The sequence below is a fragment of the Pseudohoeflea suaedae genome, assembly GCF_004354915.1.
Taxonomy (GTDB): Bacteria; Pseudomonadota; Alphaproteobacteria; order Rhizobiales; family Rhizobiaceae; genus Pseudohoeflea; species Pseudohoeflea suaedae.
Genome location: NZ_SMSI01000001.1, coordinates 1941938 through 1996872, shown reverse-complemented (window position 1 = coordinate 1996872; position 54935 = coordinate 1941938). Strand labels below are relative to the sequence as shown.

Below are 54935 nucleotides of genomic sequence, written 5' to 3'. Positions count from 1 at the left end.
ACCGGCTCGATGGCCGCGGTTTCAAGCGTATGCGCCTTGTGCTCGCCGCTGCCCGACCGGGCAATCAGGACGGTGCCGACGCAGATGAAGGCGATCCCGGCGATGCGCCAGGCATTGAGATCCTCGCGGAAGACGAAGTATGCAAATACCGCGACCGCAACATAGGCGAGGCTCAGGAACGGATAGGCGAAGGACAGCTCGACCTTGGACAGCACGAAAAGGTGCGACGCCATGGAGATGACGAAGGTCGCAAGCCCTGCAAAGACCCATGGGTTGAAGAGGATCTGGAAAATCCTCGCTATCGCGGTTTCAGCGGTGAAGTTGAGAGGACCGAGCGTCATCATGCCCTGCTTGAGCATAAGCTGAGCCGCAGCGTTCGTCAGAACGGTAAAAAGAATGAAGACAATGTACTTCATGCGCTGTCCACTCCAGTAATTCCAGCAATCGTCTTAGTCTAAAAACGCCAAGAAACCGTTCATCAGGGCAGGTTTATTTGTTTCAAATTGTCGGCGTTTTCATTTTGGCACGTTTCGACGCCGTCCTTGCGGCCGGCCGGTGCGCCGGCATCCACCCGGTCGGCGGGTAATGCGAGCGCGGTTCGTTTCCAGAAATCCGAAACGATTTTCGGATCGCGCAACTCTTCGAGCCGCCTCCAATCCGGGAATGACGCTTCAAACATCTGCGCGCTCATGCGCGCATCCTTGTAGGGATTGAGTGCGCCTCCGGCGGCAAGAACGATCTCGTCGAGTGCCGCAAGCATTTCGAGCGTCGCCGCACCCTGGTTGGCAAAATCCAGCGTCAGCGTGAAACCGGGCCTCGCGAAGGACAGAAGGCCCGGCTGCGGCAATGCGCCGAAACGCTTGAGGACCGTCAGGAATGAGGCATGACCATGCCTACGGGCGCATTCCATCAGCTCGAGCACAGTCTCGCGCGCCTTGTCGGCCGGAAACACGCTTTGGTGCTGATAGAGACCCTTCGGGCCATACAGCCTGTTCCACTCCCCGATCGCGTCGAGCGGATGGAAATAGCCGCGCCAGCCGACAAGGCTGCGGGTTTCCTGCTGCGGCGCGCGGCCGTAGTAGAGCGCATTGAAGGCCTTCAACGTCAGGCGGTTGAGCAGATTGACCGGCGGCTGGAACGGCACGGAGAGATGGCGCCGCGACGCGCTCACCCGATCGCCGGCCTCGGCATGGTTGCCGGCCATGAGAACCCCTCGCCCGGTCGACTTCCCGGTCGCGAGCTGGTCGATCCAGGCAACCGAATATTCGTGCTCACGGTCGATTGCGTCGATGCGGTCGAAATAGCCGTCTATATTGTCGAACCGGCAGGCGAGTTGGCGGATATCGGGAGATGCGACCTTCATCAGCCGGATCCGGATGCGCGTCATCACGCCTGTGAGACCCATGCCGCCGATGCTGGCCGAAAAGAATTCGCGATTTTCCTGCCGGCTGCAGCGAAGAGCCGGGCCATCCGAGCGCAGAAGATCAAACGAAATCACCGAGTGGCCGAAGGAGCCGCGACGATGGTGGTTCTTGCCGTGAACGTCATTGGCGACTGCGCCGCCGAGCGTAGCGAGCGCGGTTCCCGGCGTGACTTCGAGATAGAAGCCGTGGGGAATGACATGCTCGAGGATTTCTTGAAGCGTCACGCCGGCATCGGCTTCGAGAATGCCGCTGCCGGGATCGAAAGCATGTATCCGGGCCCCCGGTCGCATGGGGATCAGCCGCCCGTCGTCATTGTGGCAACTGTCGCCGTAGGAGCGGCCATTGCCGAAAGCCAGCACGCTCCCGTCATCGGCAGCCGGATCGAGGCTCTCGATGGTCGCGCTCTGCCGTTCATGTCGGTCAAGCCGGCCCCAGCTGTCGAATTGACGGGGCATCAGTGCAACGTCGCAATGATGACGAGAGCGGCACCAACCGCCATCGTCGCCTGGCTGCGCCAGTCGCGCATGATGAAGACCACCGGATCGTCATGCATCTGCGACCGTCCGGCGAGGATCCATATCCGCAGCAGCATGTAGAGTATGATCGGGCAGAGCGGCCAGATGAGCCACGGCGCGCTGTACATCGACTGCACGTGATCCGAGTTGATGTAGAGCGCAAGAACCAGCGCCGAGGCAAATGCGGAGGATACGCCGCCTTGCGCAACCATCGCCTTGTCCGACCCGAGATAGCTTCGACCGTTGAGCTTCTCTCCCATGTCGATCTCGGTTTCATCGAGTTCGACGAAACGCTTCACCAGCGCCAGACTGAGGAAGAAGAAGATCGAGAATGCAAGCAGCCAGAACGACAGTTCGCTGTCGATTGCCATGGCACCGGCCATGATGCGGAGCGTATACAGCCCGGCCAGCGTGAAGACGTCGACGAGAAGCTTGCGCTTGAGGACGAAGGTGTAGGCCGTCGTGGTCACGCCATAGAGTGCCAGGGTGAGCCAGTAGAACGGCGACAGCAGGCCCGCGATTCCTATCGACGCAACCAGCAGCGACGCGGCCACCGCGAGAGCAACGGGTATCGAAACGGCGCCGGCCGCAATCGGGCGGAAACGCTTGCGCGCATGGCGGCGGTCATTGCCCAGGTCGATGATGTCGTTGAGGATATAGACCGCCGAGGCAAAGAAACTGAAGGAGAAGAACGCGCCGATGACCGCGGCAAGGGCGACCGGATTCGCCCATTCGTGATCGAGCACGAGCGGGACACCGATCAGCATGTTCTTGAGCCACTGATGAACGCGGATCGCCTTGAAGAGGGCTATCCGGGAGACCCTTCCGGTATCGACGAAGGTGCCGCCATTGGCCTCGCCCCAAGACCGCGCGGCACGGTCGGGCTGGACGATCATCGACTTGCGGGCCGCATCGAAGACCTTGAGATCATCCCGGCTGTTGCCGACATAGTCGAAGCCGCCCTCCCCGCATTCGGCAATCAGGCGGTTACGCTTGCGTGTGGCGGTCAGGTTTTCGCAATCGTCGGAATGGAGAACCCGGTCGAACAGGCCGAGATGGCTTGCGATGCCGGTTGCCGTCTTTTCCGCCGCGCCCGTGACCAGCCAGACCGGCCGGCCTTCAGCACGCGCATTGCGGATGAGCGTGAGCACCGCATCGCGATATGGCCAGTCTGCAGGCTCGCGCTCCGAACGGAACGCCACTTCGCGCTTGAGGACCTGCTTGCCCTGCATCGCCCAGTAAATGGCAGCAAGGATCATCCATGGCCGACGCAGCAACAACAGCGCCAGAGCTTCCCAAAGCGTATCGGTCGCAATCAGAGTTCCATCGAGGTCAACGCACAACGGAACTGTGCGAACATCGCTGCGAGCGTCCATGTCGATCCCCAGTTTCGCCTTCGACGTACAGAAGGCACCGGGACTGGCTTCAAATTCGCAAACAGAGGGGAAGATTCCGAGGCTTTTCAGGGCTATGGTTAAGAGCCCGACAATATTTCCGCGCTTATGAAATATCGCTGAAATATAAAATATCACCGGCAAGAACGCAGGTCCGGCGGGATGGGACGATCGGTCAGTAGCGTGCGAACATGCCGTTCAGCGTCTCGCGCCAGTCGATCATCCGGACCGGCGAACCATGTGAACCGGTATTGAGAAGAATGAATGTCGCCGGATAGGATTTCCGGCCATCCTTGATGGCGTCGAACACGGCGCGCTGGCTTTTCCAGTCGTAGACGCCGTCATTGCTGCCGTGAACGAAGGTGATCGGCACGCCAGCCTCGACGAGCGCCGAAGACGCGAGTTCCGGGTCGGGCATCCCGCCAAGCAGGATCATGCCGGCCAGATTGCCGGCAGCAGCCGGATCCCGGGCGAGCGAGAGACAGATGATCGACCCCATGGACCCGCAGGCGAGCACGACCGGCGCGCCGGGGTTCTGACGTCGAAAGGCTGCGATCAGCGCATCGACGTCACGCACACCGGCCGTTCCGAATTCGGCGATCGTGGGCGCGATATAGACGCCGTCATTCCGGACCGCGAGGTTCTTGATGCGGTTGAAATTGCCGCCGAACCGGTAGTCGTCCATGCCGAGACGCCGATCGCCGTTGCGCCCATGGATGAAGATCACCGCGAAACGCGCGCCGCCGAACATCCCGGCGATGCCGATTTCCATCCGCCCGTCCTTGGTCGCGAAAGTGCTGAGGGCAGATTTTTTGCGGACGGACAGATCGACATAATTGCGCTTGACGCGACGCTCGGGTATCTGGTCGCGGGCGTTGATGTCGCGCATTTCCCTGTAGTCGACGACGATGAACGACCGGTCGGGAGATTCCGACAGGGCCTGCGGAAGCGCGAAGAGGGTGTCTTTGAAGCTCTCAAGCTCAAATCCTGCTGCGGCGCCCGGTGAAAAAATGCCGGCGACAAGCAAGAAGGCGGGGATCACCCGCTTAAATAGGCCGAATGGCGGCCCACTATATCGCTTGAACGAGCTGATTCTGGCACACTCCGTGTGATTCGCCGCAGGGCTCAGCCTAACGCATGCTCGAACGAGAATGAATTGAAATGGACGATTCCAACGACCTCTTTTCCGCCATCCCCGATCAGGCGCCCAAAGTCGAGGCGCCTCGACCGGCGACACCCAAGGCAGAATCGCCCAAACCCGCCATCGCGCCGCGCGCATCCGCAGCGCCGGCCCCTGCGCCAGCCCCTGCCCCGCCCGCGGGTTCCGGCGCAGATTACGATGCGTCCGCGATCGAGGTTCTCGAAGGCCTGGAACCGGTCCGTCGTCGTCCGGGCATGTATATCGGCGGCACCGACGAACGCGCACTCCACCACCTGTTCGCGGAAGTCATCGACAACTCGATGGACGAGGCGGTCGCCGGCCATGCGAATTTCATTGAGGTGGATCTCGATGCCGAAGGATATCTGACGATCACCGACAACGGCCGCGGCATCCCGGTCGAAAACCACCCGAAATATCCGGACAAATCGACGCTCGAAGTCGTGCTCACCGTGCTTCACGCCGGCGGCAAGTTCGATTCCAAGGTCTACGAGACCTCCGGCGGCCTGCATGGCGTGGGCATTTCCGTGGTCAACGCGCTCTCCGACGTTCTGGAAGTGGAAGTGGCGCGCAACCGGCGTCTCTACCGCCAGGTCTTTTCACGCGGGCTCCCTCAGGGGCCGCTCGAGGAAGTGGGCGAAGTCCACAACCGTCGCGGCACGAAGATGCGCTTCCATCCTGACGCCCAGATCTTCGGCGCCGGTGCGAGGTTCGATCCGGGACGGCTCTACCGCATGGCCCGCTCGAAGGCCTATCTGTTCGGCGGAGTGGAAATCCGCTGGTCCTGTGCGGCGGAACTGGTGGAAGGCACGGAGACGCCCGACAAGGCCGTGTTCCACTTCCCCGGCGGCCTCAAGGACTATCTCGAGAGCTCACTTGGCAAGGATCATCGCGTCACCCGCGAAATCTTCGCCGGCAAGACGGCCAAGACCGGCGGGCACGGCTCGCTCGAGTGGGCGGTGGCCTGGTATGGCGGCGACTCCTCGATCTCGTCTTACTGTAACACCATCCCGACGCCCGAAGGCGGAACCCACGAGGCAGGCCTTCGCATCGCGCTCACCAAGGGTCTGAAGACCTATGGCGAACTGACCGGCAACAAGCGGGCTGCGCAGATCACCACCGATGACGTGATGATCTCGGCCATGGGCATGCTCTCGGTCTTTATCCGCGAGCCGGAATTCGTCGGCCAGACCAAGGACAAGCTCGCCACCGTCGAGGCGCAGCGCATCGTCGAAAACGCGCTGCGCGATCCCTTCGACCACTTCCTCACCGACAGCCCCGCCGAAGCGGACAAGCTGCTCGAATGGGTGATCGAGCGGGCCGAGGAGCGCAATCGCCGCCGCAAGGAAAAGGAAGTTAACCGCAAGACCGCGGTACGCAAATTGCGCCTGCCCGGCAAATTGTCAGATTGCAGCCAGACCACGGCCGAGGGAGCGGAGCTCTTCATCGTCGAGGGCGATTCCGCCGGCGGCTCGGCAAAGCAGGCGCGCAACCGCGCCAATCAGGCCATCCTTCCGCTACGCGGCAAGATTCTGAACGTCGCCAGCGCGGGTCGCGAAAAGCTGTCGGCCAACCAGCAGCTCGCCGATCTCATTCAGGCGCTCGGATGCGGCACGCGATCGAAATATCGCGATGAGGATCTGCGCTATGAACGCGTGATCATCATGACCGATGCCGACGTCGATGGCGCCCATATCGCCTCGCTGCTGATTACCTTCTTCTATCAGGAAATGACGGAGATGGTCCGCAACGGCCATCTCTATCTCGCCGTTCCGCCGCTTTACCGCATCACGCAGGGCTCGAAGACGCTCTATGCGCGTGACGATGCGCACCGTGCCGAACTGATGGAGACGGAATTCAAGGGGCGCGGCAAGGTCGATATCGGCCGCTTCAAAGGTCTGGGTGAGATGCTGCCTGCGCAGCTCAAGGAAACCACGATGGATCCGAAGAAGCGCACGCTTCTCAAGGTTGCGATCGACAATACCGATCCGCAGTCGACAAAGGATGCCGTCGACAACTTGATGGGCACGAAGGCGGAAGCACGCTTCCGCTTCATTCAGGAGCACGCGGCTTTCGCCGACAATCTCGATATCTGATCAGCTGCGATAGCTGATGCGACGCCCCGGGCCGTTCAGGCGGCCTGGGCAATCAGACGCATGGCGCGGGCGCGGCTGGCCTGGCGCTGCCATGCCACATGCATCTGTTCGACGATGCGCAGCAGATCGCCGATATCCGGATCGTTCTCGGCATCGGACGCATGGGCGAGGATCAGGCGCTCGGCGATTTCCGCGGCTTCCACACCCTTTTCCGATTTCGACGCCTGGCGCCACATCAGCGTGGCCGACAGGAACGGGCCGACGAGATTGGGCTGCAGGCCCGCCTCTCGATAGAGTGCGCGTATCGCAACTTCCCGTCCCTCGACCAGAAGTCCGCGGACCCTGGCATCACCGATGCCGGAGAGCGAAACCATGGCCGCGGCGAAGAAATCGACGTTACCCGAGCACAATGCGTGCATGAGGAAGGCGGGCGACAGCTTGCCCGACATGCGCAGATGCTCGACCAGAGCGGGCATCTCGTTGGCAGGAACGGTTTCGGCCAGTTTCAGAGTGACGTCGCGGCAGGCCTCTTCCGTCACCTTCCGCAGACGTTCGCCACCGATCGTGGACTGGGCGAGATCGAATACGGCAAGTGCCGCGCCCAGCCTTTCGACCAGGCTCTGGCGTACGGCGCAGGGCAGATCGTTGCGATCGAGAAGACGGGAGCGGATTTCCGGATGATCGCCGAAGCGCTCGGCAAGCCGCTTGAGCGAGATCGAGGCAACGCCGGCGCTCTCATTGTCCAGCATGTCCATGATGGCCCGTTCCCCACCGACCTCGGCAATGGCCGCGCATACGGCGACGCCGAGCGGGCGGCGATGGGCCGTCAGTTGCTGCAGGGTGGCGCGCCCGGTGGCGACGATGTCGACGAGATCGCTGTCGTTGAGGACCGGCGACAAGGCAATGACATGACCCGCGACCTCGATCTGGTCGTTGGCAAGGGCCAGAATGATCGAGCGCGGCGGGCGAGTAGAGCGGCAAAGCACTTCGGACAGAGCGATCCGGACCTTGGGAGATGCATCGTCCATCAGCATCGCCATGGCGGCTTCGGCCGAACGGCGTTCCTCTTCGGCCATGGTGCCTTGCACATAAGCTTTTCCGAGTGCGGCCGCGGCCTGTGCCCTCTCGGCCACCTTGGCGGTTTCGGACCACTTGAGAAAAGACTGTATAAACATAAGTCGAACCCGTTCACTCGATACCCAATGCCAAATTTCTACAGCCAAAAGGTTTACGATCCCTTCACCATGTTCATTAGGACTTGCATAAGCGTCGGCGCAGTGAACGCGGGCGCTTGCGAGCGCTGCTGAAAGCGGCACAATGGCGACAAAAGCCATGGGAGGAATTCATGCCGGGGCTCTATTTCGAAGATTTTTCACCGGGCCGCGAGTTTCGGCACGAACTGCGCCGGACGATCACCGAAGCCGACAACATGCTGTTTTCCAACATGACGTTGAACCCGCAGCCATTGCATATCGACTTCGATTTCGCCTCCAGGACCGAATGGGGCAAGCCGCTGGTCAACTCGATCTTCACGCTCGGACTGATGATCGGGATTTCCGTCGGCGAAACGACGCTGGGCACCACCGTGGCCAATCTCGGGATGACCGACGTCACCTTCCCCCACCCGCTGTTTCACGGCGATACGGTGCATGTGACCACGAAGGTGGTGTCGATGCGGGAATCGCGCTCCAGGCCCGATCGCGGCATCGTCGAGTTCGAGCATCTGGCCTATAATCAGGACGAGGTTCTGGTGGCGCGCTGCATCCGCCAGGCGATGATGAAGAAGCGGCCTGCATGATGTTGCGTTCTCTCCTCTTCGTACCGGCAGATTCGGAAAAGAAGCTCGCCAAGGTATCCGCCTCGGAGGCGGATGCGGTGATTCTCGACCTCGAGGATTCCGTCTCAGCCGCCCGCAAGGCAGAGGCCCGCTCCATGCTCGCGGCGTTTTTCCGCTCCCTTCAGCCCGCCGGGACATGTCCGCGCCTGATCGTGCGCGTCAACGCGCTCGATACCGGATTGACCGATGACGACCTTAAAATCGTCGTGCCTCTCAAACCGAGCGCCATCCTTCTGCCGAAGGCCGGCAATGGCGCGGAGCTGCAGGATATCTCAGCGCGTATCGCGGTTCTGGAAGCGGAAAGCGATATCGAGGACGGCTCGATCAGGCTTCATGCCCTAATGACCGAGACGGCCGGGGGGCTGCTCAATGCCGCGACCTTTTCGGGAAAGACGGGACGGCTGGAGGCGCTCGCCTGGGGCGGCGAGGATCTGGCAGCCGCAATAGGCGCAAGCTCCAACCGGGACGAAGCCGGTTCCTATACCGAAGTGTTCCGGCTGGCCCGCTCGCTGACACTGCTGACCGCGGCCGACGCTGGCGTGGAAGCCATCGACACGGTGTTTACGGACTACAAGGATGAGGCCGGTCTCGCGAGGGAATGCGCAGCCGCCGTCCGCGACGGATTTTCCGGCAAGATGGCGATCCATCCGGCCCAGGTGCCCATCATCAACGCCGCCTTCACACCGCCGCCGGGCGATGTGGAGCGCGCCAAGACCATCATCCAGCTTTTCGCGGATGCCGGACGCGATGCGGGCGTGCTCTCACTCGACGGAAAGATGATAGACCGGCCACACCTTCGTCAGGCCGAACGGATCGTGCGTCGCGCGGGGCTCGACCCGACGTCGCTCTAGGACTTTTCAGCGTCGGCCCAGCGGGGACGGAACATCTGGAACAGGTCCGCTGAATCCGTATAGTCCATATAGCCGAGGCGCCCCACCGGATTGGCGACCGACATGTCGACCATGCCGTCCTTGAGAACATCGTCGCGAATTCGAACGCCAAGCACCTGCCCGAAGACCAGCCAGTTGCTCGCCGCCTCCCCGTCCAGCCCCCTGGGGCGCATGATTTCGGTGACCCGGCATTCGAGCGCTGCCCAGGCCTTCGCGACATAGGGCGCATCGACCAGTTCGGCCTCGGCCATTTCGAGGCCCGCATAGACGAATTCGCTCTCGCCATAGGGCGCGTCCACTGCCGTCCTGTTCATCGCCTCGGTCAGATCGCGGGATACGAGGCTGGCGGTGAAGACGCCGGTCTCTTCGCAATTGCGCAACGTGTCCTTCCGCCCGAACGACGAGAACATCACCATGGGAGGCTTGGCGGAGACGGCATTGAAGTAGGAATACGGCGCAAGGTTCACCGATCCGTCGGACCCTCGCGTGCCGATCCAGCCGATCGGCCGGGGCGCGACGAGCGCCTTGAAGGGATCGTGCGGCAGCCCGTGCGGTTCGCCGGCCTTATAGAACATCGGTTTCGCCCGAAAAGGTTACGATGTCGGCGAGTTCCGGACGCGCGCGCTCCGTCGGCGGCACCTGCGCGGTGCCGATATGGATGAAGCCGGCGACCTGCTCTTCCTCCTTCACCCCGAGGATCGGATAGACCGCCTTGTCGAAGGCATACCACTCGGTGATCCAGTTCGACGAATAGCCTATCGCATTGGCTGCCATGATGAGGTTGAGACAGACGGCACCCGCGCTCAACTGCTGTTCCCAGACCGGGATCTTGACGTGCGGCGCGGCGGTGGACACGACACCGATCACCAGCGGCGCGCGCGTGAACCGGGTTTCCTCGACCTTGCGCATTTCGTCCGAGATGTCCGGCTTGTTGGCGATCGCGACCTCGGAGAGTTCGCGCGACACCCGTTCGCGCTCTTCACCGCGATAGACGATGAAGCGCCAGGGGGCCAGCTTGCCGTGATCGGGAACCCGGCGCGCAAGCGTCAGCATCTCGATGATTTCCTCGGTCGACGGACCGGGCTCTCCCATCTGGAAAGAGGGAATGGAACGGCGGACTTCGAGATAGGACTTGAGTGCTGTGTTGGCGGTCATGGTCTTCACTTCCCTGACTTCGAGGCGTATCTGGATATGTGGCGGACGATCCCGCGTCTGACCGGGGTAAAGTCTTGAAATCGCCATAACGATCGTGCTTTGAAGTGACGGTATGAAGATTGGAAGTCAACCGCATATGAGTCCGTTTCGCATCCTCTGCCGCCAGCCGGCATCCAGCCTTGCGGCAATGGTGGTTCTGACGGCCATGACGGGTTCGGCTCTCGCGCAAGGCGTTCAGGGTTTCGCCTCGAACCCGGATGACGATCTGCACCTTCCCAACCTCAACAATTTCGCTCCGACGTCGCCCGGACCCGAGACGGGACTGAGTACGCGCAGCGTCGTGATGGAAGCGGTTCTCGGCGAGGACGGCGAGCCTGTACAGCAGGGACTGACCTGGCGTGTCTTTCAGCCGATTCCGGGAACCGACGGGAAGCTGCCGCTGCTCGCGTCTTCGGAAGGCGGCTCGACGTCCTTCGATCTGTCCCCGGGCGACTATTTCATCCACGTTTCCTTCGGCCGCGCCGGCGTGACCAAGAAGCTTTCGATCCCGCGCACAGGCCCGGTGGAGAAGCAGCGGCTGGTTCTCAATGCCGGGGGCCTCGTGCTCAACGCCGTCTCCGGAAACGGCGTGCGCATCGTCCCCTCGGAACTGAGCTTCAAGATCTATCAGGCCAACGGTGAAAGCCCGGATTTCGAGCAGCAACTGGTGCTCGACGACGTCAAGCCGAACACGATCGTGCGGCTGAATGCCGGGACCTATCATATCGTCTCGGACTACGGCGACAACAACGCCGTCATCCGCTCCGACATCCGCGTGGAGACCGGCAAGCTGACCGAGGCCGTCATCCAGCACCGGGCCGCGGAACTGACGCTGAAACTCGTATCGGAAGAAGGCGGCGAGGCCATTGCCGATACGGCGTGGTCGATCCTGACATCCGGTGGCGACGTGGTCTCCGAGACCGTGGGCGCCTTCCCGCGGATCGTCCTGGCGGAAGGCCAGTACACGGCAATCGCGCGAAACAAGAACCAGACCTATTCACGCGATTTCGACGTGGTCGCCGGACATAATGCCGATGTCGAGGTTCTGCTGAAATAAGGCTCAGCCGGCGAGCCGTATTTCCGGCATCGCACGCTTGAATACCGCCTGCTGGAGTTCGGCAAGCAGTGCCTTCCTGTCCGAAATCCCGGCCAGATCCTCGGCGCGCATCACCTCACCCACGTCGGCGATGATCCTGGTGCCGCTCAAGCGCCGAAACTCGCGGATCAGAAGCGAGGTGCGCAGGGTCATCGACACCCGCGAGGCGAGATGAAACAGCCTGCCGTTCTGGCCGTGAAAATGAACGGGCAGCACATGGGCGCGGGCCGCCTGGACAAGGCGAGCGGGAAACATTTTCCAGGGCAGGTCCTCGGCCTGGCCAAAACCCTTCGGCGCGGTCGCCACCCCGCCCGCCGGGAAAATCACGATGGTCACGCCTTCCGCCAGAAGCCGCATGGCCTCCTTGCGCGTGCGCATGTTCACTTCCATGGCCTCGCGGTTCTCGTCAAAACTGACCGGAAGCGCGTAGTCAGCCATTTCCGGCACCCGCATCAGGTCGTTGTGCATGAGCACGCGGAACGGTCGACCGAGCGATTCGGCCAGAGACAGAACGGCGATTCCGTCGCCGATCCCGAAGGGGTGGTTGGCAATGATGACGAGCGGACCTTCCGGCAGGTCGGCGACCGGCCAGTTGCCGCGCAGGTCGAAACGAACATCGATCAGTTCGAGCATCCGGCCGAAGATTCGATCGCGCGTCGGCGCGATCTCCCGTCGCCAGACATCATAGAGTTCGGCATAGTGATCACGACCGGACAGGTTCTCGATCGACCGGATGACCCATTGCGTCAGACGCGGCTGGGCGGAGTTGGCGTAGGAAAGATGTTCGAATCGCATGACAATGTGACCGCGCGTTGATGTGGTCACCAAAAATACCAAAGCTCACATGTCAGCCATGTGACAGCCTCGCCGCACCTTCAGGAGAAAACCGATGCCGAACACGATCGCAAAGAACGGAGACCTGATCTGTCTGCAGCCCGGTGGCGGGCGCCACTATGCGATGGGCAGGCTCTCGGCCGTCTTCAAGGCGGACGAGGACGAAACCGGAAGCGGCTACTCGATTTCCGAGTGGATCATCGAACCCGGGCAGGCGGGCATGGGCGCGCATCATCACGACGCGAACGACGAGATCTTCTACGTGCTGCAGGGCGAACCGGAGATCCTGACAGGCGAGACATGGCGCACCTTTGCACCCGGGTCATTCCTGAGAATTCCCGCCGGCATGACCCATGACTTCCGCAACAACGGGGACCAGCCGGCGAAACTTCTGAATATCTTCATCCCCGGCGGTTTCGAGAGAAACATGCCGGGGATCGTCAAGTGGTTCGAGGAAAACCCCGATCAGGCTTGAGACTTGCGGGCCGCGCGCGCCAGTTCCTTGCGCACGAGATCCGGCGGGGTGGCTTCCCTCGACAGCGCTTCCACAACCTCGTCGAGGGTGTAGGAGGTCTGGTCGCGGCTGCCGAGCCGGCGCATGTTGACCGTGCGCTCCTCGGCTTCGCGCTTGCCGATGACGAGAATCACAGGAACCTTGGTCACCGAGTGCTCGCGGACCTTGTAGTTGATCTTCTCGTTGCGGAAATCGGTTTCCACATGAAGACCGGCATCGCGCAAGGCTTCGGCCACCTCGCTGCCGTACTCGTCCGCATCCGAGGTGATGGTCGCGACGACCACCTGCAGCGGTGCGAACCAGAGCGGCATGTGACCGGCGAAGTTCTCGATCAGGATGCCGAGGAAGCGTTCCATCGAACCGCAGATGGCGCGGTGGATCATCACCGGCTGGCGCTTTTCGGAATCCTTGTCGATGTAGAAGGCGCCAAAGCGTTCCGGCAGGTTGAAGTCCACCTGCGTGGTGCCGCACTGCCATTCACGGCCGATCGCATCGCGCAGGGTATATTCGAACTTCGGACCGTAGAATGCGCCCTCGCCTTCGAGCACGCCGGTCTTGATGCGGCCGCCCGACTGTTCCTCGATGGTCTTGAGCACGTCCATCATGACGCTTTCGGCGCGATCCCAGAGCGCATCGGTGCCGACGCGCTTCTCCGGACGGGTGGAAAGCTTGACGACCACCTGCTCGAAGCCGAAATCCTCGTAGACCGAGAGGATCAGATCGTTGATGCGCAGGCACTCGGCGGCCAGCTGCTCGTCGGTGCAGAAGACGTGCGCATCATCCTGGGTGAAGCCGCGCACGCGCATCAGACCGTGCAGGGCACCGGACGGTTCATAGCGATGTACGTTGCCAAATTCTGCAAGTCTTATTGGTAGATCGCGGTAAGACTTCAACCCATGCTTGAATATCTGCACGTGTCCCGGACAGTTCATCGGCTTGATGGCGAAGATGCGGTGATCGGCTTCTTCATCGTCCGGATGGGTGAAGGCATGGGCGCTTTTCACCGCGAACATGTTTTCCTGGTACCAGCCCCAGTGACCGGATGTTTCCCACAGGCTCTTGTCGAGGATCTGCGGCGCGTTGACCTCCTCGTAGACGCCGTTCAGACGCCTGCGCATGTAGGACACGAGTGTCTGGAACATGCGCCAGCCCTTGGAATGCCAGAAGACGACGCCCGGCCCCTCTTCCTGGAAATGGAACAGATCCATCTCGCGGCCAAGCCGGCGGTGGTCGCGCTTCTCGGCTTCCTCGATCATGTGGAGATAGGCGTCGAGTTCTGCCTGTTCGGCCCAGGCGGTACCATAGATGCGGGTCAGCATCGGCCTGGTGGAATCGCCTCGCCAATAGGCGCCCGCCACCGTCATCAGCTTGAAGGCGTTGCCGATACGGCCGGTCGAATCCATATGCGGCCCGCGACACAGGTCGAACCAGTCGCCCTGCTTGTAGATGCGGATGGTCTGGTCCTCGGGAATGGCGTCGACGAGCTCGACCTTGTAGTCCTCACCCATCTCGGCAAAGACCTCCCTGGCCTTGTTGCGCTGCCAGATTTCCTTGGTGAAGGGCTGGTTGCGGGCAATGATCTCGCGCATCTTCTTTTCGATCACAGGAAGATCTTCCGGCGTGAACGGCCAGTCTTCCTTCGTGTCCGGATGAACGCGCTTGAAATCGTAGTAGAAACCGTTCTCGATCACCGGACCGATCGTCACCTGTGTGCCCGGCCACAATTCCTGAACGGCTTCGGCCATCACGTGGGCCGCATCGTGGCGGATGAGTTCGAGGGCGCGCGGATCGGTGCGGGTGACGATCTCGATCGCGCCGGAGCGGACCGGATCAGCCAGATCGGTCAGTTCACCGTCGATGGCGATGGCCACGGCCTTCTTGGCAAGCGATTTGGAAATCGACTCGGCGACATCGCGGCCGGTCGTGCCGGCGGGAAATTCGCGCTTGGAGCCATCGGGAAATGCGAGGGAAACAGCATCAGCCATGCTTTCTCTCCTATCCAGTCCCGCCAACGAATGCGGGTGGTTGATCGGAAGGGTTATTTGGGCCCGCGTCTTAGGCGATTTGGGGGAAAGCCGCAACCTTCGAAAGACGAAGCCTGGTCTTTCCCGTCCTCTTTCAAGAAGCCCGTCACCTGGGGCGGCAAGCGCTTGAGAGTGTCTGCGAAAGCTAGCGAAACTCACTGGAGACGCGATGGCCGACGGCGTGGCAATAGGCCCTCACATCACTTTAGACGCGGAGTTCTCGATAGGACTATTCGGCCGTGAATTGCTTACCAGTTGCATTCTCCATCACACCTGTAAGCTGCTTTGCCAGCATGGCCGAAATCAGTTCTTCCATTAATGAAAGATCGACTGAATCTTTTTCCAGAGACTGATCAGCAGCCTCAAGAGCGTCGAAATACGGCTGCCGGTTGTCCACTATCTGATCAGGAATGGTATGAGTACCAGGAAGTAAAATTCGTGACCTCACACACAATACGAGATAGGACAACATGCGGGATGTTCGCCCATTCCCATCACTGAACGGATGGATCCAGTTTAACCTCCACATTACATAAGATGACAAATGAATGGCTGTTTTACTTTCCCAGTTGTCATTGACGTAATCACACAACTCTTCTATCAGCTCAGGAACCAAATGCGCGTCAACTGGCTCGTGCCTGCTGCCTTCAATTGCAACGCTTGAAGGGCGAAAATTTCCTGCGTAACTGCTAATGCCCCTGAGAGCTTCTCGATGCAGAGCCAAAAAGGCAGAAACGCGCAATTTCCAATTTGATCCCTTTTCGATCGCATCGACGATCATGTGACAAGCTAAATCGAACTGAAGCAGTCCATTTCTTGCTTCAGCTTCGGCCCTTAGCTGAGGATCTTTGATTAACTCAGCATCAGCAGCCACACTGTGACGCCGCCCCTCTTCGGGCATCAATCGTTTTCCCCTTTCGCCATCTCATCAGCAATGCGATCAACCATCTCGCGAGTTATCCGCGAATTCTCGAAATGAGTATTCCCATAGGCGAAACTGCGTCGCTGGACTTCCAGATCCTGCTTGCTTTGCGGAACTTTACTCGCAGCCTCCAACAAGCTCTTAAGTGACTCATTCATGTTGCACTCCCTTTTTAGCCCATAAAACTGAATTCCAATCTCATGGCAACCTCGCCAAGAGGTAATCGCATCTAATTGCGCCAAGCTTGTGAATGCGCTCCGAAAATAAAACGAAATGCGGACCGCTTGCCTGCCCGAAAGACTCTCAACGCGTCCTTGACACGCGCCAGAAGCGCCAGGGCGTGAAGGCGGAGAGATCGTCATCGAGTTTTTCCGGCACCGGATCGAAGCCATGGGTTCCGCCGGGTCCGCAGCGCATGAAACGGAACAGCGCCATCCAGCCGCCTTTCCACAGACCATGCCGGGCGACGGCCTCATAGCCGTATTCCGAGCAGGTCGGGGCATGGCGGCAGGTATTGCCGACGAAGCCGGACAGTGTGAGCTGGTAGAAGCGAATGATTCCGGTCCCGAGAAGGCGGCCGGGCGTCCTGCGCCAGGGTCCGCAGTAGTTCCGGCCCGCCATATCGCTCACTCCGGCTTCGGGACCGGCGATGTCATCACGCCGCCTGCCCGCGCTTTTCGGCGATCTGATCGAGGCAATCGACAACGGCGTCGAACGTCAGCATCGTGGAAGCGTGGCGGGCGCGATAGTCGCGTACGGGCTCGAGAAATTTCAGGTCCGCGAATCGCCCTTCGGGCGCCGGGCCGTTTTCCTTGAGCATGGCGAGCATCGTCCGGCGCAGGTCGCGCAACTCCTCTGCGCTGGCGCCGATGATGTTGCGGGCCATGATCGAGGAGGATGCCTGGCCGAGCGCGCAGGCCTTCACGTCATGGGCGAAATCGGAAACCGTGTCGCCGTCCATCTTGACCCATACCTTGACCTTCGAGCCGCACAATTTGGAGTGGGCAGAAGCCTCCGCATCGGCGTCGTCAAGCTGACCGATGCGCGGGATATTACCTGCAAAGTCAAGGATTTTGGCGTTGTAGACGTCATCGATCATGGTTCGAAATCCGTTCGAGGGGCCGATCCAGCAGGCGTTCACCGTACCCTGTTTCCGCATCTCGACGCGGCGGGCCACACTGCCTATATAGTGTCACGAACCGAGCGGTGAAAGTCAGCAGATGGCTTGATCGTTATCGGAGATGTAAACATTGCCAGGGAAACCGTGCCGGAAGGCGTCTTGCGCCTGAAAGCCCCGGAGCCCGCCAAGCCCTCTCCAGACAAGCGGAAAGGGTCGTTGTGCGTGTGGTCCGAAATACCCGAAAAGAAGTGGGACTGACCACGGAGATGACCATGGACGCTTTTGCGAAGCGCAACGATAAACTGCAATCAGACATTGAACGGCCGAGCCGGCAGGAAGCAGAGGATGCAGTCCGCACCCTCCTCCGCTTCATCGGAGAGGACGTCGACCGCGAAGGGCTTCTCGACACGCCGAAACGGGTGGTGAAGGCTTATAGCGAGATGTTCGGCGGGTACGACAAGGATCCCGAAGACGCGCTGGGCCGCACCTTCGAAGAAGTCGCCGGCTACGACGACATCGTCCTCGTCCGCGACATCCCGTTCCACTCGCATTGCGAACACCACATGGTGCCGATCATCGGCAAGGCGCATGTGGCCTATCTGCCCGACGGCAAGGTTCTGGGGCTCTCGAAGATCGCCCGTGTCGTGGACATTTTCGCAAATCGCCTGCAGACACAGGAAGCGCTGACCGCACAGGTGGCGCATGCGATCCACAACACGCTGCGACCACTGGGCGTGGCAGTGATGATCGAGGCCGAGCACATGTGCATGGCGATGCGCGGCATCCGCAAGCAAGGCTCGACAACGCTGACGACGACCTTTACCGGTCAGTTCAAGGGTGATGCCGCAGCACAGGCGCGCTTCATTTCCATGATCAGAGACCGGGGCTGATCTCCGCTCCGAACACGGACCAAACGATGGCACTGGAATTTTCAGCCCCGTTCCCCGACAAGACCGAACAGGATGAAGGCGAGGTTCTCGCGCCGCGCTTCAATTCCGATGGTCTCGTGACGGCAGTGACCGTGGACGCCGGCGACGGAACGGTTCTGATGCTCGCGCACATGAATGCCGAGGCCCTGAGCCTTTCGATCGAGACCGGCGTGGCGCACTATTTCAGCCGTTCGCGCAACGCCCTGTGGAAGAAGGGCGAGACGTCCGGCAACCTGCAGGAGATCGAGGAGATCCTGGTCGATTGCGACCAGGATGCGGTGGTATTGAAGGTACGCGTCAAGGGGCATGACGCGAGCTGCCACACCGGACGTCGCAGCTGTTTCTACCGGTCGGTGAAGCTTGAAAACGGGACAGCCAGTCTCGTCAAAAAAGATCGAAAGGTTTTTGAACCCGAAGAGGTCTACAAACGTTAACATCCGGCGTGAGGCCGGATTACGGGACACCCGCTTAACGGATCATCAACCACGCCGGGTGTGAAATGCCCGATCATGCATGGCGCATCGGCGAAAGGATGCCTCGAATGCTGAATTGGGTCACGAATACGCAGTCACCATCTGCCGATCCCCTCGGCACCGAAGCCATGACCGTTGCCCCTCCGACACCTCGCAGATCAGAAAAGCTGCCCGTCGCGCTCGCGCTCGGGGGCGGCGCTGCGCGCGGCTGGGCCCATATCGGCGTCCTTCGCGCTCTCGATGAGGCCGATATCGAAATCTCGATGATCGCCGGAACGTCGATCGGCGCCCTCGTGGGGGGAACCTACCTCGCCGGACGTCTCGACGAGCTGGAGGACTTTGCCCGCTCTCTCACCATGCGCCGGATCGCCGGTCTTCTCGATTTCGCAATCGGCGGCGGTGGCCTTCTGGGCGGCATGCGTCTCAACGATCGCATGCAGCAGCACATGAAGGGCATCGACATCGAGGAACTGCACAAGCCTTTCGTGGCCGTTGCGACGGAGATCACGACCGGACACGAGGTCTGGATCAATTCGGGCTCGCTGATCACGGCGATGCGCGCGTCCTATGCGTTGCCGGGCATTTTCGAGCCCGTCTGCTGCAACAATCGCACGCTGATGGACGGCGCTCTGGTCAATCCGGTGCCGGTTACCGTCTGCCGCGCCTTCGAGCAGCCCCATGTCATTGCCGTGAACCTTCATTACGACCTGTATGGCCGCTCGGCGGTGGTGAAGCACACCGCTCGAGATGCCGGACCCGAGTTGATCAGCGCCACCGACCGAAAGTCGGCGCGCAAGTCGCGCCTCGGCGTGACCGGCAACATGGTTCAGGCCTTCAACATCATCCAGGACCGCATCTCACGCGCGCGCCTGGCCGGCGACCCGCCGGATCTGTCGCTGATGCCCCGGCTTGCGGATATCGGCCTTTCGGAATTCCATCGCGCCGCGGAAGCCATCGACCGGGGCTATGAGGAAACCATGGCCAAGATCAGCGAAATCAAGCGGATGCAGGAAGCCTTCGTTCCCGCCGCATCCGGCTGACATCAACTCGCTATATAGGCCTTGATGTTCTCCGCCTCGCGCTCGACTTCCTCGATGCGCCTGCGCACCACGTCACCGATCGAGATGATGCCGACAAGCGTTCCGTTCTCCGTCACCGGCAGGTGACGGAACCGTTCATGCGTCATCGTCTCCATGGCCTGGTGGATCGTATAGCTTTCGCCGCAGGTCACCACGTCACGCGTCATGATGGACGAAACCGGCTGATCGAGACCTTCCGTCCCGCTGGAAGCGAGGCAGCGCACGATGTCGCGCTCCGAGAGAATGCCGGCGATTGACGTCCCGTCATCACTGACGATGACCGCACCGATCTTGTTTTCAGCGAGAAAACGGGATGCACCGAGCACGCTGATGCTCGAATGCACGGTTATGACCTTGTGGCCCTTCTCGTCCAGGATCTGCTTGACCGTCATGCTCTTCTCCTCCGCAGCGATGTCACGGCATTTCGGCCGCGCCATCATACGCGGCCGGAACGTCATGGTGCTCCGAATCGGCATGACAGGCAAGTCTCGCACGCTGGCACCCGCCTGCCGTAACCGGGAGCAGCCCGGTCGTGTCAGCCCCGAACCCGCGCGCCGTCTTCCCGATAGGGATCGAAATAATCGAAGCAGAAGAAGCCGAACAGGAAGCCGCCCACATGGGCTTCCCAGGCGATCGCCACCTCGCCCGCTCCCGGCGCAACGCCGAATCCGGCGAGCAGGTTGATGCCGAACCAGATGATAAGAAAGGTGAAGGCGGAGCGGTTGGCAAGCGTCTGGCCAAGCGTCAAACGCGGATTGAGATGCGAGTTTTTCGAGATGAAACCGCCGCGCTGGGAAAAGGCAAAACGTATCGCCGCCGCCATGAGCGCGGAAATCACGCCCGAAGCGCCGACCATCACGATGACCTCGCCGACGTGCAACAGCCCGAAGAACAGGGCCGAAGCCATGGAAGACGCGATCCAGAACAGGATGAAACGCAAGGTCCCGATGCGCCGCGCCACGACCGCGCCAAAGGCTGCGAGCCAGACCGAATTGAGTATGAGATGCATCCAGCCGCCATGGAGCAGCGAATAGGTTACCGGTGACCAGAGCCAGCTTCCATCAACCGGGCCGTTATAACGCGCGGGTATGAACGCGGCCTGCAGCAGGAGCCAGGTATCGACCTGGTGGCTGATGACGTAGCTGCGCAGCGCTTCGATCCCGGCCATGACGGCGATCACCAGGACGATGATACCTGGAAGGTTGAATACCGGCTCGCGAACCGGCGGCTCGGACATCACGTCTTCTTCGGGTTGTGGATGGCTATCGGGACTGGTCATTTCATTCCATCTCGAGGCGCCCGTCGCCGGGCATGTCAAACGGCCGGCGGCCACCGGCTTTCCGTCACGCTTACATAATGGGGCGTCCAAACAAAACAACGTCCGCCACGCCTTTGCCTGAACGGCACAAAAAAGGCCGCTCGCCTGTTGGCGAACGGCCTGCCGGACATCCCCGTCCAAATTTGTGCCGAAGCAACGCTTCATGAAGCAATGATCCGATGATGGATGAGTCTCTGCCCGAAGGCAACCGAAGCACCCTGTTAACCTTAACAGGCCGATTGCGGCACGGCTTTCGCTTGGTACCGGTCAGGTGCGCGAAACAGACCGAAACCGTATCGAAACGGCACAGAAAGAATGGCCGGAGGCCACATGAGACATCCGAATTCGATCAACCTGTTAACTTACTGGAACGCCAAGCGCGGAAAACGCCCCTTCCCCGCTCGGCGCGACATCGAGCCTGCCGACATTTCGAAATATCTGCCGCATGTGCTGATAGGTGAGCTCGGCCATGACGGAACGTGGTGTTTCCGACTGGCGGGCACGGCCCTCTGCGCACTAGCCGGTCAGGAACTCAAGGGCCTGCCCATCGCCGGCCTGTGGCTCGCCGAAGGCCGGCGCAACTTCTCGAGCATCCTGAAGGCCGCCCAGGAAGGCGCACCGGCGATATTGTCGCTCGACGGGCTCTCGCAGGGCGGACGCGTGCTACAGGCCGAAGCGGTCTTCATGCCGCTTGCGGCCGGAGATCCACGAGGCGCCATGACCTGCGACCGGATATTCGGCGCGATCTCGGTCTTCGATACTCCGTACTGGGTCGGAAGCGACGCGCTGCAGGGCTTTTCCACGACGGGCTTCAAACTGTTCGATCCGGCGCGGCCCAATCCCTTTCTCGTCAATCGTCCGGAGATCGCGATGCCGGCCCTGCCCGATGCAACCAAGAGAAAGCGCAACATCCGTGGCTTTTCACGAAGAAACCTCATCCTTATCGACGGCGGACGAAAGGAATAACGACGCTCAACGCCCTGTGCCGAGAGGATAATTTCGCCAATCGCAGAATTATGGAAATAAAGCAAAGCGAGGCAATTTCATAACCGCTTGTTAAGGGAACGGACTTATCATTTGCTGGACAGAAAACACCTGCAAGCGACAAAAAGATGCAATCTGCACGTGCCCAGAGCCATCCTGAACTGCCCAAGCCTGGCCAGTACAGCCGTGTGGCCGTCAATCTGCACGGCCGGATGATGCGGGCCGATCACACCGAGCATGAATGCTTGGTCGAAGTGATGTCGCCAGGCGACGCCGTCATCAGTTGCGAATCCCTGCCCAATCCCGGAGAGCGGATCGTCGCCTATCTCGACCATATCGGACGGGTCGAGGGGCGTGTCTTCGAACGCTCCGGCAGCAATTTCACGCTTTCGCTGATCGCCACCGAGCGCAAACGCGACAAGCTTTCGGCACAGCTCACCTGGCTTGCCAACAAGCACGAACTCAACCTGCCGGAAGACCGCCGTCACGAGCGCCTGTCTCCCGACAACCCGATGTCGGAAGTCCGCCTCGACGACGGACGCCGATACCCCTGCCGCATCATCGACCTGTCGATGTCGGGCGCCGCGGTCGAGATCGAGGTTCGCCCGGCCAAGGGCACCATGGTCACGCTCGGCAATATGCGCGGACGCGTGGTGCGCCACTTCCAGGAAGGCATCGCGCTGGAGTTCATGTCCCACTATTCCGTGGAACAGATCACCCGGATGGCCTGAGGCATCAACGCGATCCGATCGGAAATCAAAGCCCCGGCATCGTCCGGGGCTTTTGCTTTGCGCCGTCCGCCTCACGATCCCTGTCCCGCACGGATGCGATGAGGCCCGGACAAGCCTTCAATCACGCGTGATCACGCAGAGGCAGGCCCAAGCCGCGGGCAGCACGCGACGGAAATGACCGGCTGAAGCTGTACCGATCCGGGAAATATTTTGGGGCCAAACAGGGGCATGGTTTACAAATCCTCTTCCCCGATCGTAACTTTTGGCAGCAAAACCCGCCTCTGTTCATAAACAGCGCGACAATTCGTTAAGCTTTCAGGCCGGGTTGAGCGCCCCTCGCCGCCCCGGCCCCGACAACGCCCGCCATTCCGCCCGGACGACAACGACCGGATCTCCGGGCTTTTCCGGACGCCTCGCAATCCCGACCGGGAGCCGCCATGCTTTCCGAAAGGTTACGACGGTCGCTTCAATTTTATACAAGTTTATCTCACATTCTATTCTTGTTTGATTTTGTTTTGTACTTCCTTTGACTTGAATACGGCCCCGCAAATCGACGCGAGTTCAAAACATCGCTGGCACATTGACCCTCGAAACGGGGAGACGTGCCATGATGAAATTCTTCAAGGGGAAAGCCGCCCTTCTGACCGGACTGATGATGCTGACTTCGGGTGCAGCCTTCGCATCGCCGGCCAACCTGGTGGCAACAGACCGAACCAATCCGCCGGTCGGTCATTACAATTTCTGCCGCACACATTCGCAGGAATGCCAGCCGCTCGGCCGGGACAAGGGACCGATGCAGCTTACCCGCGCGGCCTGGTCGGCCATGCTCGAGGTCAATGCGCAGGTCAATCGCGACATCATCCCGGACACCGACGAGAACATCTACGGTGTTGCCGAACTCTGGGCCTATCCGCGCACCGTCGGCGATTGCGAGGATTTCGCCCTGCTCAAGCGCCACATGCTGATCGAGCGCGGCTTTTCGCCTGCAGACCTCCTGATCACGGTGGTCTTGCAGCCCAACGGCGAAGGCCATGCGGTTCTTACCGTGCGCACCGATTACGGCGACTACATTCTCGACAATATGCGCGGCGATGTGCGGCTGTGGTCGGAAACCGGCTACACCTTCATCAAGCGCCAGTCCTCGGAACATGCCGGTCGCTGGACCAAGCTGGGCCCGGGCACCGCGACCACCGCAGTGGGTGCCGTCAACAATTGAGAGATACGGCGCTCGCCCTCCTCCAGGGGCGACACCGTCAAGGACGGATCGGTACGCCCTGTCCAGCGACTGATCCGGGAACATGGCTCCGCCATCCCCAAGGCGACCATGTTCCACAAAGCCTGGATGTGCCTGACTTCCCCGTCCCCTCCAGGCTCAGAGCCGGCCCCACGTCCCCTGGGGTCGGCTCTTCCTTTTCCCGGCAACAGACGGTCAGTCGATCCGCCTGAGCCCGCCGGCGAAACGCTTTGCGTTCTCGACATAGTGAGCCGCCGACAGGCGCAGCTGGTTCTCCGCATTCCCGTCCAGCGTCCGCACCACTTTTGCCGGCGCACCCACGACCAGCGAATTGTCAGGGATCTCCTTGCCCTCGGTGACGAGAGCCCCGGCGCCGATCAGGCAGTTCCTGCCGATCTTCGCACCATTGAGGATGGTCGCCCCCATGCCGACCAGCGAGTTCTCGCCGATCGAGCAGCCATGGAGCATCGCCTTGTGGCCGATGGTACAGCCTTCGCCAATCGTCAGCGGATAGCCGATATCGGCATGAAGAACCGCGTTCTCCTGGATATTGGTACGCGCACCGACGTCTATGAGCTCGTTGTCGCCGCGAAGAACCGCATTGAACCAGATCCCCACATCCTCGCCGATCCGGATCTTGCCGATCACGGTGGCGTTGTCCGCGACGAATGAGAACCCGTCCGGCATTTCGGGGGCGATTCCGTCAAGTTCGTAAAGGGCCATGCTCACTCCTCGGCTCGTTCCATCCCGTTAGAACGCTCTTTCGACGGAGTATCAAGCCAGCAGGACACTTCCCATATAGGCGAGCTCAAGCAGCAGGATGCCGAGAAGGCCACCCCATCCGGCCGCGACAACCGCCACAAGCGCCAGCAGGCTCAGTTCGATCTCCTTGGCGCGGTAGCCGTCCCAGGCCGCGCGCACCAGAAAGATCGGCCCGGTCACCATGGCCGTCACCCAATCGCGGACGCGAAACGGCCTGAAGCCCTCGCCCTCGTGGTCTGGTACCCGCCAGCCTGCCATCCGCACGAGTGCAGCGACCGCCATGGAGGCGCAAAGCCCTGCCGTCAAGGCAAATAGCGCCATGCTGAGCGCATCAAAATTAATCATAGCTTAACCATATTCCGACAATTTCTTCATCTCAATACGCAGAAAAATGCGTGATCACGATACGCAGCAAGATGCGTGCCAATAAAAACGGCTCAATCTGGCACAGGTTCGACGGCTTCATCATGAGCGAGAGCACAGCAGACATCGACCAGGCTCCGCTCTTTTCGGCGCCCTTCATCTGGAAGCTCACCGCCGGAATCGCCACGCTCTGCGCCCTGACGATTGCCATCTCCGCGGCCGGACGCATGTTCGGCCAGTCGATGATCCTTGCCGGACATACCGAAGACACGACACCGCATCAGATCGTCATCGGCACCGACGTGCTGGAGCTTCCCGCCAACGTCATCCGCTTCGAGGCCGCCCGTCGCGACGGGGTGCAGGAGGCAATCGACACCTATTTCGCCTGGCCCGGCATGGGCGGCTACTCCGAAGCGAACCGTCAAGTTTTCAATCAGACCAATTCCGCAGACGGGCTGATCTTCGCGCAGCTCACGCAGGCCACCATGTCGCGCGACATGTCGGGTCGCTACGAGCCGATCTACAAGCGGATTGTGGAAGGGTCTCCCGTTCCCGGACCGGGCGGGCTCGTGTCCTACCGCATCCGTTCGGACGCGGGCTATTCGAGTGAACTTCTCTATGTCGACCAGGCCGGCGGCTTGAAGCCCTACGTCGTCCGGTGCCTGATAGAGAATGGTCAGACCGGCGCGATTTCAACGCAGACCGGATGCCAGCGCGACATCTTCATCGGTCAGGACCTGTCGCTGACCTACCGGTTCTCCATCGACCTCCTGCCGCAGTGGCGGGAGATCGAAGCCGATGTGCGGGCACGTTTCGAGAACGCGCTCGGCAAAACGGACTCAACCGCACGAAACGGTTGAGGAAAATATCGTATATTATTGATTTATTTCGCTTAAGTGCGAATCGCGATCAAAGATCGACCGCCAGAATTGCCATCGAGAAATTGTAGGACAGGTCGTCCGGATCCTCGTCATCCTTGTAGACGACCCCGAGAAACTCGTCGCCGAGATAAAGCTCGGCCGAATCGTCCTTGCGCGGGCGGGCGCGGACCTGGAGTTCCGGATTGAGAACGCGCTTGAAGTAGGCTTCGAGCTTGCGGATTTCTTCTGGCTTCACAGTGCTAACTCCGTTTCTGGTTCAGGCGGCTTGTGCCATGCCGGGGTTTCGAAATCAAACCCCGACATTCCGGTTTCCCGGCCAGTTTCCAGCCGGTTCGCCAGGCTCAAGCGCCGCCCGGCACCTCACCGGAAAGGAGTTGGTCCATCGAGCGCGAGGGTTCCTGGCAACCCGCCTCGCCCACGACGCGGGCCGGCACGCCGGCTACCGTCTTGTTCGCCGGCACGGCCTTGAGAACCACCGAGCCGGCGGCAATGCGCGAACAGTTGCCGATCGAGATGTTGCCGAGCACCTTGGCGCCGGCGCCTATCAGCACACCATCGCCGATCTTCGGATGACGATCGCCGCCTTCCTTGCCGGTGCCGCCGAGCGTGACGCCCTGCAGGATCGAGCAGTTGTCACCGATGCGCGCCGTCTGGCCGACGACGATACCGGTGGCGTGGTCGAGGAACAGGCCCTTGCCGATGGGAGCGGCCGGATTGATATCGGTCTGGAAGACGGCCGAGGAGCGGCTCTGCAAATAGAGCGCGAAATCGGTGCGGCCGCGGTTCCACAGCCAATGCGCCAGACGATGGGTCTGGATGGCATGAAATCCCTTGAAATAGAGAAGCGGCTCGAGAAACCGCATGCATGCCGGGTCACGGTCGTAGACGGCCTGAAGATCGACGCGCAGCGTCTTGCTCCATTCGTCACCGTCCTCGAGCATTTCGTGGAACGTCTGGCGCAGAAGATTGGCCGGAATGTCGCCGTGATCGAGACGCTCGGAAATGCGCTGTATCACCGCCTCTTCGAGCGAATTCTGGTTCAGGATCGTGGAATAGAGGAACGCGGTGAGCAGCGGATCCTTGGCAGCGGCAGCCTCGGCTTCGTTGCGGATACTGTCCCAGATGGGATCGATCGGCTTGACCCGGTCGCGGGCGTTCAATTGCGGATTGGCGGACATGCGCCCCTCCCTCGGGGAAATTGCAGTGGCCCTCAAAATAGGCGACAGCGACGAAATTACAATCAGGCGGTTGAGATGTCGAAATCAATATTATTTGTCGAAGGTTTCATTTCCGCTGACGCAAAGTAGAAAATCGGCCGCCCGGCGGCAAATCCGGCGGTTGCGAAAGGCGGTGCGATTTGGCATGCCTCCCCCTCGGACAACAGACCCGGTCGGCACCCCATGAAAATAGCAAGCAGCGCGCTTCACCTGGCTTCGGTTCTGACAGTGGTCGGATTTTCCTGGGTCAGCCGCAAGAAGGTTTTCTACTGCGCCGCGATCAAGAAGAACCGGATCGCCTTGGATCATCTTGCCAGGTCCAGCGGCGCTTCGACCTGGGTTCCTCTTCTTCCCTACAGTTTCGGGTCGAAACAAGGCAGGATCACGCGTCTGGCCGCCCGCATGGCGCTGCGGATCTGGCGACGCGCCAATCGAGCGAATTTGGTTTTCGTTCACTGGGGAAGTTCATGGAACCGCAGATTGGGATTCGACCCAAGAACGGAAGGCTTCGAGAGCATCTACCTGGAAGATGATCTGATCGGGTTCGGCGCGACCCAGAACCGCCCGATAGCGGGATATCTGTGTGACGCCAGGGGCATCTATTACGACGGCAGGAACCCGTCCGAACTGGAAGGTCTCTTGCAGGCTTACGAGTCTGGCAGCTGGCGGCAAGACGCTGCGGAAGCGGAATTCGTTTCGCTGATGTCGGAAAACGTACAACACAAATATGCGGAGTACTCATTGGAAAGTCCCCATGAGCTTCACTCCGGTGATGTGCTGGTCATGGGGCAGGTCGCCAATGATGCGGCCTGGATCAACACCAATTCCGGCGTTGCGGACAATCCGGATCTGGTTGCGAAGGCGGTGGAGATCCTGGGCGGCAGCGGCCGGATATTCTTCAAGGCCCATCCGCGCTGGTCAGGCATACGAGCCGACCGCGAAAAGATTGAAAACATGCACCCGGAAGTCATCCACCTTGCACCCGAGGCCAATTTCAAATCCATGCTGCGAAATCGGCCCAAAGTCGTCGTCAACACGTCGGGTACGGGGCTCGATGCCGGCCTTGCCGGCTGTGAGGTCTACAGCTTTGGTGCGTCCTTCTATTCCGGATGGGGTGCGACGAGAGATCTTCTGTTCGAACGGAACGACGGGCGAGGCAACGTTCTGAGTTTCGAAGACATTTATGTTGTTGTTAATCTCCATTACACGCGCCGCTTCCTGCGCTCGACGTTCAAGGACGCGACGACGGCCGATCTGGTCGCCTTTCTTGCCTCCCGATCCGCAGTTCAATGACCTGCTCCAGGCCTGGGCAGTCCGGCATCACAGGTTTTCGAGAAAGCCGATAATCGCCTCGTTGAAGGCGTCGTTGCGGTCCCCCGCCACCATGTGCCCTGCTCCGGAGACATCGACGTAACGCGCCTCGGGCGCCAGTTCTCGGAAAGCGGCGACCGCTTCTTCCGTGACCAGTTCGGACTGCTGGCCGCGAACGAGCAGCGTCGGCAGCGTCAAATCGCGTGCGGCGGCGATCAACTCGTCCTGCACTCTCTCACCGCCGGTATTGACCGTGCGCGGACCGTCGATGAAGGCCGGATCCCAGTGCCAGCGATAGCGCCCGTCCGGGTGCCGCCGCAGGTTCTTGGCAAGGCCGTCGAGGGAGCTTGGACGCTTGCGGTGCGGCAGATAGGCGGCGATCGCGTCGGCCGCCTCCTCGAGCGTGGCGAAGCCCTCATGCATGCGCGCGGACATGAAGCCCTGTATCTTGCTCACCCCGTCGCGATCGAGATGCGGCGTGACGTCGACGAGCACAAGGCCCGCGAACCGCTCGTTGCCGGCGATCCGGGTCGCCCCCAGCCCCGCCAGGCCGCCGAGCGATGCGCCGACGAGCACGGGGGGCGTTCCGGTTTCCCGCGTGATCTGCCCGGCAAGCGCCACGGCGTCCTCGGCATAGTCCGGCGTCGCATAGGCCTTGCTCGGCACCCATGCGCTGTCGCCATGGCCGCGCTGATCGACCGTATAGGCACGATGGCCGGCCTCGGCGATGATCGACGCCGCCTTGCCCCACGCATGCCGGGTCTGGCCGCCGCCGTGCAGAAGGAGGACCGGCGCGCCGTGCTCGCGGCCCTCGGCCGGGATGTGGCGATCGGCGACGAGCAGATTGTCCTCGGCGCCGATGAATTCGATGATATCCTGCCGGTGGCTCATTGCTCACCGAGAAATTCGAGAACGGCTCGCTTGAAGGTCTTGTCGCCCACCGAGAGCATGTGATCGCGACCCTCGATATGGAAAGCCCTGCCGTTGGGCAGAAGCTCGGCCAGTTCATCGGCGGAGCCGGCGATATCGTCTTCCGTTCCCACGCCTATGAGGACCGGCTGACCGATCGCGGCGACCTGTTGGCGCGTAACGAGCTTGCGCGAGGTGCGAATGCAGGCAGCAAGCGCCTGGCGGTCGCTTTTCGTCTGGTCGGCAAAGGCGCGGAACATTCTGCCGCGCTTGTGGGTCACGTCGTCGATCGAGGGAGCGCTCAAGGCGTCGGCAATCGGATCCCAATCCCCTACCCCTTCGACCATGCCGATCCCCAGACCGCCGAAGATCACCGAGCGGACCATCTCCGGATGGGCGATGGTCAGGAAGGCCGAATTGCGCGCGCCCATCGAATAGCCGAAGACATGCGCCTTCTCGATACCCGCATCCCCGAGCACCGCAACCGCGTCCGAAGCCATGTTCTCGGGCGTATAAGCCGCCGGGTCGTGCGGCTTGTCGGACTTTCCGTGGCCGCGATTGTCGAGCGCGATCACCCGGTAGCCCGCCTCGCCAAGCGTCCTGAACCAGCCGGGCGACACCCAGTTGACCTGGGCCGTGGAGGCAAAACCGTGAATGAGCAGGATCGGCTCGCCATCGGATCGGCCGCCTTCATACCAGGCGATTTCCACGTCACCATTACGCACGCGGGCAGACTGAAGGGTATCGACGTTCATGGGGTCTCCTTTTGTCTTCCTGAGGTAATGCAATCGAAGGATTTTGCAAACCGGGTGAAGATTGCGGCGATGCGGCAATTTCGGCCTACACATTTCAAATGTTGGCGTATATGTTCCGGCCGAAACGAAGGGTTTCTAAGGAGACAGGGAATGGCCGGACACAGAATTCCGCACTTCCAGAACACAGCTGGTCACGCCGCGATCGAAATCGGCGCGAAGGAGTTCATGTGCGTGGGCGCTCATCCGCCCTACGACCACCCTCACGTGTTTCTCGACATGGGTCATGACGCCGAGAAGGTCTGCCCCTACTGCTCCACACTGTTTAAGTACAATGCGGAGCTCGACGATGTGACCACCATCCCCGCCGGGTGCAGCTACGACGAGCTTGCCGCCTGATCGCGTAAGGGGGCCCTGCCATGACAGGGACGAAAGTTGATATCGTCGGCGCAGGCATGGCGGGACTTGCCGCGGCCCTCGCCTTTTCCCGTGCGGGCTGGACGGTGCGCCTTCGCGAACGGGCCGAGGAAATTCGCGAAGTCGGCGCGGGCCTGCAGCTCTCGCCCAATTGCACCCACATCCTGCACGCGCTCGGCCTCGGCCCTGCGCTCGACAAGGTCATGCACCGGCCGGATCGCATCGTCCTTGCGAGCGGCATCACCCTCGATACCATCACCCATGTTCCCGCCGGCACCGCTGCGGAGCAACGCTGGAAATCGCCTTACGGCGTGATCCACCGCGCGGATCTGCAGAAGCTGCTCTTCCAGGCCGCAGAAAACACCCCGACCATCTCGATCGAGACCGGCAGCCGGATCGAACCCGGCGACCTCGGCGAGAGCGACGCCGATCTCGTGGTCATCGCCGATGGCGTATGGTCGGCCAATCGCCGCCGTCTCAAGCATGCGGGCTCCCCCTCGTTCACCGGGCTCGTGGCCTGGCGGATGATGGTCGGCGCGCAGACTGCGGTCTCCTTCATCGATCCGCACAACGTCACAGCCTTCATGGGACCCGAAAGCCATCTCGTGGCCTATCCGGTCAAGGGGGGCGCGAAGGTCAGCATGGTGGCCATCACCACTGGCGAGGATCCGGGGGCGGACTGGTCCTATGCGACATCGACCGACAACCGCGCCAGGCTCTTCGAACGCTTCGCCCGCTGGCACCCGACGCTGCGCATGACTATGCGCGACGCGGATTCAGTGACCTATTGGCCGCTGTACCAGATGTCGGACGGCGCTTATTTCGATGGCGGCAAAACGGTACTGATCGGCGATGCGGCACACGCCATGGTTCCTTTCGCCGCGCAAGGGGCGGCCATGGCCATCGAGGACGCCTGGGAGCTGGCGTCTGCCGCCCATGAGGGCCGGACCGCCATATTCCGCTGGGAAGAACGACGCCGTGCCCGGGTGGCGCGGGCGCGCAAACGCGCCGCCTTCAACCGCTTCGCCTATCACGCACGCGGCCCCGCCCGGCTCGCCCGCGATGTGGTCCTCTCGCTGCGCAAGCCGGAAGACCTCGCCGCCGATCTCGACTGGCTCTACAGCTGGCGAGCCACCGGGCTAGACGCATAACTGATTTTGGTGGGCGCAAGCGTCTCCGCGAGCAGTTCACCGACCTTCGCCTGATGATTGCACTTCCGCCGTCTTACTCGTACGTTACAGCGTAAGAGGGACCTTTAAGGGGGGAAGACAATGAGCAATCCAGAGCAATCACTTCGTTTACTTTCGGAGAGGATAAAAGAACATTCAAGCCAAATGAGTACGGAAGAAGCGGTCAAGACGTCAATTGTGCTGCCATTTTTGTCACTCCTTGGCTTCGATGTATTCAATCCTCTCGAAGTCATTCCCGAGTTCACGGCAGATGCCGTGGGAAAGAAGGGAGAGAAGGTTGATTACGCGATAAAAATTGATGACGACATACAAATACTAATTGAATGCAAACCGATAGCGACAACTCTGGAGAAGAAGCATCTCGATCAGCTCTATCGCTATTTTTCGGTTACAAAGGCCAAATTCGCAATTCTAACCAATGGTCGGACTTTTAATTTTTACACTGACTTGGAAGAGCCGAACAAGCTCGATACACGGCCATTTATGATATTTGAAATGTCCGATCTGCAACCCAACCTAATCAATGAACTCAGAAAATTTGAGAAGTCATCGTTCGATGTAGATGCGATATTAGCGACAGCCGAAAGGCTGAAATATACCTCCAGTATGAAACGTGAAATATCAGCCCTCATCGAATCCCCAACTGAAGAATTCGTCAAACTCGTGGCTGGCTCGGTCTACGACGGTCGCCTTACCGCGCAAGTAAAAGAGATGCTGATGGGCATCGCCAAGGTCGCGTTTCGCGAGGTGATCATGGATTCAGTGAAAAGCCGGTTGAATTCTGCACTGGCTGACACTGAGCCCACAATCGAAGAAAACGAAACTACCACAGACAAGACGGAAGAGATCATAACCACGGAGGAAGAGCGCGAAGGCTATATGATCGCAAAAGCGATAGCGCGTGAAGTGATCGCGCCCAGCAGGATTTTTATAAGGGACGCCAGAAGCTATTGCGCCGTGCTGGTCGACAACAACAACAGGAAGCCGCTTGCAAGACTACACTTGAACCGAAGCGTGAAGTATCTCGGGTTATTTGATAACGAAGTGGAAGATAAGGTATTGATTGGCTCGCTCGACGATATCTATAACTATGCCGAGCGCATTCGAAAAACTGCTGCAAAATACGTAGATTCTTAGTCCGCCGGCGAGCCACCGGGCTGTAGCGCGCACTTGACTCCGTTGGTCTCGATTTTTATGTTCCGTCCGGTCTGAAACAGGTTAGGTCGGGAAGGTTGGCCCGGCCCCCGCGAATGCGGGTCCTTCCGTTATCGCATGTCGTTGCGGCCCAAGACTATCCAGTCGCCCGCATGGTGCGGGCGCCGATAGGAAGGGTATGTTCATGCAACAGCAAGTCTCCGTCATCACACTCGGCATTTCCGATCTCGACCGCTCGATGCGCTTTTATGCCGACGGTTTCGGTTGGGCACCGGTCTTCAGGAACGACGAAATCGCCTTCTACCAGATGAACGGGTTCGTTCTCGGCACCTGGCTCGCCTCCGCGCTCGCGGAGGACATGGGACGGTCCTCTCTGCTCGCCCCCGGCGCTGCCGCCCTGGCGCACAACGTCGCCAACAGCGAAGACGTCGAACCGCTCATGGAAAGGCTCGAAGCGGCAGGAGGCAGGATCCTGCGGCCGGCCGACGCACCGCCCCACGGCGGATATCGCGGCTATGTCGCCGATCCCGACGATCACACTTGGGAAATCGCCTGGAACCCGGCCTGGGCGATCGATGCCGACGGGCACGTGACCTTCGGCCTCTAGGCACAAACGGACAAGGGGCGCTCGGCGCCCCTTGTCTTTTTTCATCCCTACAGTCCGGACTCTAGTGAAGGATCTGGCTGAGGAAGAGCTTCGTGCGCTCGTGCTGCGGATGGTCGAAGAAGTTGATCGGATCGTTCTGCTCGACGATCTGGCCCTGGTCCATGAAGATCACGCGGTTGGCGACCTGGCGGGCAAAGCCCATTTCGTGGGTGACGCACAGCATGGTCATGCCTTCCTCGGCAAGCCCCACCATGGTGTCGAGAACTTCCTTGATCATTTCCGGGTCGAGCGCGGAGGTCGGCTCGTCGAAGAGCATGATGCGCGGGTTCATGCACAGCGACCTGGCGATCGCCACGCGCTGCTGCTGACCGCCCGAGAGCTGTCCCGGATACTTGTTGGCCTGTTCCGGAATCTTGACGCGCTCGAGATAGTGCATCGCGATCTCCTCGGCCTTCTTCTTGGGCATCTTGCGAACCCAGATCGGCGCGAGCGTGCAGTTCTCGAGAATGGTCAGGTGCGGAAAGAGGTTGAAGTGCTGGAACACCATGCCGACCTCGCGGCGGACCTCGTCGATTTTCTTGAGGTCGTTGGTCAGCTCGATCCCGTCGACGATGATCTTGCCCTTCTGGTGTTCTTCCAGACGGTTGATGCAGCGGATCATGGTCGACTTGCCGGAGCCCGAAGGACCGGCAATGACGATGCGCTCGCCGCGCATGACCTTGAGGTTGATGTTCCTGAGCACGTGGAACTCGCCGTACCACTTGTTCATGTTGATCAGCTCGACGGCGACCTCGGTTTCCGAGACTTCCATTTTAGCTGGGGCGGGGGCAGCCTGTTCAGACATGTTGCTGTTCCTTTGTTATCGCTTGTGTCCGGTGTCCAGGCGCTCTTCCATGAAGGCGGAATAACGCGACATGCCGAAGCAGAAGATGAAGTAGATGAAGGCCGCGAAGACGAGGCCCGTCGCAGGCGTGGCCGGCGAGATCCAGTTCGTGTCGGTGAAGTTCTGCTGCACGATGCCGAGCAGGTCGAAAATACCGATGATCAGCACCAGGCTCGTATCCTTGAACAGACCGATGAAGGTGTTGACGATTCCCGGGATGACCAGCTTGAGCGCCTGCGGCAGGATGATGAGGCGCATGCCCTGCCAGTAGGTCAAAGCCATGGCGTTGGCGGCTTCGTACTGCCCCTTCGGGATGGCCTGCAGGCCGCCGCGGATCACCTCTGCCATGTAGGCCGAGGAGAACAGCGCCACACCGATCAGGGCGCGCAGCAGCTTGTCGAAGGACACGTCCGCCGGCAGGAAGAGCGGCAGCATGACCGAAGACATGAAGAGCACGGTGATCAGCGGCACGCCGCGCCAGAACTCGATGAAGATCACCGACATCGTCTTGACGATCGGCAGGTTCGAGCGACGCCCGAGCGCCAGCAGGATGCCGAGCGGGAACGAGACGACGATGCCGACGATGGCAACCACGAGGGTGACCAGAAGACCGCCCCAGCGCGATGTTTCCACCGGCTCAAGGAAAGGCCAGCCGGTCAGCAGCATGAAGGCGATGATCGGGAAGACCACGAGCAGATAGATCGCATTCTCACGCTTGTAGGGAACGCTCGGGATGGCGATCGGCACGAGGCCCGCGATCAGCAGAAAGCCTGTCAGATCGACGCGCCAGCGCAGTTCGGCCGGATAGCGGCCATACATGAACTGCCCGAACTTGGCTTCCACGAATGCCCAGCAGGCGCCGACATGTTCGCCGAGACATGCCTCACGGCCGTCACCGGTCCAGACCGCGTCGAAGAACAGCCAGTTGAGCATCGGAGGCACGATCCAGAGAAGGATCAGCGCCACGATGATGGTGAGAACCGTATCGCGCGGTGTGGCGAAGAGGTTCGTCTTCAACCAGCCGGCGACCCCCTTGGCCGCGGTCGGCGGCGGAGATTGCGGGATCGTCTCGGTGGAGACGTAAGCGAACGGATTTGCGTTTTCGATACCGGGCATCCTACCGCTCCACCAGTGCGACGCGAGAGTTGAACCAGTTCATGAACGCCGAGGTCAGCAACGAGATCGTCAGGTAGACGAGCATCGTGATCGTGATCACCTCGACGGCCTGGCCGGTCTGGTTGAGAACGGTGCCACCGAAGACCGCCACGAGATCGGGATAGCCGATGGCAACGGCGAGCGACGAGTTCTTGGTCAGGTTCAGATACTGGCTGGTCAGCGGCGGGATGATGACCCGCATGGCCTGCGGAATGATGACCAGCCGGCTCGTGTGATTGGGGCTCAGCCCGAGAGCATAGGCCGCTTCGGTCTGGCCCTTGGCGACCGCGAGAATGCCCGCGCGCACGATTTCGGCAATGAAGCTCGCCGTGTAGAGCGAGAGACCGAGAAGGAGCGCGATGAATTCCGGCCGGATCACGGTGCCGCCGGACATGTTGAAGCCCTGCAGCGCCGAAAATTCCACATCGAAGGGCATGCCTGTGAGGAAGAACGTCAGGAGCGGCAGACCGACGAGAATGGCAAGGCCGGTCAGGAAGGTCGGGAATTGCTGGCCGGTCCTCATCTGGCGCTTGCCGGCCCACATGCCGATGACGACCCAGAGGGCGATGGCAATGATTGCCGCAACAAGGATGGCCGATGCACCCGCTTCCGGGATCAGTCGCGGGATGTACAGGCCGCGATTGTTGAGCGTCCAGAGAACCGTGGTCCCCTGCTCAAGCCCCGTTTCGCGGGGATTGGGCAGGACCGCGAGAACGGCCTTGTACCAGAAGAGCAGCTGCAAAAGCAGCGGAATGTTGCGCAGCGTCTCGACATAGACGGTCGCCAGCTTGCGGATCAGATAGTTCCGCGACAGCCGCGCCAGACCGACGATGAAACCGATGATCGTGGCAAACAGGATGCCCAAGGCCGACACCATGAGCGTATTCAAGAGGCCGACGAGAAAGGCCCTGAAATAGGTGCTGTCATTGGTGTAGTGAACGAGAGTCTGGCCGATCTCGAAACCGGCCCGTTCTCCGAAGAAATCGAAACCCGACGCAATCCCCGCCCGTGCGAGGTTACCGGCAGCGTTGGAAATGCCGGAATAGACGAGATACGCGACGACGATGATCAGAATGGCCTGGAAGAAAACTCCGCGAACCTTCGGATCATAAATCAGCGATGCACGCCCAGAGTCCTCGGTGCCGTCAGCGACACCATCGGTATGAGCCATCTATCTGTCCCCATTTTCAAGTGTCCGGTTGTTGCCACCGGCTGCAAATCGGAAGTCCTTTGGTGTCCTCGCTTCCGTGAGGAAAACGGCGCGGAAGCCTCAGGCTCCCGCGCCGAAACGATCCTTAGCGGACCGGCGGTGCGTACTGCAGGCCGCCATTGGTCCAAAGGGCGTTCAGGCCGCGCGCGATGCCGAGCGGGGTCGATTCGCCGACATTGGCCTCGAAGACTTCGCCGTAGTTGCCGACGTTCTTGATGACCTGGTAGGCCCAGTCGTTTTCAAGACCCACGGCTTCGCCGAAGGTGCCTTCCTTGCCGAGCAGACGCATGATGTTCGGGTTTTCCGAATCCATCATTTCGTCGACGTTCTCGGAGGTCACGCCGAGTTCCTCAGCATTGATCATGGCGAAGTGCACCCACTTGACGATGCTGAACCACTGGTCGTCGCCCTGACGCACGACCGGGCCGAGCGGCTCCTTGGAGATCACTTCCGGAAGGACCACGTGATCGTCCGGCGCCGAAAGGCCGAGACGGATCGCGTACAGGCCGGACTGGTCGGTGGTGTAGACGTCGCAACGGTTCGAATCGTAGGCGGCGTTCACTTCCTCGAGCTTCTCGAACACGACCGGATTGTAGGTCATGTTGTTGGCCTTGAAGTAGTCGGTGAGGTTGAGCTCGGTGGTGGTGCCGGTCTGAACGCAGACCGACGCGCCCGAAAGCTGCAGCGCGGAGTTCACGCCGAGCGACTTGCGCACCATGAAGCCCTGACCGTCATAGTAGTTCACGCCGGCAAAGTTCAGGCCGAGCTCGGTGTCGCGGCTCATCGTCCAGGTGGTGTTACGCGACAGGATATCGATTTCGCCCGACTGCAGCGCGGTGAAGCGCTCCTTGGCCGAAAGCGGGCTGTACTTCACAGCCGACGCGTCATCGAAAATCGCAGCGGCAACGCCACGGCAGAGATCGACGTCGATACCCTTCCAATCGCCGGCATCGTCCGGAGCGGAAAAGCCGGCCAGACCGGTGGAGACGCCGCACTGAACGAAACCCTTGGCTTTCACGTCATCGAGCGTCGCGGCAGAAGCTGCCGTCGCGCCGAGACCAGCTGCAACGGCCACGCCAGCGACAGCCGACAAAAACGAATACTTCATTTGATACAACCTTTTTTCTGTTGCCCTGTTTTGGGCGCAAGACAGCGCGGATACCGCATTGCCAATCCGCTCTCTCCCCGTCATGCGCTGAGGCCCATACCATTCCGAATTGCAGAAATCGTCAAGCCTTGGCTGGCCGAAAACTAGGCATGACTTAAAAATTCATCACGTAAGCCGCGCTCAACCCTGTCGAGCGTGCCCTGTTCGCGGTTGTGATGTTGCCACTTTGCGGCAGCCCCGGTAAGGCTTGCAAAAATACCGATGCAGCAAGCGTTTGAGAGATATGAGCAGCAAGAAAGTTTCCGAATCCCTCGGCCCCAACACCCGTCTCGCGCATGCGGGCAACGATCCCCATTCTTTTCACGGATTCGTCAATCCGCCGGTCGTGCACGCCTCCACGGTGCTGTTCAGGGACGCCGCCAGCATGGCGTCGCGCAACCAGAAATACACCTACGGCACCCATGGAACACCGACCACCGACGCGCTAGCGGAAGCGATAGACGAACTCGAAGGTTCGGCCGGGACCGTCGCGGTGCCATCGGGCCTCGCAGCCGTGACGCTGGCCTTCCTGTCCTGCCTGTCGGCCGGCGATCATGCGCTGGTCGTCGATTCGGTCTATGGCCCGACGCGACGCTTCTGCGACACGCTTCTCAAACGGTTCGGCATCGAGACCACCTATTACGACCCGACGATCGGTGCGGATATCGCCGCCCTGATGCGCCCGAACACGAAACTCGTGCACACCGAGGCACCGGGTTCCAACACGTTCGAGATGCAGGACATTCCGGCGATCGTGAAGGCTGCCAAGGCTGCCGGCGCGGTGGTCACCATCGACAATACATGGTCGACGCCGCTCTATTTCCGGCCGCTCGACCACGGGGTCGACATTTCGATCCATGCGGCAACGAAATATCCCGCCGGCCACTCCGACGTCCTGATCGGCACGGTTTCGGCGAATGAAGCGCTGTGGCCGAAGCTCGAGGAAACCAACATGGTGCTGGGCCTGTGCGCCGCTCCCGACGATGCGTACCAGACGCTGCGCGGATTGCGCACCATGGGCGTCCGGCTCGAGCGTCACCAGAACAGCGCGCTCGAAATCGCCCGCTGGCTCGAAGGCAAGGACGGTGTCGCCCGTGTGCTCCACCCTGCCCTCGAGAGCTTTCCGGGGCACGCCATATGGAAGCGCGACTTCTCGGGCTCGAGCGGCATTTTCTCAATCGTTCTCGACGTGCAGGACAAGGCCGAGTGGACCCGCAAGTCCCATGCCTTCCTCGACACGCTGCAGATCTTCGGGCTCGGCTATTCCTGGGGTGGCTACGAAAGCCTCGCCGTTCCGGTCTTCCTCGGAGATCGCGTGGTTGCCACGGCGCCGAAGGAAGGCCCCGTCATCCGCCTGCAGATCGGCCTCGAAGACGTCGCCGACATCAAGGCGGATATCGAGCGCGGCCTGGCGGCGGCGGCCAAGGCCTGAGACTAAAAAAGTGAGCGCTTCGCGTTAAGCGCTCACTTCAACAAACGCTCGCATGCAACGGTAAAACCGGAATATTGGCGACCCCTGCAGGATTCGAACCTGCGACCATCGGCTTAGAAGGCCGGTGCTCTATCCAGCTGAGCTAAGGGGCCGTCTCCCGCCTGCGCGAGGGACCCGATCCCGGATCCGGAAACCGGATCAGTGGGTCCAGGGCTGCTTGCGGTCGTAGCGGAAATTGTCGGCGTAGGCGATGACGCGGCGCTTGGGCTGCTTCGGCTCGATCACCCGGTAGGCAATCTTGTTGCGCTTGGCATAGGCGACGGCCTCTTCGAGTGTGTCGAAACGCATGCGGACCTGCTGCTTCATGTCGCCCGAGGACGTGTAGCCCATCATCGGATCGATGCTGCGCGGCATTTCCGGATCGAAGTCCAGACGCCACTGCTGCGTGTTGCCCTTGCCCGACTGCATTGCGGTTTTTGCCGGTCGATAGATACGTGCCGTCATCCGCTCAAACCCTTCTCTCATATCGCCGGGACCTCGCCGCGTTCGGATGCGGCCGGTCCTTTTTCTTGGACTTGCCGGATTCCGACCGGATTTTCAAGACTTATGATGAACCGACGCACGGTTCGCCTACCGGTATTCGCCCAGCCGGAAGCGCCCGGGCGGCGGAAGCACCCTGCCGAGATCGACGGACATACCGTCGCCGAAGCCGAAATAGACGTCGCGGAACAGGCTGTTGAGCACCTCATGAGCCGCCCCGCGGCCGACCGCGGCTTGAAGGCCCGCGTTCCCGGGCACATGAACCGGCATACAGATATCGCCCACCGGCGATGCGGCGGTTCAAAACCGTGCGGCGATGGGAGAAATGGTCGGAGCGGAGAGATTCGAACTCCCGACCCTCTGGTCCCAAACCAGATGCGCTACCAGGCTGCGCTACGCTCCGAAGGCCTGAATTGCCTAGGGAAATTGGGCTTTTAGCGCAAGGCCCAAATCGAGAAAAACGAAAAATTCGCCATAGAAATGCAAAATGCGCTCCAAAAGTCCCACGGAAAGTCCCACGGGTGTTCATATTCTGTTCGAATTCAATGGGTGAAACTAAAGGATGTAAACCGTGGGTTGCTCTCGGTGACTGGCATGCTGGCCGGCACGTGGCTTGAATGATGGGATCAGTTTCGCAGCCCAAATTTCACGGGATACCAGACTGAAACAGAGCGATTGTGAATTTAGGTGCGCGGATACCTTGCTCTAGGTGTGGCTTCGGTCAAACGCGGACATCTTTATCAACAATGTGGCTCTTGCGGATGGCTTTCGTCCATTCCCACATCAAAGAGAACCAAATGCGGTCCTGATCGCGTAGCGAATACTCCGCTACCGACTTCAAAAATCGGATCATTTTTCTAGGCCCGACCTACTGCCCGTCGGTTCTATGGCTAATCGCGGCCATCAATATGGCGGTCAATTTGCTCGCTGCCTGCCACGCAACAAACAATTCTTCGTGCAAGTTTTTCAGGTCTGCAATCATCTCCCGACGACCTGCATCTGTTTGAATCTTGAAACTGTGCCGCTCGAAAAATCCGTGCATCAAAAGGTTCCGTGACTTCAGCGCTGAAGAAAAGCACTTCTCCAAGTTGGCTTCGAACGTGATGTATTGTCGGAGATCGACTAGCGTCCGTCCGAGCGTGCTTCGGTCGATTCTATCTAGGACCTTACGAGCGGTGTTAGGATCGGGAGATGTGTGCCAGTCATTCTTCAGACCTTCAAGCGCAAGTACGAGTGTTCCCAACTCGGTCTCGAAGAGCTGAGCGGCCTCCGCCGTAATGCCAAACTTGGCATACAACTCGTGCCGCTCCACCATGCCCTCGTACTCTTTCTCAAGCTGCGCGCGGCACATTAGCTACCCTTTTACCGGCGCCGGTGCCGCTGGGCCTAGTTCGCCAATGAAACGACTCGGCAGGAGGTTTGCCAGAGGTCCCGATTGCGTCTTGAATGCAACGTTCGCAGCGTATGCGTCCTTAGCTGGCATCTGCTGGGCGTAGGTGATGAATAGGCTCCCTGGTCTGTCGTTATCTGGGTCGGCTTTGACGCGCGTAATACCTACGTAGAATAGTCGCCGGGCCTCCTCAAGCGCCGCATCTTTCGCCTCCTTAGAAGGTGCGTCATCAAACGAGGGAGGGAGGATACCTTCTACGCAACCAGCAATGAACACAAAGGGCGAGCTAAGGCCTTTGCTCTTATGTAGGCTCATCAGCCGGACGTCCTCGACGGTCGGCGGAATATCAGGTTGGGTAATCTCCTCCATCATGGCGGTGAAGAGCTTATCGGGCGTTTCGACAGTCTCCATCTGCGCGAGCGCAAGTTGGCGCAATTCTGATACATCGGGGTCCGCTTCGGGCATCAAGGCATCAATGAAGGCGGCAAGGTCGCCCTTTATCTCCTCTAGCTTCTCAAGGGCCTCCCTTATGATTTTGAACTGAAGGGCAAGTGGCTTGGTGTAGGGGATCTTGAGTGTCTCCTCCGCCAGCTTGTTCATCGATGTCCAAGGGCTATCGCCAGTGGACTCGCAATGTTGGCGCACACGAGCGTATGGTTTGCAGCGAAAATCATCCTGCCCACAGCCGAGAAGATAACGGAGTGCAACCCGGTCCTCGTTGTCGAGGAACAGTTTGAATAGCGCGAACCTCATTTGCGCCGCCTCAGAATCGAGCTGGCTTTCCTCGTAATAAGACTTGGCCGGGATGCCTTCATTCCTCAGCGCGTTTAATATCGGCTTCGTCGCCACCGCTCGCTGGACAAGGATGATTATTTCACTCGGGTGAACCCCCTTCTCAAGTAGCTCCTTGACCTTAGCAGTTATCCATGTGGCCTCGTTTTCGAGGTAGGGGACTTGCACGACAGCAACCTCCCCAGCACCCTTATTGGGAAGAGGATTCAATGCACGGGGCGAGCGATTTTTATTCACATTTATGAGCGCATTCGCCATCTCGACCACCGTGGTCGGGCAGCGATGGCAATCGGCCATCTCAAGATCTGCGCAAGTTGAGTGGAGGTCTTTCCATTCCCGGATACCGTCGGGGTGGGCGCATTTGAAGCTATAAATTGATTGATCATCGTCGCCCACAATGCAAATTTCAGCTGCTTCTCCGAGGAAGGCGATTGCGGTCTGCTCCGCTTTATTGAGGTCCTGATACTCGTCAACGAGCAAATGTTTGAATTCGGATCGCTCGGCCGCTGCCGGATTGTCTTTGAGGTAACGGACAAGGTAGGGAATAAGCTCACCAATTAGCATCCCGCGGTGGAATTCGAGCCAAGCCAAGAGGGAGGACTGAAATGCCTTTTCCCCGTCTGTCTTTGCGAAACCTGGCTCATCGCCTTGGCTCTGAGCCCACGCCGCAGTGTAACCGTGGATCATCTTCTTCGCTGCGCGCCTGCCCCCGCTAGCTTCACCGATGTCGCAAAGGAGGGCCTTCATCTCGAAGGAGTTAAGTGATCGTGGCGTTCGCCCAACTGCTTCAAGGACGTGCTTTCGAGACAAGATCCGCATCGCGAGACTATGGAGGGTTTGGCCTTCGAGTTCTTCGCAGCCTGGAACGCCGAGCTTCTGTAGCTCACGATGAAGGTCTTCAGCCGCGACGCGGGTAAAGGTGACAGCGAGAAGCTCCTTAGGGGACAAGCCTTCTTCGAGTAGGCGCGCAACTCGGCGCTTCATCGCGAAGGATTTTCCGGTGCCGGGACCGGCTACGACGCGGATGCGAGTTTCGGGTGCAGATGCGATCGCGTAAGCAACGCTGTCTGTGTCCAGTCCATGTTCCCAAGCCATTTGCGCCCCCCTTGCAGTAGCAACCAGGCCTAACAAATGTTGAGGAGATTTGCACTATGTATAATTCACGCTAAACGTTACCTACACCGAACGATCCCGAGATCAAATCTCACGGATACTCGAAGAAAAATGCGTTTAGCGCTTAAATTTTGGCGTCGAGTGTAAGCTTCTGACAGCCTAGGATAGGCTCTACCTGAAAATCGACGCTACAAGGCGGCAATGAACTGATTAATGTCAATAAATGAAATTTGGGCGCCAACTCCCACGAAATCCCCACGGCGCGGGTGCGAAAACTCTAAGCAAATATTTGAAGATGCAAGGAGAACGGGAAAAGGAACAACCTGCTCCCAAACCAGATGCGCTACCAGGCTGCGCTACGCTCCGAAGGCCGACTGAGCGGCTTGTGCAGTCTCGATAGCGAAACCGTGCCACATCCGCAAGCCCGGAAGGCGGGCGTGCTCATATTTCGTCGGGGAATGGCCGGATCACTCGGGCCCGACTGCGGGATGGACGACGGTATCGCCCGCCGCGATCCCCTGCTCCGCGGCGACGCCGGCATTGATCTCGAGCACGTAACGCACCGGACCCGGCGACGAGATGATGGCTTCCGAGAAGGGAACCGTATCGGCTGCAACGCCCGTCACCTTGCCGTCCGGCCCGATGAAAACCATGTCGAGAGCCATTATGGTGTTCTTCATCCACATCATCACGGCACGGGTCTGGCCGAAATCGAACAGCATGCCGTGATCGGCGGCCATCGATTCCCGGTTCATCAGGCCCTGCGAGCGCTCATCGCTCGTGGTCGCCAGTTCGACGGTGAACGAGACGGGACCACGCCCGGTCTCGATGACGAGCGGCTCGGGCGAGGTCTCGAATTCGACGGCCACAGCCGTCGCGATGATTGAAAATGAGAGAAAAAAGGCGGCTGTTCCGCCGATTGCGGCCCGCCACGCGAGCCGCTTGCACGCGAACCCCTTGAACGTCGCCGACGCCGCGCCCGTCCTCATCGCCCTAGTGGGAACCCGACACGGGCGAATCGCCGTCCGGATGGATCTCGGCGGCCATCAGGCCCTTGTCGCCGTCACCGAAACGAACCAGCACGGTCTGGCCCGGCCGAAGCTCGGTCAGGCCGTAGCGGCGGAGCGTCTCCATATGGATGAAAATGTCCTCGGTGCCCTCGCCCCGCGTCAGGAAGCCGAAGCCCTTGGTGCGATTGAACCACTTGACGATCACCCGTTCGAGGCCGCTCGACGGCTTGACCTGGACATGGGTCCGGACGGGCGGCAGTTGCGACGGGTGGACGGCTGTCGAGGTGTCCATGGACAGAATGCGGAAGGCCTGGTAGCCGCGCTCGCGTTTCTGCACCTCGCAGACGACGCGCGTGCCTTCGAGGACGGTCTGATAGCCGTCCCTGCGCAGACAACTCACATGCAGCAGGATGTCACCCATTCCGTTATCAGGGATGATGAAGCCAAAGCCCTTGGCGACATCAAACCACTTGATAGCTCCGGTGATCTCGATGAGATCGACAGCTTCGCCGGATGCTTCCTGCACCAGCTCTGTCTTATGCGAGGACCTTTCCCCCATTCGGTCGCCTCTCTGTACGCGCCAATCGCACTTTAGTGATTCTCATTTGAAACAATAGCATTCTTATCCGCATCGAGTGCAAGTGCCGTAAGGAAAACTTCCCGAACCGCGGTGTTTTTCCCACCAATAACATTGCCATTCACGCGGCGCCCCCTATGGTTTGACGGGTGTAAAACCGGAGGCATTTAATGCGTTATCTGCACACGATGGTCCGCGTGACCGACGTCGATGCGTCACTGAACTTCTATTGCAACCTGCTCGGGCTCGAGGAAGTTCGCCGGATCGAGAACGAGAAGGGGCGCTTCACCCTCATCTTCCTCGCGGCTCCCGGCGACAAGGACGCAGCCCTCGCCAACCAGGCGCCGACAGTCGAGCTGACCTATAACTGGGACCCGGAGGAATATTCCGGCGGCCGCAATTTCGGCCACCTCGCCTATGAGGTCGACGATATCTACAGTCTCTGCGCGAAGTTGCAGGATGGCGGCGTCACCATAAACCGCCCGCCGCGTGACGGCCACATGGCCTTCGTTCGCTCGCCGGACGGCATTTCGGTTGAACTCCTGCAGAAGGGCGAGTCGCTGCCTGCGGCCGAACCGTGGAAGTCCATGGAGAACACCGGCAGCTGGTAAGCCCGGCAAGGGCTGACCGACACGGAAAACCATCAAACGGGCAAGCCTCACAAAGGCCTGCCCGTTTAAGTTCGGCGGTCCTTTTCAGATGCGTTCGAATTCAGGTTTCGATCTTGAGTCATCCTTTTGCCCCAATTGACTCCCATGCGGATAAACGGCTTAAACGAGTATGGTCGGCTATCGGGGGCGATTCCGGTCGTATCAGCGGCATAATGCTGTCGCGCCCCATGCGTTCACAGCAGGCCGGGGCGGCAAGCAAGACCTTACCAATCAGGAGCGGGGACTCGATGCACAATCAGCGAGGCAACGGATGGGGAGAGCGCAGTCTCAATGCGCCCGAATTGCCCGCCGCAGCACCGCTCGCAGCATTCCGCCCCCGTCGCTCCACCCTTCCCCTTCTCGCCGCGACCGCGATGTTCCTGTCAGGCTGCGTCAGCGCGACCGATCCAACCCTGATGGCCAGCGCCGACGCCTATGGCCCCTCTCAGCCGGGCTTCTCCCTCGCGCCGAGCGAATCGGTACCCGGCGCCGATAATTCCGAGGCGGGCGCAGAGGGTAGCGCGGCATTCGCGATCGCGGATGGCGGAGAAGCCGCGGGCACCGCCGCCGAAGGCTCGACCATGACCGCCATGGTGGACGCGAACGGCGAGACCAATATCGACGCGCTCAATCGCGGCATCACACAGAATGGGGCGGCAGCCCCGGTCGCCAATCTCTATTCGACCAACCAGCCCGCGACGCAGGCTACGGACATAGCCGAAGCCGGGGCATCCGCTCCCGGCGTTCCGCTGCCAAGCCATGCGCCTGGCCGCGAGGGCGAGCAGGCCGTGGCCGTTGCGGCGCTGACGGAGCCGGATGCACCGAGTGCCGCAACGCAGGCGCTCGAAGCCGCAACGGATCCGGCCCCGGCCGCCGCCCCGGCGGCAAGTGAGCCGGCGCGTCCGGTGGCCCTCGCCGAGCCGGCCAGGAAGAAATCCTTCTTCGGCAAGCTGTTCGGCGCCGACCCTACTCCGCCCAAGGCCGTTCCGGCGGCATCCGCCAAGGTGGCGGCTCCGTCGAACTCTCCTCCGAGCGACGAGACAGAAATCGTTTCGCTGCGCAACGATATCCGCGTCGCCCGAGCCTCGGCATCCGATTCGGCTCCGGAAACCTCCGACGGCCTGCCTGGCGTTCGCATGTCCTCGCTCTTCGAGATCAAGGCCGGCAATGACGAGGACGGCGAAGACGCCCAGGGCGTGGAAGTGGCTTCGGCGGCGGGTCTTGCGCGCCTGGCGCCCAACGGCCTGCACGTGCAGACCGAAAAGGTCGATATCGCCTGCCTGAAGCCGCAGCTCGTGCGCACGCTCAAGTCCATCGAACGCCATTACGGCAAGCCGGTCGTCGTCACGTCGGGCTTCCGCAGCCCGCGTCACAACCGCAAGATCGGCGGCGCCCGCAATTCGCGCCACACCAGTTGCGAGGCCGCGGATATCCAGATCTCCGGCGTGTCCAAATGGGATCTCGCCGCCTATGTGCGCTCACTTCCGGGGCGCGGCGGCGTCGGCACCTACTGCCACACCCGTTCCGTACATGTCGACATCGGCACAAAGCGCGACTGGAACTGGCGCTGCCGTCGCCGCAAGGGCTGATTCCCGGCAACCGTCTTCAGAACCGTTCATCGCTCCCGATCACTGGCCTTTCCGGCGGCTGCTCGCCCCGGGATTGCCGTTGTTTTTGTTCAGCTTTCCCCTCCGCAGCCGTGCTGCGGCGCGCATCGTGGAAATCCTTCAAGTTTTTTGCTTTTCATGCGATTCAGTGCTTGCGGCGAACCGGGTTGCTGACTATAAGACGCCTCGCACGCGCCCTTCGTCTATCGGTTAGGACGCCAGATTTTCATTCTGGAAAGAGGGGTTCGACTCCCCTAGGGCGTGCCACCACTTCCCTCGCATTTCACATTAAAACTCCGCTGCAAGCCAATACGAATGTTGGTCAATTTTCTTTTTTGACCGGGTGTTTTCGTGCTTGCGGATCACCCGGAACCTGACTATAAGTCGCCTCGCACGCGCCCTTCGTCTATCGGTTAGGACGCCAGATTTTCATTCTGGAAAGAGGGGTTCGACTCCCCTAGGGCGTGCCACCACTTCCCCTTTCAGACCGGTCTTTCTTGAACCTGCGGGTGTCCTGCCTGCTATTTCGCGGGCGCCGCGTCGAGCAGGCGCAGCTGTACGCGTCGGATGCCCTGCCAATAGTCGGCCGAGATCGTACCGGCAAAATGGAAGGTCATGCCCTGCCCGTCGAGCAGCGCTCGCCCCATGGCCGAATCGGCGGCCCGGAACGCAATCCCGTTGAGCGTGCGACCATCGGCACCCGCAATGGTGATCTTGAGATGATTCTGGCCCACCACACGGACATCGCGCAGGAGATGGTTCGGCAGGGCGAAAACGGGCTGCGGATGGCCCGACCCGTAAGGTCCGGCTTTCTCGATGAGGTCGACAAGATCGAGATTGGCGCCTGCGGCCGCGAGTGCCGCGTCGATCTTCAGCCGGTGACCGTCGCGCAGCCTGGTGACCTCGCTTGTGGCTTTTTCCTCGAAGAACGACCTGAGCGCGCCGAGTTTTTCCTCGCGCACGGTCAGACCGGCGGCCATGGCGTGGCCGCCTCCCTTTTCGAGCAGGCCCAGCTCAACGGCATCGCGCACGACATGGCCGATGTCGAAACCGGGAATCGACCGCCCCGAACCGGATCCCTTGCCGTTGGCATCGAAGGCGATGGCGAATGCGGGACGGCGGTAGCGCTCCTTGAGCCGGGCAGCGATCAGCCCGACGATGCCCGGATGCCAGCCCCTCTTCTCGGTGATGATGACGGCGGGCCCCTCGCCCGCGCCGATCTCGGCCTCGACCTCCGCCATCGCTTCTTCCAGCATGGCCGTCTCGATCGCCTGGCGCTCGCGATTGAGATCGTCGAGGCGCGCGGCGATCATGTCTGCTTCCGAGGCGTCCTCGATCGTGAGGAGGTGGGAGCCCAATGCCGCATCGCCGATACGGCCGCCGGCATTGATCCGCGGGCCGATGAGAAAACCGAAATGATAGGGGCTGACCGGCCCGCTGACGCCGACCTTGCGGATCAGCGCGGCGAGCCCCTCATTATGCATCAGGCGCGCAGCCAAAAGTCCCTTGACGACGAAAGCCCGGTTCAATCCCTTGAGCGGCACCACGTCGCAGACCGTGGCGAGAGCCACCAGATCAAGCTGCGAGAGCAGATCGATGCCGCCCTCTATCTCCGGGCGGCTGCGGATCATGCGGGCGGCATTGACGAGCACCATGAAGACCACACCGGCGGCGCAGAGATGACCGAGACCGGTCAGATCATCCTCGCGATTGGGGTTCACGAGGGCCGAACACTCCGGAAGCTCGGTGCCGACCTGGTGGTGATCGATGACAACGACATCGATCCTGCGCCCGGCGGCCACCTTGAGCGCCTCGAAACTGGTCGAGCCGCAGTCGACGGTGATGATGAGCTCGGCCCCCCGGTCGATCAGCTCGTTGATGGCGTTGGGATTTGGCCCGTAGCCCTCGAAGATGCGGTCGGGAATGTAGATTTCCGCCTCGATGCCATAAGCCCGCAGGAAGCGGAACATGAGCGCGGAGGACGCCGCGCCGTCGACATCGTAGTCCCCGAAGACGATCACCTTCTGCTTGCGCGCGATCGCCTCGACGATGCGGCTTGCAGCCAGATCGCAATCGACGAGCGTCGAAGGGTTCGGCATCAGATCCTTGATGGCGGGATCGAGAAACCGTTCCGCATCCTCGCGTCCGACCCCGCGGGCGGCGAGAACGCGGGCAATGATGTCGGGAAGGCCGGTCGTCTGGGAAATGGCGATGGCACGGTTTTCACCGGCGGGGTCGAGCCGGGCGATCCAGCCCTGCTCCGAGAGCGATTTCTCGACGCCCAGAAATGCACGTTGCGGCTCGCCAGCCAGTGACATCGGCACCTGTTACTACCCCTGAAGCCCGCGGTTCATCCGCGCCCCAATCTCTTAAAGCACGACAGCGCCGGAACAAAGGCTCGGCAACTCATCCACAGGCCGGAAACGAAAAGCGGGCGCCGATAGCGCCCGTTTCCACCTGTCGACCGGCTCGAACCCGGCAATCAGAATTTCGTCAGATCCTGGTGACGCGCCTTGATTTCGCGGACGGTCTTGGACGAGGAGCGCATGACGATCGTGTGAGTGGAGATCGCGTCGCGGGCGAACTTCACGCCGGCGAGAAGATTGCCGTCGGTCACGCCGGTTGCCGAGAACAGCACGTCGCCCTTCGCCATCTCTTCCATCCGGTAGATCTTGTTCGGATCGGTAATGCCCATCTTGGCCGCGCGCGCGACCTTCTCGGGCGTATTGAGCTGCAGCCTGCCTTCCATCTGGCCGCCAATGCAACGCAGAGCGGCCGCCGCGAGCACGCCTTCGGGCGCGCCGCCGATACCCAGATAGAGGTCGATGCCCGTTTCATCGGGATCGGTCGTGTGGATGATGCCGGCGACGTCGCCATCGCCGATCAGCCGAATGGCGGCGCCGGTCGCACGCACTTCCTCGATCAGCTTGGCGTGGCGGGGACGATCGAGAATGCAGACAGTGATCTCGTGAGGCTCGACACCCTTGGCCCTGGCAACGGAATTGACGTTGTCGGTCGGGGTCGCATCCAGGGCAACGGTATTGGGCGGATAGCCGGGGCCGATTGCGACCTTCTCCATGTAGACGTCGGGCGCGTAGAGAAGGCTCCCCTTTTCGGCGATGGCGATGACGGCCAGCGAATTCGGCAGGTTCTTGGCGCAGATCGTCGTGCCCTCGAGCGGATCGAGCGCGATATCGACGGCAGCCCCGTCCTTGGTGCCGACTTCCTCGCCGATATAGAGCATCGGCGCCTCGTCGCGCTCGCCTTCGCCGATTACCACCGTGCCGTCGATCGGCAGCCGGTTGAGTTCCTGACGCATGGCGTCCACGGCCACCTGGTCGGCGGCCTTCTCGTCGCCGCGTCCGCGCAGGCGCGCTGCGGCCACTGCGGCGCGCTCCGTCACACGGGCAATCTCAAGCGTGAGAATGCGATCAAGACTGCTGGACTGGGAATGCTTGTCTGCCATGAGACCCTCTTGGAAAAGCAACGGGCATTGCACCGGCAGTGACGCCGATTGCGCAGGCTTATAGCGGCATCACCGGTCTGCGCAATGACAAACAGGCGAAAAAAGCCGTTTGATTTCCGTTTGTTGAGGGGTTTCCCGGACTAAATCGATTAGAGCCCGGATGGCCTGTCAGCCCCCGGACCCCACTCTCGGGAAGCGAAGCTTTACTGCTTCGTGCGCTCGATGCGGATGACTTGCGGCTCGCCATTGACATAGCCTTCGCCGCGGACGCCCTCCACGGCCTCGCGCACCGATGCCTCCGTGGTGGCGTGGGTGACCAGGATCACGGTCTTCAGATCCGAGCCGTTGGCCGGGCGCTGGACAATGGATTCGAGCGATATGCCGTTCTTCGACATCTGCGCGGCAATCGCGGCAAAAACGCCGACGCGATCCTCGACCTTGAGCGAAATGAAATACCCGCCCTCATGGCTGCGCATCTGCGCCTGGGTGTAAGGCTCGAGATATTTCGCCGGACGACCGAGCGCGGGACCGTGCTGGTGGCCGGGGCGCGACTTGGCGATATCGGCAATGTCGCCGAGGACAGCGGATGCCGTGGCATCGCCGCCGGCACCGGGACCGGACAGCATCAGCTCTCCCAGGATGTCAGCCTCGATGGTGACGGCATTCGTCACGCTGTCGACCTCGGCGATCATCGAACCGAGCGGAACCATGGTCGGATGGACGCGCTGCTCGATGCCTGTCGAGGTGCGCTGGGCGACGCCGAGCAGCTTGATGCGGTAGCCGAGCTCTTCGGCGGCGTGAATATCCTCGATCGAGATATTGGTGATGCCTTCGACGTAAACCTCGTCGGAGGCAATGCGGGTACCGAAAGCCAGGCTCGTCAGAATGGAAAGCTTGTGCGCGGTATCGAAACCGCCGATGTCGAAGGTCGGGTCGGCTTCGGCGTAACCGAGGCGCTGGGCTTCGGCGAGGCACTCGTCAAAGCCCATGTTTTCCTTCTGCATCCGGGTCAGGATGTAATTGCAGGTTCCGTTCAGGATACCATAGACGCGGCTGATCGAATTGCCGGTCAGGCTCTCGCGCAGCGCCTTGATGACGGGAATGCCGCCGGCGACCGCTGCCTCGAAATTGAGAAGGACGCCTGCTTCCTCGGCCACTTCGGCCAGTTCCACGCCATGCCTGGCGAGCAGCGCCTTGTTGGCGGTCACGACATGAATTCCACGCGCAAGGGCGGCTGCAACGCAGGAATGGGCCGGATCGCCCTCGCCGCCGATCAGTTCGACGAAGACGTCGATATCGCCCTTGCGGGCCAATTCGGCCGGATCGTCGAACCATTCCACACCGGAGAGATCGATGCCGCGATCGCGGGTCTTGTCGCGCGCGCAAACTGCGCTGACGGTGATCTCGCGTCCACACGTATCGGCCAGAAGTTTGTGGCGTGAAACGATCGCTCTGAAGAGCGCCGCGCCTACCGTTCCCAGTCCGGCGATGCCGACCTTGAGCGCTTGCGTCATGACTTATCCCAACATGTTCCGATTACGGCCGCGTAAGCCCGCGCCCTTGATCCGGTCGCGGGTTTAGCCCCCTGCCCGTTGCGGGTCAACGGGCTCCGGTTCGAGGCGGCTCAGCGGCGGGCGTTGAACTGGACGACGTTGTCGTCGTCCGAGCCGGTCGCAGACGACAGGAAGCGCTTGATGTTGCGCGCCGCCTGGCGAATGCGGTGCTCGTTCTCGACCAGCGCGATGCGAACATGATTGTCGCCATGCTCGCCGAAGCCGACGCCAGGCGCGACCGCCACGTCGGCCTTTTCGACCAGCAGCTTGGAGAACTCGAGAGAGCCCATCTCGCGGAAAGCTTCGGGGATCGGGCACCAGGCAAACATGGTGGCGGGCGGCGGCGGAATGTCCCATCCGGCCTTGCCGAAGGCCTCGACCATCACGTCGCGACGCTTCTTGTAGACCTCGCGGACTTCATCGATCTCGGAACCGTCACCATTGAGAGCGGCCGTGGCGGCCACCTGGATCGGGGTGAAGGCACCATAGTCGAGATAGGATTTGACGCGGGTGAGAGCCGAAATCAGGCGCTCGTTGCCGACGGCAAATCCCATCCGCCAGCCCGGCATCGAGAAGGTCTTCGACATCGAGGTGAACTCGACGCAGACGTCTATGGCGCCCGGAACCTCGAGAACCGACGGCGGCGGCGTATCGTCGAAATAGATCTCCGAATAGGCGAGATCGGACAGGATGATGATGTCGTGCTTGCGGGCAAACGCGACGACTTCCTTGTAGAAGTCGAATGTCGCGACCATCGCCGTCGGGTTCGACGGATAGTTGAGAATGAGGGCCAGCGGCTTGGGGATCGAATGGCGCACGGCGCGATCGAGCGCACGGAAAAAGCCCTCGTCCGGGGTCACGTCGATCGAGCGGACCACGCCGCCGGACATGATGAAGCCGAACATGTGGATGGGATAGGTGGGGTTGGGACACAGAACCACATCGCCCGGCGCAGTGATGGCCTGGGCCATGTTGGCGAACCCTTCCTTCGAGCCCATGGTGGCGACCACCTGGGTATCAGGGTTCAACTTAACGCCGAACCGTCGCTCGTAATATTTCGCCTGGGCGCGACGCAGCCCCGGAATGCCGCGCGACGTCGAATAGCGGTGAGTGCGCGGATCCTGGACGACCTCGACCAGCTTGTCGACGATGGCTTTCGGCGTCGGCAGGTCCGGGTTACCCATGCCGAGATCGATGATGTCGGCTCCACCGGCTCGCGCCGTCGCCTTAAGCCGGTTGACCTGCTCGAAGACGTAGGGCGGCAAACGCCGGATCTTGTGAAACTCTTCCATCGTAGATCTCTTGCTCGGTTTGGAGACGACGGTTCCGATCACGTGGCGGAACAATGACACTGGTTTGCGGCCAAAACGCCTGTTTTGCAAGCGCTAGTTCTCGATTTCCCTCTCCGCGTCCCGGGCGTGGGTCTGCGCGGTCTGACGCAATTCCGCAAGCCTGCGGCGGTATTCCTCCTCCGTCGAGGCGGCGGCCTTCGCACCCCCCCGATACTGGCGGAATTCCTGTTCGAGAGCCTGCGCCTGGGCCGGCGACAACTGGGCCATGGCGGCTTCCCGATCGACACCGACTGCCGGATAGTTTCCGTCCTGGGCAATCCGGTCCTGGACGAATTGCTGACGCTCGATATCGTCGACCTTCCTGCCGGGAATCGGCACCGGTGAAATGATGCGGATATTGTTGTCGGTCGCGATGTTGGTCGTCTGCGCAGGCCCGGCAGAAGCAGGCACGCTTTTGGGTGCCGCGTCCTCGAGCGAGGCCGTCTGACATCCCGCGAGCGCCGTGAAGCAGGCCATGCCAGATATCGCAGCCAGGTTTTTCAGTCTCGACGTCACAGCCGTTCTCTCCGGTTTCAACGCTGGGTCATGCAAATGACACCATCGCGCCGTACCTAAAGTATACATGATTGAAATCATATAAGGCCTTTTCAAGTCGATATAATCTGCAAAAATGCAACGGGATATTTTCCAAACGGACGCGAGATCCGTGATAAAGGGGAACAGGGAGACGAACATGGCCGAGGAGAAGGACGGCGCGCAAGCGGAAAAGCCGAATATTCCGGACATGGAACCCTATGTGGTGAAAGACCCGGAAGCCTTTGCCCACAACATCGCGCATATGCTCGAAGAGCTCGGCATGGCCGCTTCGGCCTGGGTGGAGCCCCGTGAAAAGGGCGAGGTCACCGATGCCTATTCCGCGCCGATGGCCGACATGGTCAAGACATTCTCCAAGGTCGGCGAATACTGGCTGTCCGACCCCAAGCGCGCGGTTGCCGCGCAGACCGAACTGCTGACCGGCTATTTCAGCCTCTGGTCGCGCTCGATGCACAAATTGTCGGGCGAACAGCAGGCGGAGGGGGAAACACCTCCCGGCAAGCCCGACAAGCGGTTCACCGATCCCGACTGGGATGCCAATCCGTTCTTCGACTTCCTGCGCAACGCCTACCATCTCACCTCCGGATGGGCGGAGCGGCTGGTCACCCGCGCCGACGGTCTGGACGCGCGAACCCGCCACAAGGCCGAATTCTATCTCCGGCAGATGACCAGCGCGCTGTCACCGGCGAACTTCCTGCTGACGAACCCCGAGCTCTACAAGGAGACGGTCGCCGAGAATGGCGGCAATCTCGTGCGCGGCATGCACATGCTTGCCGAGGATATCGCGGCGGGCGGCGGACAGCTCAAGCTGCGCCAGTCGGACGCATCCAAATTCAAGGTCGGCGAAAACATGGCGCTCACACCCGGCAAGGTGATCGCCGAGAACGAGATCTGCCAGATCCTCCAGTACGATCCGGCGACCGAGCAGGTTCTCAAGCGGCCTCTCCTCATCGTGCCGCCATGGATCAACAAGTTCTACATTCTCGACCTCAACCCGAAGAAATCCTTCATCAAATGGGCGGTCGAGCAGGGCCACACCGTATTCGTCATTTCCTGGGTCAACCCGGATGAGAGGCATGCGGAGAAGGACTGGGAATCCTACGCGCGCGAAGGCATCGGCTTTGCCCTCGACACCATCGAGAAGGTGACCGACAGCCACAAGGTGAACGCCATCGGCTATTGCGTCGGCGGCA

General features: G+C 60.8%; 57 protein-coding genes and 4 tRNA genes (2 of these 61 running past the window's edge). 23 read left to right on the top strand and 38 right to left on the bottom strand.

Features of this window, described 5'->3' with window-relative positions; all coding sequences use genetic code 11:
- The 4 genes from E2A64_RS09445 to E2A64_RS09430 all read right to left on the bottom strand — a co-directional run.
- A protein-coding gene (locus tag E2A64_RS09445) for a DMT family transporter (protein ID WP_133284097.1) crosses the window boundary here: on the bottom strand, positions 1–416 show its 5' portion. It extends 31 nt beyond the left edge of the window; only the first 416 of its 447 coding nucleotides appear in the window; its start codon is at positions 414–416; the stop codon falls past the left edge of the window.
- Between the two features lie 62 nt (positions 417–478).
- Positions 479–1879, bottom strand: a complete 1401-nt coding sequence (locus E2A64_RS09440) for an FAD-binding oxidoreductase (protein ID WP_133284096.1) — start codon at positions 1877–1879, stop codon at positions 479–481.
- Entirely contained in the window at positions 1879–3315 is a 1437-nt protein-coding gene (locus E2A64_RS09435) for a UbiA family prenyltransferase (RefSeq protein ID WP_133284095.1), read from the bottom strand. The genes E2A64_RS09440 and E2A64_RS09435 overlap by 1 nt, the downstream gene beginning before the upstream one ends.
- A gap of 193 nt (positions 3316–3508) precedes the next feature.
- Entirely contained in the window at positions 3509–4360 is an 852-nt protein-coding gene (locus E2A64_RS09430; protein ID WP_244598200.1) for an alpha/beta hydrolase, read from the bottom strand.
- Between the two features lie 134 nt (positions 4361–4494).
- Here E2A64_RS09430 and parE point away from each other — a divergent pair, with 134 nt between their 5' ends.
- The gene (parE, locus tag E2A64_RS09425) at positions 4495–6588 is read left to right on the top strand and encodes a DNA topoisomerase IV subunit B (protein WP_133284094.1); all 2094 of its coding nucleotides are present in this window, start codon (positions 4495–4497) and stop codon (positions 6586–6588) included.
- Positions 6589–6623: 35 nt separating this feature from the next.
- On the opposite strand, the gene E2A64_RS09420 is transcribed toward parE, so the two are convergent.
- The gene (locus E2A64_RS09420; protein ID WP_158285724.1) at positions 6624–7763 is read right to left on the bottom strand and encodes a DUF2336 domain-containing protein; all 1140 of its coding nucleotides are present in this window, start codon (positions 7761–7763) and stop codon (positions 6624–6626) included.
- A gap of 170 nt (positions 7764–7933) precedes the next feature.
- On the opposite strand from E2A64_RS09420, the gene E2A64_RS09415 reads away from it, so the two are divergent.
- Positions 7934–8386, top strand: coding sequence for a MaoC family dehydratase (locus tag E2A64_RS09415; protein WP_133284092.1), 453 nt, complete (start codon positions 7934–7936; stop codon positions 8384–8386).
- Positions 8383–9276, top strand: coding sequence for an HpcH/HpaI aldolase/citrate lyase family protein (locus E2A64_RS09410; protein WP_133284091.1), 894 nt, complete (start codon positions 8383–8385; stop codon positions 9274–9276). The genes E2A64_RS09415 and E2A64_RS09410 overlap by 4 nt, the downstream gene beginning before the upstream one ends.
- On the opposite strand, the gene E2A64_RS09405 is transcribed toward E2A64_RS09410, so the two are convergent.
- Together E2A64_RS09405 and E2A64_RS09400 are read right to left on the bottom strand one after the other, a co-directional pair.
- Positions 9273–9890, bottom strand: a complete 618-nt coding sequence (locus tag E2A64_RS09405; RefSeq protein ID WP_133284090.1) for a flavin reductase family protein — start codon at positions 9888–9890, stop codon at positions 9273–9275. The two genes, E2A64_RS09410 and E2A64_RS09405, sit on opposite strands and share 4 nt — an antisense overlap.
- Positions 9880–10470, bottom strand: a complete 591-nt coding sequence (locus tag E2A64_RS09400; RefSeq protein ID WP_133284089.1) for a nitroreductase family protein — start codon at positions 10468–10470, stop codon at positions 9880–9882. The genes E2A64_RS09405 and E2A64_RS09400 overlap by 11 nt, the downstream gene beginning before the upstream one ends.
- Before the next feature lie 136 nt (positions 10471–10606).
- Between E2A64_RS09400 and E2A64_RS09395 the strand changes: the two genes are divergently transcribed.
- Positions 10607–11566 carry a hypothetical protein gene (locus E2A64_RS09395; protein ID WP_174235757.1) on the top strand — a complete coding sequence of 320 codons (960 nt, stop codon included), beginning with the start codon at positions 10607–10609 and terminating at the stop codon, positions 11564–11566.
- 3 nt (positions 11567–11569) lie between these two features.
- On the opposite strand, the gene E2A64_RS09390 is transcribed toward E2A64_RS09395, so the two are convergent.
- A complete protein-coding gene (locus E2A64_RS09390; protein WP_133284088.1) occupies positions 11570–12400 on the bottom strand; it encodes a lysophospholipid acyltransferase family protein in 831 nt (276 codons plus the stop codon).
- A 94-nt stretch (positions 12401–12494) separates the two neighbouring features.
- On the opposite strand from E2A64_RS09390, the gene E2A64_RS09385 reads away from it, so the two are divergent.
- Complete coding sequence (locus E2A64_RS09385; RefSeq protein ID WP_133284087.1) at positions 12495–12914, top strand: cupin domain-containing protein; 420 nt, start codon at positions 12495–12497, stop codon at positions 12912–12914.
- Here E2A64_RS09385 and thrS read toward each other — a convergent pair.
- The 5 genes from thrS to E2A64_RS09360 form a co-directional block, all read right to left on the bottom strand.
- A complete protein-coding gene (gene thrS / locus E2A64_RS09380; RefSeq protein WP_133284086.1) occupies positions 12905–14938 on the bottom strand; it encodes a threonine--tRNA ligase in 2034 nt (677 codons plus the stop codon). The genes E2A64_RS09385 and thrS overlap by 10 nt on opposite strands.
- A 268-nt stretch (positions 14939–15206) precedes the next feature.
- On the bottom strand, positions 15207–15878 hold the full coding sequence (locus E2A64_RS09375) for a Fic family protein (RefSeq protein ID WP_133284085.1): 672 nt from the start codon (positions 15876–15878) through the stop codon (positions 15207–15209).
- Positions 15878–16057 (bottom strand): hypothetical protein, encoded by a 180-nt coding sequence (locus tag E2A64_RS09370; protein WP_133284084.1) that lies wholly within the window; start codon positions 16055–16057, stop codon positions 15878–15880. Before E2A64_RS09370 ends, E2A64_RS09375 begins: the two co-directional genes overlap by 1 nt.
- A gap of 145 nt (positions 16058–16202) precedes the next feature.
- Positions 16203–16520, bottom strand: a complete 318-nt coding sequence (gene yidD / locus E2A64_RS09365; protein WP_133284338.1) for a membrane protein insertion efficiency factor YidD — start codon at positions 16518–16520, stop codon at positions 16203–16205.
- A gap of 34 nt (positions 16521–16554) precedes the next feature.
- A complete protein-coding gene (locus E2A64_RS09360) occupies positions 16555–16998 on the bottom strand; it encodes an iron-sulfur cluster assembly scaffold protein (protein WP_133284083.1) in 444 nt (147 codons plus the stop codon).
- Between the two features lie 293 nt (positions 16999–17291).
- Between E2A64_RS09360 and folE the strand changes: the two genes are divergently transcribed.
- From folE to E2A64_RS09345, 3 genes are all read left to right on the top strand, one after another.
- Positions 17292–17909 carry a GTP cyclohydrolase I FolE gene (gene folE / locus E2A64_RS09355; RefSeq protein ID WP_133284082.1) on the top strand — a complete coding sequence of 206 codons (618 nt, stop codon included), beginning with the start codon at positions 17292–17294 and terminating at the stop codon, positions 17907–17909.
- A 26-nt stretch (positions 17910–17935) separates the two neighbouring features.
- A complete protein-coding gene (hisI, locus tag E2A64_RS09350; protein WP_133284081.1) occupies positions 17936–18382 on the top strand; it encodes a phosphoribosyl-AMP cyclohydrolase in 447 nt (148 codons plus the stop codon).
- A 107-nt stretch (positions 18383–18489) separates the two neighbouring features.
- The gene (locus E2A64_RS09345; RefSeq protein ID WP_133284080.1) at positions 18490–19461 is read left to right on the top strand and encodes a patatin-like phospholipase family protein; all 972 of its coding nucleotides are present in this window, start codon (positions 18490–18492) and stop codon (positions 19459–19461) included.
- Positions 19462–19463: 2 nt separating this feature from the next.
- Here the strand turns inward: E2A64_RS09345 and E2A64_RS09340 are convergent, their stop codons facing one another.
- Both E2A64_RS09340 and E2A64_RS09335 read right to left on the bottom strand, forming a co-directional pair.
- A complete protein-coding gene (locus tag E2A64_RS09340; protein ID WP_133284079.1) occupies positions 19464–19892 on the bottom strand; it encodes a CBS domain-containing protein in 429 nt (142 codons plus the stop codon).
- Between the two features lie 143 nt (positions 19893–20035).
- A complete protein-coding gene (locus E2A64_RS09335) occupies positions 20036–20779 on the bottom strand; it encodes a rhomboid family intramembrane serine protease (protein WP_244598199.1) in 744 nt (247 codons plus the stop codon).
- A 369-nt stretch (positions 20780–21148) separates the two neighbouring features.
- On the opposite strand from E2A64_RS09335, the gene E2A64_RS09330 reads away from it, so the two are divergent.
- The 3 genes from E2A64_RS09330 (at position 21149) to E2A64_RS09320 (ending at position 23749) form a co-directional block, all read left to right on the top strand.
- Positions 21149–21784: a PAS domain-containing protein gene (locus E2A64_RS09330; protein ID WP_158285723.1), complete on the top strand. Its 636-nt coding sequence runs from the start codon at positions 21149–21151 to the stop codon at positions 21782–21784.
- Positions 21785–21930: 146 nt separating this feature from the next.
- Positions 21931–22533 carry a PilZ domain-containing protein gene (locus E2A64_RS09325; RefSeq protein ID WP_244598198.1) on the top strand — a complete coding sequence of 201 codons (603 nt, stop codon included), beginning with the start codon at positions 21931–21933 and terminating at the stop codon, positions 22531–22533.
- 610 nt (positions 22534–23143) lie between these two features.
- Positions 23144–23749 carry a transglutaminase-like cysteine peptidase gene (locus E2A64_RS09320; protein ID WP_174235780.1) on the top strand — a complete coding sequence of 202 codons (606 nt, stop codon included), beginning with the start codon at positions 23144–23146 and terminating at the stop codon, positions 23747–23749.
- Between the two features lie 213 nt (positions 23750–23962).
- Here E2A64_RS09320 and E2A64_RS09315 read toward each other — a convergent pair whose 3' ends face one another.
- Together E2A64_RS09315 and E2A64_RS09310 are read right to left on the bottom strand one after the other, a co-directional pair.
- Positions 23963–24490: a gamma carbonic anhydrase family protein gene (locus E2A64_RS09315; RefSeq protein ID WP_133284076.1), complete on the bottom strand. Its 528-nt coding sequence runs from the start codon at positions 24488–24490 to the stop codon at positions 23963–23965.
- 51 nt (positions 24491–24541) lie between these two features.
- Entirely contained in the window at positions 24542–24874 is a 333-nt protein-coding gene (locus tag E2A64_RS09310) for a DUF6949 family protein (RefSeq protein WP_133284075.1), read from the bottom strand.
- A gap of 122 nt (positions 24875–24996) precedes the next feature.
- On the opposite strand from E2A64_RS09310, the gene E2A64_RS09305 reads away from it, so the two are divergent.
- Positions 24997–25752, top strand: coding sequence for a hypothetical protein (locus E2A64_RS09305; protein ID WP_133284074.1), 756 nt, complete (start codon positions 24997–24999; stop codon positions 25750–25752).
- Between the two features lie 49 nt (positions 25753–25801).
- Here E2A64_RS09305 and E2A64_RS09300 read toward each other — a convergent pair whose 3' ends face one another.
- Both E2A64_RS09300 and cysE read right to left on the bottom strand, forming a co-directional pair.
- Positions 25802–26008: a DUF3126 family protein gene (locus tag E2A64_RS09300; protein WP_133284073.1), complete on the bottom strand. Its 207-nt coding sequence runs from the start codon at positions 26006–26008 to the stop codon at positions 25802–25804.
- Positions 26009–26114: 106 nt separating this feature from the next.
- Complete coding sequence (cysE, locus tag E2A64_RS09295; RefSeq protein WP_133284072.1) at positions 26115–26951, bottom strand: serine O-acetyltransferase; 837 nt, start codon at positions 26949–26951, stop codon at positions 26115–26117.
- Positions 26952–27218: 267 nt separating this feature from the next.
- On the opposite strand from cysE, the gene E2A64_RS09290 reads away from it, so the two are divergent.
- Entirely contained in the window at positions 27219–28283 is a 1065-nt protein-coding gene (locus tag E2A64_RS09290; protein ID WP_158285722.1) for a capsular polysaccharide export protein, LipB/KpsS family, read from the top strand.
- Positions 28284–28310: 27 nt separating this feature from the next.
- Here the strand turns inward: E2A64_RS09290 and E2A64_RS09285 are convergent, their stop codons facing one another.
- Positions 28311–29192 carry an alpha/beta fold hydrolase gene (locus E2A64_RS09285; protein ID WP_133284070.1) on the bottom strand — a complete coding sequence of 294 codons (882 nt, stop codon included), beginning with the start codon at positions 29190–29192 and terminating at the stop codon, positions 28311–28313.
- Positions 29189–29965, bottom strand: a complete 777-nt coding sequence (locus tag E2A64_RS09280) for an alpha/beta fold hydrolase (RefSeq protein ID WP_133284069.1) — start codon at positions 29963–29965, stop codon at positions 29189–29191. Before E2A64_RS09280 ends, E2A64_RS09285 begins: the two co-directional genes overlap by 4 nt.
- Positions 29966–30115: 150 nt before the next feature.
- Here E2A64_RS09280 and E2A64_RS09275 point away from each other — a divergent pair, with 150 nt between their 5' ends.
- The 4 genes from E2A64_RS09275 to E2A64_RS09260 all read left to right on the top strand — a co-directional run bounded on the left by E2A64_RS09275 (position 30116) and on the right by E2A64_RS09260 (position 33331).
- On the top strand, positions 30116–30361 hold the full coding sequence (locus E2A64_RS09275; RefSeq protein ID WP_133284068.1) for a zinc-finger domain-containing protein: 246 nt from the start codon (positions 30116–30118) through the stop codon (positions 30359–30361).
- 20 nt (positions 30362–30381) lie between these two features.
- Positions 30382–31530 carry an FAD-dependent monooxygenase gene (locus E2A64_RS09270; RefSeq protein ID WP_133284067.1) on the top strand — a complete coding sequence of 383 codons (1149 nt, stop codon included), beginning with the start codon at positions 30382–30384 and terminating at the stop codon, positions 31528–31530.
- A 120-nt stretch (positions 31531–31650) separates the two neighbouring features.
- Positions 31651–32706, top strand: a complete 1056-nt coding sequence (locus tag E2A64_RS09265; protein WP_133284066.1) for a type I restriction endonuclease — start codon at positions 31651–31653, stop codon at positions 32704–32706.
- Positions 32707–32908: 202 nt separating this feature from the next.
- Positions 32909–33331 (top strand): VOC family protein, encoded by a 423-nt coding sequence (locus E2A64_RS09260; protein ID WP_133284065.1) that lies wholly within the window; start codon positions 32909–32911, stop codon positions 33329–33331.
- A 61-nt stretch (positions 33332–33392) separates the two neighbouring features.
- On the opposite strand, the gene E2A64_RS09255 is transcribed toward E2A64_RS09260, so the two are convergent.
- The 4 genes from E2A64_RS09255 to E2A64_RS09240 all read right to left on the bottom strand — a co-directional run bounded on the left by E2A64_RS09255 (position 33393) and on the right by E2A64_RS09240 (position 37687).
- On the bottom strand, positions 33393–34175 hold the full coding sequence (locus E2A64_RS09255) for an amino acid ABC transporter ATP-binding protein (RefSeq protein WP_133284064.1): 783 nt from the start codon (positions 34173–34175) through the stop codon (positions 33393–33395).
- 15 nt (positions 34176–34190) lie between these two features.
- Positions 34191–35321, bottom strand: a complete 1131-nt coding sequence (locus tag E2A64_RS09250) for an amino acid ABC transporter permease (RefSeq protein WP_174235779.1) — start codon at positions 35319–35321, stop codon at positions 34191–34193.
- A gap of 10 nt (positions 35322–35331) precedes the next feature.
- Positions 35332–36540 carry an amino acid ABC transporter permease gene (locus E2A64_RS09245; protein WP_133284062.1) on the bottom strand — a complete coding sequence of 403 codons (1209 nt, stop codon included), beginning with the start codon at positions 36538–36540 and terminating at the stop codon, positions 35332–35334.
- A gap of 124 nt (positions 36541–36664) precedes the next feature.
- Positions 36665–37687, bottom strand: a complete 1023-nt coding sequence (locus tag E2A64_RS09240; protein WP_133284061.1) for an amino acid ABC transporter substrate-binding protein — start codon at positions 37685–37687, stop codon at positions 36665–36667.
- Between the two features lie 283 nt (positions 37688–37970).
- Between E2A64_RS09240 and E2A64_RS09235 the strand changes: the two genes are divergently transcribed.
- Positions 37971–39158 carry a cystathionine beta-lyase gene (locus tag E2A64_RS09235; RefSeq protein WP_133284060.1) on the top strand — a complete coding sequence of 396 codons (1188 nt, stop codon included), beginning with the start codon at positions 37971–37973 and terminating at the stop codon, positions 39156–39158.
- Positions 39159–39233: 75 nt separating this feature from the next.
- On the opposite strand, the gene E2A64_RS09230 is transcribed toward E2A64_RS09235, so the two are convergent.
- The 8 genes from E2A64_RS09230 to E2A64_RS09195 form a co-directional block, all read right to left on the bottom strand.
- Positions 39234–39310 (bottom strand) — tRNA-Arg (locus tag E2A64_RS09230).
- Positions 39311–39356: 46 nt separating this feature from the next.
- A complete protein-coding gene (locus E2A64_RS09225; RefSeq protein ID WP_133284059.1) occupies positions 39357–39662 on the bottom strand; it encodes an ETC complex I subunit in 306 nt (101 codons plus the stop codon).
- 126 nt (positions 39663–39788) lie between these two features.
- Entirely contained in the window at positions 39789–39968 is a 180-nt protein-coding gene (locus E2A64_RS09220) for a hypothetical protein (protein WP_133284058.1), read from the bottom strand.
- A 56-nt stretch (positions 39969–40024) separates the two neighbouring features.
- Positions 40025–40101 (bottom strand) — tRNA-Pro (locus E2A64_RS09215).
- Between the two features lie 465 nt (positions 40102–40566).
- Positions 40567–41049 (bottom strand): hypothetical protein, encoded by a 483-nt coding sequence (locus tag E2A64_RS09210; RefSeq protein ID WP_133284057.1) that lies wholly within the window; start codon positions 41047–41049, stop codon positions 40567–40569.
- A 3-nt stretch (positions 41050–41052) separates the two neighbouring features.
- The gene (locus E2A64_RS09205) at positions 41053–42975 is read right to left on the bottom strand and encodes an ATP-dependent helicase (protein WP_133284056.1); all 1923 of its coding nucleotides are present in this window, start codon (positions 42973–42975) and stop codon (positions 41053–41055) included.
- Between the two features lie 485 nt (positions 42976–43460).
- Complete coding sequence (locus tag E2A64_RS09200; protein WP_244598197.1) at positions 43461–43862, bottom strand: DUF192 domain-containing protein; 402 nt, start codon at positions 43860–43862, stop codon at positions 43461–43463.
- A 124-nt stretch (positions 43863–43986) separates the two neighbouring features.
- Positions 43987–44562 carry a cold-shock protein gene (locus tag E2A64_RS09195; RefSeq protein WP_133284054.1) on the bottom strand — a complete coding sequence of 192 codons (576 nt, stop codon included), beginning with the start codon at positions 44560–44562 and terminating at the stop codon, positions 43987–43989.
- A 188-nt stretch (positions 44563–44750) separates the two neighbouring features.
- On the opposite strand from E2A64_RS09195, the gene E2A64_RS09190 reads away from it, so the two are divergent.
- The 4 genes from E2A64_RS09190 (at position 44751) to E2A64_RS09175 (ending at position 47307) form a co-directional block, all read left to right on the top strand.
- Entirely contained in the window at positions 44751–45191 is a 441-nt protein-coding gene (locus tag E2A64_RS09190; RefSeq protein WP_133284053.1) for a VOC family protein, read from the top strand.
- A gap of 287 nt (positions 45192–45478) precedes the next feature.
- Entirely contained in the window at positions 45479–46819 is a 1341-nt protein-coding gene (locus E2A64_RS17980) for a D-Ala-D-Ala carboxypeptidase family metallohydrolase (protein WP_244598196.1), read from the top strand.
- Between the two features lie 210 nt (positions 46820–47029).
- Positions 47030–47104 (top strand) — tRNA-Glu (locus E2A64_RS09180).
- Positions 47105–47232: 128 nt separating this feature from the next.
- A tRNA-Glu gene (locus E2A64_RS09175) sits at positions 47233–47307 on the top strand.
- A gap of 51 nt (positions 47308–47358) precedes the next feature.
- Here E2A64_RS09175 and recJ read toward each other — a convergent pair.
- From recJ to E2A64_RS09150, 5 genes are all read right to left on the bottom strand, one after another.
- Complete coding sequence (recJ, locus tag E2A64_RS09170) at positions 47359–49155, bottom strand: single-stranded-DNA-specific exonuclease RecJ (RefSeq protein ID WP_133284052.1); 1797 nt, start codon at positions 49153–49155, stop codon at positions 47359–47361.
- Positions 49156–49319: 164 nt separating this feature from the next.
- Entirely contained in the window at positions 49320–50303 is a 984-nt protein-coding gene (glpX, locus tag E2A64_RS09165; RefSeq protein WP_133284051.1) for a class II fructose-bisphosphatase, read from the bottom strand.
- Positions 50304–50506: 203 nt separating this feature from the next.
- Positions 50507–51817 (bottom strand): homoserine dehydrogenase, encoded by a 1311-nt coding sequence (locus E2A64_RS09160; protein ID WP_133284050.1) that lies wholly within the window; start codon positions 51815–51817, stop codon positions 50507–50509.
- 110 nt (positions 51818–51927) lie between these two features.
- Positions 51928–53148: an LL-diaminopimelate aminotransferase gene (locus tag E2A64_RS09155; protein WP_133284049.1), complete on the bottom strand. Its 1221-nt coding sequence runs from the start codon at positions 53146–53148 to the stop codon at positions 51928–51930.
- Between the two features lie 93 nt (positions 53149–53241).
- Positions 53242–53664 (bottom strand): hypothetical protein, encoded by a 423-nt coding sequence (locus E2A64_RS09150; RefSeq protein WP_133284048.1) that lies wholly within the window; start codon positions 53662–53664, stop codon positions 53242–53244.
- Between the two features lie 217 nt (positions 53665–53881).
- On the opposite strand from E2A64_RS09150, the gene E2A64_RS09145 reads away from it, so the two are divergent.
- A protein-coding gene (locus tag E2A64_RS09145) for a PHA/PHB synthase family protein (RefSeq protein WP_133284047.1) crosses the window boundary here: on the top strand, positions 53882–54935 show its 5' portion. 782 nt of this gene lie beyond the right edge of the window; the window shows 1054 of its 1836 coding nt (coding positions 1–1054); its start codon is at positions 53882–53884; its stop codon lies off the right edge, out of view.

Bases quoted from the DNA above. Each gene is read 5' to 3' on its own strand.
- E2A64_RS09240 (WP_133284061.1), bottom strand. From the start codon at position 37,687: ATGAAGTATTCGTTTTTGTCGGCTGTCGCTGGCGTGGCCGTTGCAGCT.
- E2A64_RS09245 (WP_133284062.1), bottom strand. From the start codon at position 36,540: ATGGCTCATACCGATGGTGTCGCTGACGGCACCGAGGACTCTGGGCGT.
- E2A64_RS09285 (WP_133284070.1), bottom strand. From the start codon at position 29,192: ATGAGCCACCGGCAGGATATCATCGAATTCATCGGCGCCGAGGACAAT.
- E2A64_RS09330 (WP_158285723.1), top strand. From the start codon at position 21,149: ATGAGACATCCGAATTCGATCAACCTGTTAACTTACTGGAACGCCAAG.
- E2A64_RS17980 (WP_244598196.1), top strand. From the start codon at position 45,479: ATGCACAATCAGCGAGGCAACGGATGGGGAGAGCGCAGTCTCAATGCG.
- E2A64_RS09195 (WP_133284054.1), bottom strand. From the start codon at position 44,562: ATGGGGGAAAGGTCCTCGCATAAGACAGAGCTGGTGCAGGAAGCATCC.
- glpX (WP_133284051.1), bottom strand. From the start codon at position 50,303: ATGGCAGACAAGCATTCCCAGTCCAGCAGTCTTGATCGCATTCTCACG.
- E2A64_RS09385 (WP_133284087.1), top strand. From the start codon at position 12,495: ATGCCGAACACGATCGCAAAGAACGGAGACCTGATCTGTCTGCAGCCC.
- E2A64_RS09220 (WP_133284058.1), bottom strand. From the start codon at position 39,968: ATGCCGGTTCATGTGCCCGGGAACGCGGGCCTTCAAGCCGCGGTCGGC.
- E2A64_RS09315 (WP_133284076.1), bottom strand. From the start codon at position 24,490: ATGGCCCTTTACGAACTTGACGGAATCGCCCCCGAAATGCCGGACGGG.
- E2A64_RS09435 (WP_133284095.1), bottom strand. From the start codon at position 3,315: ATGGACGCTCGCAGCGATGTTCGCACAGTTCCGTTGTGCGTTGACCTC.
- E2A64_RS09335 (WP_244598199.1), bottom strand. From the start codon at position 20,779: ATGACCAGTCCCGATAGCCATCCACAACCCGAAGAAGACGTGATGTCC.
- folE (WP_133284082.1), top strand. From the start codon at position 17,292: ATGGACGCTTTTGCGAAGCGCAACGATAAACTGCAATCAGACATTGAA.
- E2A64_RS09390 (WP_133284088.1), bottom strand. From the start codon at position 12,400: ATGCGATTCGAACATCTTTCCTACGCCAACTCCGCCCAGCCGCGTCTG.
- E2A64_RS09320 (WP_174235780.1), top strand. From the start codon at position 23,144: ATGAAATTCTTCAAGGGGAAAGCCGCCCTTCTGACCGGACTGATGATG.
- E2A64_RS09270 (WP_133284067.1), top strand. From the start codon at position 30,382: ATGACAGGGACGAAAGTTGATATCGTCGGCGCAGGCATGGCGGGACTT.
- E2A64_RS09255 (WP_133284064.1), bottom strand. From the start codon at position 34,175: ATGTCTGAACAGGCTGCCCCCGCCCCAGCTAAAATGGAAGTCTCGGAA.
- E2A64_RS09410 (WP_133284091.1), top strand. From the start codon at position 8,383: ATGATGTTGCGTTCTCTCCTCTTCGTACCGGCAGATTCGGAAAAGAAG.
- thrS (WP_133284086.1), bottom strand. From the start codon at position 14,938: ATGGCTGATGCTGTTTCCCTCGCATTTCCCGATGGCTCCAAGCGCGAA.
- E2A64_RS09305 (WP_133284074.1), top strand. From the start codon at position 24,997: ATGAGCGAGAGCACAGCAGACATCGACCAGGCTCCGCTCTTTTCGGCG.
- E2A64_RS09235 (WP_133284060.1), top strand. From the start codon at position 37,971: ATGAGCAGCAAGAAAGTTTCCGAATCCCTCGGCCCCAACACCCGTCTC.
- E2A64_RS09405 (WP_133284090.1), bottom strand. From the start codon at position 9,890: ATGTTCTATAAGGCCGGCGAACCGCACGGGCTGCCGCACGATCCCTTC.
- parE (WP_133284094.1), top strand. From the start codon at position 4,495: ATGGACGATTCCAACGACCTCTTTTCCGCCATCCCCGATCAGGCGCCC.
- E2A64_RS09370 (WP_133284084.1), bottom strand. From the start codon at position 16,057: ATGAATGAGTCACTTAAGAGCTTGTTGGAGGCTGCGAGTAAAGTTCCG.
- E2A64_RS09280 (WP_133284069.1), bottom strand. From the start codon at position 29,965: ATGAACGTCGATACCCTTCAGTCTGCCCGCGTGCGTAATGGTGACGTG.
- E2A64_RS09420 (WP_158285724.1), bottom strand. From the start codon at position 7,763: ATGTTTATACAGTCTTTTCTCAAGTGGTCCGAAACCGCCAAGGTGGCC.
- E2A64_RS09155 (WP_133284049.1), bottom strand. From the start codon at position 53,148: ATGGAAGAGTTTCACAAGATCCGGCGTTTGCCGCCCTACGTCTTCGAG.
- E2A64_RS09415 (WP_133284092.1), top strand. From the start codon at position 7,934: ATGCCGGGGCTCTATTTCGAAGATTTTTCACCGGGCCGCGAGTTTCGG.
- E2A64_RS09360 (WP_133284083.1), bottom strand. From the start codon at position 16,998: ATGATCGATGACGTCTACAACGCCAAAATCCTTGACTTTGCAGGTAAT.
- E2A64_RS09400 (WP_133284089.1), bottom strand. From the start codon at position 10,470: ATGACCGCCAACACAGCACTCAAGTCCTATCTCGAAGTCCGCCGTTCC.
- E2A64_RS09340 (WP_133284079.1), bottom strand. From the start codon at position 19,892: ATGACGGTCAAGCAGATCCTGGACGAGAAGGGCCACAAGGTCATAACC.
- E2A64_RS09275 (WP_133284068.1), top strand. From the start codon at position 30,116: ATGGCCGGACACAGAATTCCGCACTTCCAGAACACAGCTGGTCACGCC.
- cysE (WP_133284072.1), bottom strand. From the start codon at position 26,951: ATGTCCGCCAATCCGCAATTGAACGCCCGCGACCGGGTCAAGCCGATC.
- E2A64_RS09150 (WP_133284048.1), bottom strand. From the start codon at position 53,664: ATGGCCTGCTTCACGGCGCTCGCGGGATGTCAGACGGCCTCGCTCGAG.
- E2A64_RS09260 (WP_133284065.1), top strand. From the start codon at position 32,909: ATGCAACAGCAAGTCTCCGTCATCACACTCGGCATTTCCGATCTCGAC.
- recJ (WP_133284052.1), bottom strand. From the start codon at position 49,155: ATGTCACTGGCTGGCGAGCCGCAACGTGCATTTCTGGGCGTCGAGAAA.
- E2A64_RS09310 (WP_133284075.1), bottom strand. From the start codon at position 24,874: ATGATTAATTTTGATGCGCTCAGCATGGCGCTATTTGCCTTGACGGCA.
- E2A64_RS09265 (WP_133284066.1), top strand. From the start codon at position 31,651: ATGAGCAATCCAGAGCAATCACTTCGTTTACTTTCGGAGAGGATAAAA.
- E2A64_RS09205 (WP_133284056.1), bottom strand. From the start codon at position 42,975: ATGGCTTGGGAACATGGACTGGACACAGACAGCGTTGCTTACGCGATC.
- E2A64_RS09440 (WP_133284096.1), bottom strand. From the start codon at position 1,879: ATGCCCCGTCAATTCGACAGCTGGGGCCGGCTTGACCGACATGAACGG.
- E2A64_RS09345 (WP_133284080.1), top strand. From the start codon at position 18,490: ATGCTGAATTGGGTCACGAATACGCAGTCACCATCTGCCGATCCCCTC.
- E2A64_RS09395 (WP_174235757.1), top strand. From the start codon at position 10,607: ATGAGTCCGTTTCGCATCCTCTGCCGCCAGCCGGCATCCAGCCTTGCG.
- E2A64_RS09225 (WP_133284059.1), bottom strand. From the start codon at position 39,662: ATGACGGCACGTATCTATCGACCGGCAAAAACCGCAATGCAGTCGGGC.
- E2A64_RS09190 (WP_133284053.1), top strand. From the start codon at position 44,751: ATGCGTTATCTGCACACGATGGTCCGCGTGACCGACGTCGATGCGTCA.
- E2A64_RS09160 (WP_133284050.1), bottom strand. From the start codon at position 51,817: ATGACGCAAGCGCTCAAGGTCGGCATCGCCGGACTGGGAACGGTAGGC.
- yidD (WP_133284338.1), bottom strand. From the start codon at position 16,520: ATGGCGGGCCGGAACTACTGCGGACCCTGGCGCAGGACGCCCGGCCGC.
- E2A64_RS09210 (WP_133284057.1), bottom strand. From the start codon at position 41,049: ATGTGCCGCGCGCAGCTTGAGAAAGAGTACGAGGGCATGGTGGAGCGG.
- hisI (WP_133284081.1), top strand. From the start codon at position 17,936: ATGGCACTGGAATTTTCAGCCCCGTTCCCCGACAAGACCGAACAGGAT.
- E2A64_RS09375 (WP_133284085.1), bottom strand. From the start codon at position 15,878: ATGCCCGAAGAGGGGCGGCGTCACAGTGTGGCTGCTGATGCTGAGTTA.
- E2A64_RS09325 (WP_244598198.1), top strand. From the start codon at position 21,931: ATGCAATCTGCACGTGCCCAGAGCCATCCTGAACTGCCCAAGCCTGGC.